Origin of the sequence: Kitasatospora sp. NPDC088779, from assembly GCF_040685395.1 — a bacterium.
Taxonomy (GTDB): Bacteria; Actinomycetota; Actinomycetes; order Streptomycetales; family Streptomycetaceae; genus Kitasatospora.
Window position 1 is genome coordinate 151,936 of sequence record NZ_JBFBHW010000004.1, and the last position, 57,281, is coordinate 209,216.

Sequence of the window (57,281 nt, forward strand, 5' to 3'; positions counted from 1 at the left end):
GGCGCCGCCGCGACGCGCACCGGCACCGCGTCCGCCGCCGCCCCGTTCCCCGCCAGGTCGGTCGCCGTGACGACCAGCCACTGCTGCCCGTCCGTCAGGTCCCGGTTGGCGGTGCAGGTCCAGCTGCCGTCGAGGGCCGCCGTCGCCCCGCACAGCACCGTCCGCTCGCCCGAGACCGAACCCAAGGCCGAACCCGAGGCCGAAGCCGGCCCCGAGGCCGCCGAGCCGCCCGCCCGCGCCGTGACCAGCACCTTCGAGCCCGGCTCGGCCCGCCCGGTGAACGTCGGCCGACTGACCCGCAGGGTCTCCCCGGCGGCCGGCGAGCCGAGCACCGGCTTGTCCGGCGGGACGGTGTCGACGACCAGCACGACCGCCTGCCCGGCCGTCCGGTTCCCGGCCGCGTCGACCGCGACGGGGGTGAGCAGGTGGCGCCCGTCCACCAGGTTCTCGACCGGCAGGCAGGACCACTGGCCGTCCGCCCGGACGGCGCTGCGGCACAGTTCGGCGGCCTGGTCGGTGACCGCGACGGTGCTGCCCGCCTCGCCGGTGCCGGTGAGCTGGATCCCCGGGTCGTTGGTGTACTCCGGGAGGGTGAGGACGGGCGCTGCGGGCGGCGCCGTCTTCACGGTGACCCGGACGGCCTCGCCGCGCAGCACCACACCACCGCTGGTGATCTCGACCGGGGTGAGGGAGTGCGGGCCCGCGGTGAGCGCTTCACCGGGCCGGCAGGACCAGCCGCCGCCGCGCTCGACCCGGGCCCGGCAGGCCGTGGCGTCACCGTCCCGGATCTCCACCGAGGCGCCGGCGACCGCTCCGTCGCCGTGGACCCGCGGACGGGCTTCGGCGAGGACGGCGCCGTCGACGGGTTCGGCGATCTCGGGCCGGGCGGCGCCGACGGTCAGTTTGATCCGCTGGTCGGTGACCTGCCCGGAGTCGGCGAAGCCGCCGGAGGGGACGAGTTGGCTGGCGTCGCGGGCGATCCGCAGCCGGGCCCAGGTGTCGCCGGAGCCGGCGCCGGTCGGGACGGTCCATTCCAGGGTCGCGGTGTCGGCGCCGGCCGGGATCTCGGTCTGCACCCGCTCGGCGGGGTCGAAGCGCCCGCTGTGGTCGAAGTCGATCCAGCCGGCCAGGGTCGCGGGCTGGTCGCCGACCGCCACCGGGACGGTGAGCCGGTAGTAGCGGCCGATCGCGGCCTCGGTGGGGAAGCCGATCGACGGGTCGGCGCCCTGGTACTCGCCGCGGCCGGGCTGGAGCTTGGGCGGCGGCGGGCTGGCGAAGACGCTGCGCCGGCCGGCTCCGTGGTCGAGCTGGACCAGCGGCTCGCCGGTCGGCCGGTCGGCCGTGCCCCGGTCGTCGGCGGACCGGGGGCGGGTGCGGTGCGCAGCGTTGGCGGCGTCCGCGCCGAGGAACAGGTCGGAGAGCACGTGCGAGGCGTTGCCGTAGTTCTGCGGGGCGGTGCCGAGGTCCTCGTCGACGGTGACGGTGTAGGCCTGGCGCAGGACGGGCGGGGCGGTGGTGCTGCCGGCCCGGGCGGTGGAGCGCTGCTCGATCCGGAAGACCGCGGTGCGCAGGGTGCCGACGAGTTCCAGGGTGCCCTCGGAGGCGGAGCCGGCCGCGCCGTCGGAGCTGCCGTCGGCTCCGACGGGCGCGAGGGCGTTGGCGTCGACCGTCCAGCCGGGCCAGTCGGTGCGGTTGACCAGGGTGGGGGCGGCGGGTGAGCCGCCGGTGAGGGTCAGCCGGGCCGCGGTGCTGGTGGTGCCCGACTTCCCGGTGGCGAGCGCGACCAATCCGCTGAGGTGCAGCCGGGGGTTGCGGACCGGTCGGGAGAAGGCGAGCCGGAGCGTTCCGACGGTGCGCCAGGATCCGTCCGTCTGCGGGCGGTTCTCGGTGACGCTGAAGGTCTGCGCGGGGTTCCCGGGGTGCATTCCGTCCGTGTACGGCCCGGCCGCACGCCCCCCGCCGGGGCGGTCGGCCAGTTCGCCGGCCGCGGCGGCCACCTCGGTACCCGGGGTGGCGGCGAATTCGAGCTGGACGGAGAGGCCGGAGGGCAGGACCGCCCGGTGCTCCCCCGACCAGGCGTCAGGGGACTGCTGGGCCACCGAGCGTGGGGCGTTCCAGCCGGTCAGCAGCCCGGCCACGAGGACGGTCAGGGCGACGGCCGTGCGGGGAAACTGTCGGCCCATCCGGCTCTCCTTCGCGGTCGGCTGCCGGGGTGCCGGGCAGCCTGGGCACAAGATCTGACAAAAAGGAATCACGATCCTGAGCCGGTCATACTGCGACACCTGGGCTTATAGCCGGGTCCCACCCGTTTGGCGGTCATCCGAGCGACAGGACGGGATATACCCGAAACAGATGCATTTCATCCATTAGGCCCGCAATCCAGAACGGACCAGGCACCCGGCGCCCTGTCCGGGCCCGGAAACGGGAGAAGCCCCCGGCCGGTGGCCGGGGGCTTCTCGCTGGTGCGCTCAGCAGGATTCGAACCTGCAACCTCTTGATCCGTAGTCAAGTGCTCTATCCGTTGAGCTATGAGCGCAAGGAACGGGCGAACCCGATCTTGCGGAGATTGGTGCGCTCAGCAGGATTCGAACCTGCAACCTCTTGATCCGTAGTCAAGTGCTCTATCCGTTGAGCTATGAGCGCTCGCCCTGATGAACGGTGCCAGCGGGGCGGTGCGGGGACAACATTACATGACCTGCGACGCGGGACGAAATCGATTGCTCCCTCCCTCCGGGCCGACCCCCTGGAGGCCGCTCGGGGCCCCCGACGGGCCCGGCCCGCGGGACAGGTCGGGGAGGCGGGTGGCGGGGTGGGCCCGGAACCTCCCCGGGGATGGGGAAAGCCCCGCCGACAAGATCGTCGACGGGGCTTTCCGGCTGCGGAGGCTGAGGGATTTGAACCCTCGATCAGGAATAACCCCGAAACCGCATTAGCAGTGCGGCGCCATAGACCGGACTAGGCGAAGCCTCCTCCACAGGGACCACGTCCGCGTGAGCGGACCCGTTCCGTGTGCCTGAGATGATGCCACAACCGTGGGGCTCGGCACCAACCACCGCCCACGTTACTAGGCGGGTCGACCCCGCCGCAAAGAAGAATGAGATACTGCCGTCTCCGGAGGAGCTGCCCTGAGCCGAGGAGACCTGTCGACGTGAGCAGCAGGCCGATCCGAGGCGCTGCTCGCCTCGCCGCCATACTCGACGCCCTGCCCGACGCGTTGTTGCTGGTGAACAGCAACGGCACCGTCGTGGACGCCAACAGCGCAGCCGTCCAGGCGCTCCAGACGCCCGGCACCTCGCTGGTCGGCATGGGCGTGCTGGACCTCCTGCCCGAGTTCGACCCCAGCCGGATCCCCGGCTCGATGCGCCCGGCCGCCCGCGACGGCGACGAACCCGACCGCCCGGTCCGGATGACCGCCCGGCGCACCGACGGCACCAGCTTCCCGGTCGAGGTCTCCGGCAACGACTTCCCCGACGACGGCACCGGCGAGGGCCGCGGCTACGGACTCACCTCGTACGACTCGTACCGCGAGCGCTCCCGCCCGTCCTCCGCGAGCGACCTGCTCCTGCTGCTGGTCCGCGACCTCTCCAGCCGGCTCGGCGTCGAGGCCGAGCTGCGCCGCCAGCACAAGCAGACCGAGATGATCCTGCGCGCCGCCGCCGAGGGCGTGCTCGGCGTCGACCTCGAAGGCCGCTGCGTGCTGGTCAACCCTGCCGCCGCGCACATCCTGGAGTACCGGGCGAGCGAGCTGGGCGGGCGCGAACTGCACCCGCTGATCCAGCACTCCCGGGCCGACGGCACACCGCTGGCGCTGGAGGAGTCCGCGCTGCTGGACACCCTGACCTCCGGACGCAAGCACCGGGTGCGCGGCACCGTGCTGTGGCGCAAGGACGGCCGCCCGGTCACCGTCGACCTCACCACCGCGCCGGTGCGGGACGGCGACCAACTGGTCGGCGCGGTGATGACCTTCACCGACCGCAGCCGCGAACTCGCCCTGGTCGCCCGCAACGAACACCTCACCGCCGTCCTGGAGAGCGAACTCGGCGGCGCGCTGACCGCGCTGAACCAGCGGCTGGACGCGCTCGCCGCCGACCCGGCCGGGCAGCTGTGGCCGGAGGCCAACTGGACGCTGCGTCGGCTCGCCGACGAGTGCCGCCGGTTCAGCCGGCTGATCGACGGCGTGCTCGCGCACCAGCGCTCCGAGGCCGGCGAGACCGGCGAGACCGCCCCGGCGGACGGCCCGGACGCGAAGGACGGCAAGGACGGCAAGGACCGCCGCAAGCCGACCGAGCGGCGGGTGCCGGTCGCCCTGGACAAGGTGGTCCGACGGGCCGTCGAGGCGGCCGGCGAGCTGGTCGGCCCGGGCCGGGTGCGGTTCTCGGTGCACGCCGCCGCCGTCGAGGTGATCGCCGACGAGCGCCGGCTCGCCCAGGCGCTGGCCCACCTGGTCGCCGACGTCAGCGGCATCGGCCTCGCCCTGGACGCCCCGACCGCCCCCTCCCCCGGCCTGGCCGCCCCCGGCGCGCCCGCCGCGCTGCCCTCCGGCGGCGAGCCGCCTACCGTCGTCCTGGCCGCCGCCCAGCGCGGCGAGGTCGCCCGGGTCGAGATCCGCGGGCCCGGCCTCGGCGGCAGCCCCGTCCACCTGCCGATAGCCCGCGCGGTGGTCGAGCGCCACGGTGGCGTGCTCCAGCCGCACGAGCTGCCCGGCAAGGCCGGCACCACGTACGTCGTCGAGCTGCCGTTGGACCCGGCCGCCGCGAAGGCCGCCGCCGAGCGCGCGGCCGCCGAGGGCCGCTCCGACCGGCCCAAGGAAGGCGACAGCGCCGTCCTGCCCGACCTGCCGGGCATCCCGCAGCTGCCCAGCAGCGACGAAGCCCCCGAGCCGGTCGCCGACGGCGGCGAGCAGGCCGACCGCGAGACCCCGGCCGCGGCCGCGGAGGCGGAGCAGCCCGCCGAGGAACCCGCCGCCGAGCGGCGCGGCCGCCGAGGCCGCCCCGCCGCCGAGGAACCGGCGCCGCCGACCCGGACCGCCCCCAGCGCCCCCGCCGACCAGTGGCCGAACGCCCCCGCCCGGATCGAACGGGCCGTCCCCGAACAGTGGAACGGCACCGGCAACGACCCCGCGTACGGCCGCCAGGGCCTGGCCGGTCCGGACGGCGCGCAGCGCGACCCCTGGGGCAAGGACGACGGCCGCTCCGGCCCCGCCTACGCCGTCCCCGTCGAGGGCGAGCGCCCGCAGCAGCACCGGACCGGCGGGCGCGAACCGCTCGCGCTCGGCCCCGGCACCGGTGCCGCCCCCGCCGACGGCACCCCGGCGGGCGGCACGCCCGCCGCGGAAGGCGCCCCGGCCGCCGACGGCGCCGAGGCCAAGCCCCGCCGGCGCCGCGCCCTGCCCTCCACCGAGGACTCCTCCGGCGGCTTCGCCCTCCCCGGCGCCACCGACACCCCGGTGTACCCCGGCCTGGAGCACGCCCTGCCGACCGGCCCGGCACCCGCGCAGCCCGAGCCCGCCGCCCCACCGACCGGCCGCCGTCGCCGGCTGGCCGTGCCGCCCGGCCCCGGCCAGGAGGCCCCGGCCGCGCCGTCCGACCAGGCCCCGCAGGAGGACCGGCCCGCGCCCGGCGGCCCCGCCGCGCTGCCGGCCGCCCGCCCGGCGCTGCCCGCCGCCGAGGACCCGTCCGGCCCGCGCCCGGTCGGCACCGGCCTCGCCGAACTCGCGCCGCCGCGCCCGCTCGGCGGTTCGCCGACCCCCGCCGCCGGGCCGCAGCCGCCCGTCCCGGCCGAGGCCAGGACCGCCCCGCGCCCGATGGCCGAACTGCCCGCCGCCGCCGGCGACCGGACCGAGGAGCAGCCGCCGGCCATGGCCGGCCCGAACGGCTCGACCGGCGAGGGCGGCAGCGCCCGTCGGCTGCTGGTCTGGCCCGAGCCCGATCCGGCCACCCGGCAGGCCCTCCAGGAACGCGGCTACCGCCCGGTGATCGTCCGCTCCCGCGAGGAGGTGGACGCCCAGGTCGCCGGCTTCCCCGCGGCGCTCTTCGTCGACCCGCTGACCAGCCCGATCACCCGCACCGCGCTGCAGTCGCTGCGCACCGCCGCGCTCAACAGCCGCGTCCCGGTGCTGGTCACCGCCGGTCTCGGCCAGGCCACCCGGGACGCCGCGTACGGCGCCGACCCGGCCGTGCTGCTGCGCGCCCTCGCGCCGCGCGACGGCGAGCACCACGCCCCGCGCGTCCTGCTGGTCGAGGGCGACCCGGACATCGCCGCCGCCATGATCAGCAGCCTGGAGCGGCGCGGCATGCACGTCGAGCACGCGGTGGACGAGAACGACGCCGTCGCCCGGGCCAGCAGCGTGCAGCCCAACCTGGTGGTGATGGACCTGCTCCAGATCCGCCGCCGCCGGGTCGGCCTGCTGGACTGGCTGCGCGCCAACGACCGGCTGCACCGCACCCCGCTGGTGGTCTACACCTCGGTGGACCTCGACCCGCGCGAACTGCCCCGGCTGCGCACCGGCGAGACGGTGCTGTTCCTCTCCGAGCGCTCGACCAGCGCCGACGTCCAGTCCCGGATCGTCGACCTGCTCGGGCGGATCGGCGCGATGGGCGAGGCGGGCGTCGCCGCGGCGGGCTGACCGCGCCCTGACGCCGAGGGCCCGGCGAGATCCACACGGCACGCGCCGAGGGCCGACCACCCCGCTGGAACGGGGGTGGCCGGCCCTCGGCGGTCGGGCGGGCGGCTACTCCTTGCCGAGCACCGTCACGTCCAGTTCGTCCGCCGCGTAGCTGGCGCGGATCACCTTCTTGTCGAACTTGCCGACCGAGGTCTTCGGCACCGACTCGACGATCGACCAGCGCTCCGGCAGCTGCCAGGAGGCGATCCGTCCGGCCAGGAAGGCCCGCAGCTCGCTCAGCCCGGCCGTGGCACCCGGGCGCAGCACGACCGTGGCCAGCGGGCGCTCGCCCCACTTCTCGTCCGGGACGGCGACCACGGCGGCCTCGGCCACCTCGGGGTGGGCCATCAACTGGTTCTCCAGTTCGACCGAGGAGATCCACTCGCCGCCGGACTTGATCACGTCCTTGGCCCGGTCGGTGAGGGTCAGGTAGCCGTCGGCGGTGATGGTGCCGACGTCGCCGGTGCGCAGCCAGCCGTCCTCGGAGAACTTGTCGTCCGGCCGGAGCGGGTCCTGCCCGGCACCGCCGTAGTAGGCCCCGGCGATCCACGGGCCGCGCACCTCCAGCTCGCCCGCCGCGACGCCGTCGTGCGGCATCCGCTCGCCGGACGGGCCGACCAGCCGGGCCTCGACGGAGGCCGGGAAGATGCCCTGGGTGACCCGGTAGGGCCACTCCTCCTCCGGGGTGAGGCCACCGGGCGGCTGGGCGAAGGAGCCGAGCGGCGAGGTCTCGGTCATGCCCCAGGCGTGCAGCACGCGGATGCCGTGGCGCTCCTCGAAGCCCTTCATCAGCGAGGGCGGGCAGGCGCTGCCGCCGATGACCACCATGCGCAGGCTGGAGGTGTCGTAGTCGCCCGCGTCGAGCTCGTCCAGCAGGCCGCTCCAGATGGTCGGGACGGCGGCGCCGACGGTGGGCCGGACGGCGGCGATCATCTCGGCCATCGGCTTGGGCTGGAGGAAACGATCCGGCATGAGCAGGTTGGCGCCGGACATGAAGGCGGCGTGCGGGATGCCCCAGGCGTTCACGTGGAACATCGGGACCACCGGCAGCGCGGTGTCACGCGGGGTGAAGGCGAAGTTGTCGCCGGTGTTGACCTGGAGGCAGTGCAGGTACACCGAGCGGTGGCTGTAGAGCACGCCCTTCGGGTCCCCGGTGGTGCCGGAGGTGTAGCAGAGCACGGCGGCCTCGCGCTCGTCGAGGTCGCCGCGCCACGGGTAGGCGGTGGGCCGGCCCGCGATCAGCTCCTCGTAGTCGTGCACGGTGCCCGGGAAGCCGGCCAGCAGCGAGCGGTCGCCGGGGCCGTTCACCACGATGTGCCGGAGCGTCGGGGCGAGGTCCGGCAGGACGGCGGCGAGCAGCGGGAGCACGCTGCCGTCCACGATCACCGCGTGGTCGGCGGCGTGGTTGACGATGAACGAGAGCTGGTGGGCGGGCAGCCGCAGGTTGAGCGTGTGCAGCACGGACCCCATCGCGGGGACGGCGAGGTAGGCCTCCAGGTGGACCGAGTTATTCCACATCAGGGTCGCGACCCGGTCGTCCCCGGTCACCCCCAGTTCGTCGCGGAGCGCGTGGGCGAGCTGCGCGGCCCGCGCCCCCACCTCGGCGTACGTCCGCACGACCGGCCCGGTGCCGTCCCAGGTGGTGACGGTGGACCGGCCGTGGATGGTGGACCCGTGCTCAAGAATCCGGGCGACGGTGAGCGGGACGTCCTGCATCGTGCTGAACACGGGTCCTCCTTGACCTGGCGGCACTGGCGGCTGCGCCTGCGGCACCTACCGGGCGGTAATGCGCGCGGACGTGCCCGATTGTGCCGCCCCGCCCCGCCCGCTGTCAGTATCCCGGCCCCGTTGCCCGCATCACGGATCGGCGACGCGTCAGCCCGCGGTCGGGCCGTCGACGTGGTTGCGGTCGATCGTGAGGGCGGCGCCGCCGTAGGTCTCCTCGACGTTGCCGCGGTACTGGTGGACGCGCTGGTGGTAGCCCCAGAGGTCGGAGCCTAGGGCGCCGGAGTCGGCGGTGTCGGCCCGGTCGTCCCAGCGGGCGTACCAGAGGGCGTCGGGCAGCGGGAAGCTGCCGGCCCGGGCGGCGGCGACCAGGTCGGCGATGCCGGAGTCGAGGCTGGAGTAGAAGCCGGAGCGGTAGCCGGCGGCGTGCAGGGCCTGGGTCCAGCCGACGGCGAAGTCGACCACCGCCTGGCCGCAGGCGGGGTCGCGCATCGGGTAGGCCTCGATGTCGAGGTAGACCGGGCCGCCCTTGCCGAATCCGAGCGAGCCCATCGCGTGGACGGCTTCGGTGGCCTCGTCCCGGCCCTGCTCGACCGCGTGGGCGGGGTCGATCCGGCGCGGCTTGTTGCCGAGTTCGCTGCACGGCGCCTGGAGCCCGACGTGGGCCGGCAGGAAGCGCCAGCCCAGTGCGCGGGCCTGGCGCACCCACTCGGCGGTGAGCCGGGGCTGGCCGCAGCCGCGCTGGGCGCCGCTGACGTAGATGCCGAGCGCGCCGTACGGGGAGGCCCCGTGCCAGGCCCGCAGGGTGTCGAGGGGCGGCGCGGTGCAGGCGTCGAAGGCGGGGCCGGTGAAGTCGTCGTGGATCCTGGGCGGGCCGAACCGGTCGGGCAGGGTGAGGGCCCGGATGCGGGGTAGGGCGGCGGCCCCGGCGCTCACGCCCGTCCCGTCGGTGGCCAGCAGGAGCACGAGGGAGGCGGCGAGCAGGGCCACGGGGCGGAGATAGCGCACCCGCCCTTGCTACTGACGGACCATCGGACGAATGCGGCAACCACGCCGGGCGCACCGGGAGAGCCCACCCTTTCGGCCGCACCCGTCCACATCCGTCCCGATAGTTGTAACGAGCTTGCCCGTTCATCACTCCTTACGGCAAACTCGCCCATATGCCCACCTCCCATCCCAGCGAAACCACCGCCCCGATGCCGGCTGCCGCCGTCGCCGAGGCGCTTGCCATGCCGCCCGCCCCCCAGGGCGAGCCCGCCGGCGAGCGGGGCAGCTGGCGACGAGGCGGGGCACCCGGCTCCACGGCACCGCCCGACGCGCCCCCCGGCCAGCCCACCGGCCGACTCCCGAAGGTCCTGCGGCGCCCGGAGAGGATCCCGGCGCCGCTTCTCTGTCTGACCGCGATGTTCCTGGTGCAGACCGGGATCGCCCTGTCCAAGCCGCTGTTCGGCCCGCTCGGGGTCAGCGGCACCACCTTCCTGCGGCTGGGCTTCGCGGCGGTCATCCTGCTCGCCGTCACCCGGCCCCGGCTGCGCGACAAGCGCCCGCGCGACCTCGCCGCGGCGGCCCTGCTGGGCGTGGCCTCGGCCGGGATGACCTTCCTGTTCGCCGGGGCGATCGACCGGCTGCCGATGGGCACCGCCGCGACCATCGAGTTCCTCGGCCCGCTCGCGGTCGCCCTGGTCTTCGCCCGGCGTGCCAGCCACCTGCTCTGGGCGCTGCTCGCCGCCGGCGGCGTCGTCCTGCTGACCCTGCTCGGCGAGGGCGGCGACGGGGGCGGGCTCGACCCGGTCGGACTGCTCTACGCCTTCGGGGCGGCCGCCTGCTACGCCGCGTACATCCTGTTCACCGACAAGGTCGGCGCCGCCTTCCAGGGCTTCCAGGGCCTGGCGGTGTCGATGACGGTCGGCGCGCTCGCCCTGGCGCCGTTCGGACTCGGCCAGGCCTGGGACGGGCTGACCGCGCCCGGCGCCTCGCCGCTGGGGCTGCTGGCCGCGGTGGCCGGGGTGTCGCTGCTGCTGCCGGTGATCCCGTACGCGCTGGAGATGACCGCGCTGCGGCGGATGCCGCAGCGGGTGTTCAGCGTGCTGGTCAGTCTGGAGCCGGCGGTCAGCGCGCTGGTCGGCCTGGTGGTGCTCGGCCAGCTGCTGGGCGTGCCGCAGCTGGCCGGGATCGGCTGTGTGGTGGCGGCCAGCGTGGGAGCCACGCTGACCGGGCGGCGGTAGGGCAGCACGGTCGGTCCGAGGGCCGGGCCCTTGGACCGTCAGGTCGTCACGGCCACAGCAGGGTGCGCGACCACTCCGGGGTCCGGACCGGTCCGGTGCGGGTGTAGCGCAGCCGGACGTGCCGGCGCTGCGCGTCGCCCTGCCAGTACTCCACCTCGTGCGCCCACAGGGTGTAGACCGCGTGCCCGGCCGCGACGGCGTCCGGGGTGGCCTCCAGGCGGCGGCGGGCGACGGCGACGGCCTCGTCGTACTCGGCGAGCGAGGCCATCGGCTCGCTCTGCCGCCCGACCAGCGCGCCGACCCGGGCGTCCGGGGAGCGGGTGGCGAACTCGGCGGCGGCGACCAGGTCGGCGGCCCGCTCGACGGTGCCGCGGACCCGTACCTGGCGGCCCAGCTGGGGCCAGTAGACGGTCAGCGCGGCGGCCGGGTGGTCGGCCAGCTGGCGGCCCTTGGGGCTGTCGGCGGCGGCGGAGAAGACCCAGCCGGTGCCGGCCGCGTCGACGTCGCGCAGCACCAGCACCCGGGCGTCCGGCAGGCCGTCCGCGTCGACCGTGGAGAGGGTGACCACCTGCGGGTCCGGCACGCCGGCGGCCAGCGCGGTGGCGAGCCAGTCCACGAACAGCGGGCCGGGCTCGGCGGGCGCGGCCTCGGCGTCGAAGGTCGGCAGCGGGCGGGCCATCGGCGGGCGGCCGAGCAGCAGCTCGGGCACGGACTTCGGCTCGGGCCGGTGCTCCGCCGGCTCCCGGCGGGCGTCCGGCCCGGATCGCGGAACCGGCTCCGGTGCAGGCCAGGCCTCGCCCGGGCCGGTCAGGCCCTCCTCCTCCGCCGCCATCGCGCGCCCTCTCCTCCGGTTGCCGCGGTCGCCGCCCCGGCCGGGCCGTCCTTCCCGGGCCCGGGCACGTGGTGCGCTGTCGGAGCGCAACCGTACCGCCGAACACCGACGGCTCCGGGCGCGGGCCCTCGCTGGACGCGTCCGGGCCGTCCGGGCCGGCCTCGACGGGCGGTCCCGGGCGGTGTCGGCGGCGACGGGCAGCCGGCGACGAGCGGGCCCGGGCGGTTCGCTCCCGGCTCCGGACGCACTCGTGGGCGGTGCCGATGGCGGCACCGCCCACGAGGCCGGCTTCACGGTGACCCTTTCCGCTGGCCGGTCATGCGCTGTTCTGATCCGCGCCCGGGCGGGAATTCCGCCCGGAGACTGGTTCGAGCCCCTCCGCGAGTGCTCAGCTCACCCGCGGCCGCCCACCTCCGGCGCCCCCGCCGTCGGTGGTGCCCGATCGGATCAGTGGAAGATCGGGGCGAACACGACGTTGATGTTCTTGTTGGACTGCCCGGCCAGGATGGTGCCCGCGTTGTCCTTCACCGCGAGGGTGTTGTTCTGGTTCGAGGCGCCCGTCCCGGTGGCGGTCTGCTGGGTGGAGATGTAGTTGCCGTCGACCCCGCCGAACACGTTGCCCGTGCCGACGTTGGACACCACGCCGGCGTTGGAGCCGGCACCGGCGCCCGCACCGTTGTCGGCGGCCGCAGCACCGGCACCGGCCAGCAGCAGGCCGGCCGCGAGCGGGGCGGCGAGCAGGAGTCCGGCCACCCGGCGGGTGTGGATGCGAGCCATGAGAGCCTCCAAGAAGCTGTAAATCGTGCAATTGTCGAGCAGGGGGTGCGGGAGTTCGCCGGCCAGACGAACACCTGCGGGCTGCGACGCCGAGAGACAGACTTCCGCAACAAATCGACAAAGCACTAGTCGGCGAAGCAGTTTTCGCCCGTTAGCGTGATATCCACCCGGGCTGCGCATAACGGACCGAAAATCGGACAGTGCGCCGACACGCCCCTACTGAGCTGGCACTTTGCCCGGGCGATGGCCTCCTGGAAGGCCCTTCAGGCAGGGCGCTCCGCCGTCAAACGAACCACCAGGCGCACCACCCCGGCGCAGGGAAATCAGGAAACGCGCCCCCGAAAAGTTCGACCACCCTCCCATGTCGACTTTCCCAGCCATTCCCAGACCATCGGAAAGTCATACTGGAATATGGGAGAAATAACATCACACCATCTTGCCCGGGTTCATGATTCCCAGCGGATCGAAGACCGCCTTCAGCTGTCGCTGGAGGTCCAGCGCGACCGGCCCCAGCTCGCGCGCCAGCCAGTCCCGCTTGAGCAGCCCCACCCCGTGCTCCCCGGTGATCGTGCCGCCCAGCTCCAGCCCCAGCGCCATGATCTCGTCGAAGGAGCGCTGCGCCCGCGCCGCCTGCTCCTCGTCCGAGCCGTCGAAGATCACGATCGGGTGGGTGTTGCCGTCCCCGGCGTGGCTGACCACCCCGATGGTCAGCGCGTGCCGCTCGGCGATCAGCGCCACGCCGTTCAGCATCTCGGCCAGCCGGGAGCGCGGCACCGCCACGTCGTCGATCATCGTGGTGCCCAACCGGTCCAGCGCGGGCAGTGCCAGTCGCCGGGCCTCCAGCAGCAGCTGCGACTCCGCCTCGTCCTCGGCCGGCACCACCTCGGTCGCCCCGGCCGCCCGGCAGAGCTCCGCCACCCGCGCCAGCCCGGCCTCCCGGTCCGGCCCGTCGAAGGCCACCAGCAGCAGCGCCCGGGTCGTCTCCGGCAGCCCCATCCGCCCCAGGTCGTTGACCGCCCGCACGCTGACCGCGTCCATCAGCTCCATCAGCGACGGGGTCAGGCCGCACGCCATCACCTCGCAGACGGCCGCGCCCGCCGCGTCCGCGCTCGGGAACTCCGCCGCCAGCGCCAGCTGCGGCGCCGGCGCGGGCCGCAGCGCGAGCACCGCCCGGACCACCACGCCCAGCGTGCCCTCCGAGCCGACCAGCAGCCGGGTCAGGTCGTACCCGGCCACGCCCTTGGCCGTCCGACGCCCGGTGGACAGCAGCCGCCCGTCCGCCAGCACCACGTCCAGGCCGAGCACGTACTCGCTGGTGACGCCGTACTTCACGCAGCAGAGCCCGCCCGCGCCGGTGCCGATGTTGCCGCCGATCGTGCAGGACTCCCAGCTGGACGGGTCCGGCGGGTACGAAAGGCCCAACTCACCGGCTGCTCGCGAAAGTTCGGCGTTCACCACGCCGGGCTCGACCACCGCGATCCGGTTCACCGGGTCGAGCTCCAGGATCCGGTTCAACTTCACCATCGACAGCACGATGCAGCCGTCCACGGCGTTCGCCGCACCCGACAGCCCGGTCCGCGCCCCCTGCGGCACCACCGGCACCCGCAGCGCGGTGGCGATGCGCAGCACGTGCTGCACCTGCTCGACCGTCTCCGGGAACACCACCACGGCGGGCGCACCGGCGGCGCAGAAGCCGGCCATGTCGTGGCGGTAGGCGGCGGTCACGTCCGGATCCACCACCACCGCCCCGGCCGGAAGGCCCTGCGCCAGTCGGTCCGTCAGGTCACCCATCGCCGCCTCCACTCGCCGCCAGCCGCCTCCACCGCACTCTGCCCGCCCGCCGGAGGCCGGGCAAGTGGGCCCCCGGCGGATCTGCGGGCGTGGGCCCCGGCCGGACCGGGCCTACCGGCGGACCACCGGCTCCTGGAACTCCGTGACCCACCGCGCCGGGTCGTCCGGGCACTCCAGGTAGAGCTCCCGGGCGTAGCCGGCCGAGCGGTAGCCGTTCGCGTCGATGAAGCGGGCCAGCTCCTGGAAGCTCCCCATCGCCTCGTCCATCGAGCCGCGGTGCACGACCGTCGCCGCCTCCTCGATCGGCGGCAGGTCGAGCACCGCGAAGCCGTACCGGCCCGGCTCCACCGCCGGCCCGACCGGGACGGCCACCCGGATCAGCACCGTGCCCTCGCCCTCCGGCACGTCCTCGTACCGGGCGACGGACGGGCCCGCCTCGGCAATCCCGGCCTCGGCCAGCCGCCGGCACAGCTCCGCGAACAGCGGGCCGATCACCGGCCCGATGTCCTCCGGCTGGTAACTCGCGGCCACCGCGGTCAGTTCGGCCACCCGGACGGACGGCACCCGCTTCAGTACGACGTCGTGTGCGGACATGGTCCCCTCGCTCTCGATCGTCCGGAGCCTCGCCTCCACCCGGGTCAGCCGCTGCTCGTCCGCGGCGATCGCCTCGGCGAGTTGGGCCCGGCGCAGCCGCAGCATCCCGCGCAGTTCGGCCGCGTCCACCTGCTCGTCCAGGACGGCCCGCACCTGCTGCAGCGTGAAGCCGAGCTCCTTGAGCGCGATCACCCGGTTGAGCCGGGCGAGTTGGGACGCCTCGTAGGACCGGTACCCGCTGACCGGGTCCACCCTGGCGGGCCGCAGCAGCCCGATCGCGTCGTAGTGGCGCAGCATCCGCACCGACACCCGGCCGTGGCTGGCGAAGTCTCCGATGTTCAACATGGTGCCCCCACTCCACCCCCTGCCACCGTGTCAGGGTCAACCCCCGCCCGCCGAAAACGCGGAAGGCGGGTGCCGAGTGATCTCGGCACCCGCCCTGAGCAGGTGGTTCTCCAACCAGCGGAGAGCGTGGGATTCGAACCCACGGTACGGGGTCACCGCACGACAGTTTTCAAGACTGTTCCCTTAGGCCGCTCGGGCAGCTCTCCAGGCGGAGGTCAGCCTAACGGGTCCGGCGGGGTTCGGTGCACACCGTTTCGTGCGGGTGGGGGTCAGCTGTCGCCGTCCCGCTGGCCGAGGGTGACCTTGGTGTTGAACTGCTGGCCGTTGCGGGTGTACTCGACGTCGACGGTCTCGCCGGGCTTGTGCGTCCAGATCCGGCTGACCAGGGCGGGGCCGTTGTCGATCGGCACTCCGCCGAGCTTGGTGATGACGTCGCCCGGCTTGAGACCGGCCTTGTCGGCGGCGCCGCCGGGGGTGACGGCCGGCTGGCCCTGGATGTCGCGGGTCTGGATCTGCGCGCCGTCGCCCTTGTAGTCGTCGTTGCGCAGCACGTCGAGCTTGGCGTAGACCGGCTTGCCGGTCTTGATCAGGGTGTCGGCGACCCACTTGGCCTGGTTGATCGGGATGGCGAAGCCGAGGCCGATGCTGCCGGCCCGGCCGTTGGCGGAGGCGTTGGACTGGATCGCCGAGTTGATGCCGATCACCGAGCCGCTGGAGTCGAGCAGCGGGCCGCCGGAGTTGCCGGGGTTGATCGAGGCGTCGGTCTGCAGGGCGTTCATGTAGGAGGACTGGCCGCCGGTCTCGTCGCCGGAGGCGACCGGGCGGTCCTTGGCGCTGACGATGCCGCTGGTGACGGTGGACTCCAGGCCGTACGGCGCACCGATCGCGACGGTGGCGTCACCGACGTTGACCTTGTCGGAGTCGGCCAGCGGAAGCGGGGCCAGCTTGCTCTTCGGCGGGTTTTCGATCTTGACCACGGCGACGTCGTAGCCCTCGGCGTGGCCCAGCACGGACGCGTTGTAGGACGTGCCGTCGGCGAACTTGACGGTCAGTTTGCCGCCGTTGAGGGTCGGCGCGACCACGTGGTTGTTGGTGAGGATGTGGCCCTCGGTGTCGAAGACGAAGCCGGTGCCGGTGCCCGACTCGCCGTTGCCCTGCGCCTTGATGGTGACGACGCTGGGCAGCGCCTTCTGCGCGATGCCGGCGATCGAGCCGGGGGCGGGCTCGTTCTTCTGGGTGTTGCTGGCCTGGACGGTGGTGCTGCGGTGGTCGTCGGCGCTGCTGGTGCTGTCGTTGCGGTCCGCGACGGTCACGCCGAGCGCACCGCCGGCCACGCCGGCGACCAGCGCGACGGCGGCGATCAGGGCGACCAGGCCGCCGCGCTTCTTGCGCGGGCCGCCGGGGCCGCCGGGGTAGTCGGCCGGGTAGCCGAGCGGTCCGGCCGGGCCACCCGGGTAGCCCGCGCCGCCGCCGGCATCGTGGGAGGCACCCCAGCCGCCGAGCGGCTGGCCGGCGCCGAACGGGTGGTGGCCGGGCGCGGGGTGCGCGGCGGGCGCGCCGGGGGCGGCCGGGGTGCCGTACGGGTCGTGCGGGCCGGCGGCGGGGACGCCGTGGGCCGGGGTGGCGTACGGGTTGGCACCCGGCGGCAGGGCCGGGCTCTCGGCGACGGGTGCGACGGGTGCAGCGGGTGCCGCCGGCGCGGCCGGGACCGGCGGGGCGGGCGGCAGGACCGGCGGCGGCGCGTCGATGTAGCCGGTGGCGGCGTCGACCGGGGCGGCCGGTGCGTCGACGACCGGCGCGGCCGGGGTCTGCGGGGGCGCCTCCGGCGCGGGGACCTTGGTGAAGGCCACGGTGGGCTGGTACCCGCCCTCGGCCGGAACACCATCGGCCGCAACGCCCTCCGTCGGCGCGGCCTCAGCCGGTGCGGCCTCGGCGGCCGGAGCGGCCCCGGGCTCGGGGACCCGGCCGAAGGCCAGTGTCGGCTGGTGCCCGCCCGAGGCGTGGCCGTCGGAAGCGGGAACAGCCGCCGCCTGGCCGCCCGAGGGCTGCTCCCCCTGCGGCCCGGTGGGCCCAACCTCGCGCTCGGTGCTCACGAACGACCTCCATAGCTGACAGAACCAAGGACCATAGTTTTTCGTACTGCCGATTCGTTTGCCGTAAGGACCCCTCTGAATAACTCATAAGAATCCTTAGCCGCAGCCGACAGCCGGGCCGCCGACCAGGCTGTCCTACGCCGACGACCGAGCGATGACCGAGCCGACGAGCAAGTCGACGGCCGAACCGAAGACCAGGCCGACGACCGGAGGCTCCCCCACCTCCGCCGGGCGTCCCGCGATGCGGGCCGCACACCCCGTGGCCTTGGCGTTCACCCCCGGGCCGGTTAGCCTGTCGCTCACAACTGACACGCGGGAGCTTGGACCATCCAGGCTGAGAGTGCGCTGGTCGACCGTACGCCACGGGATCGTGGGCGGACCGTCGAGGGGGCGCAGACCGCCGGAACCTGTCCGGGTAATGCCGGCGTAGGGAGTATCGGCCATGTCGCCTGCTTCGCCATCCTCTTCTTCGGACGCGCCCGCGTCCAAGGGTTTCCCCGAACCGTCCCCGACCGCTCACGGCGGTGACAGCGGTCACGCGGGCCCCACCGGCACGGCGACCGCCGTCCTGGAGCGCCCGGAGCGTGCCGAGGCGCCGCTCGTGCTGGACACCGAGCCGCCGCGCACGCTGCGCTTCCGGGACCACTTCGCGCTCTGGATGAACCTGGGCGTCAGCCTGATCGGCTTCTCCACCGCCGCGACCGTGCTCGGCGCCAAGGGCAGCGAGCTGTCGCTGGCCGCCGCGGTGACCGCGATCGTGGCCGGCACCGTGGTCGGCACCGCGATGCTCGGCGTGGCCGCGCTGATCGGAGCCCGTACCGGCGCGCCCGCGATGGCGAACCTGCGCGGGCTGTTCGGCACCCGGCTGTCGTATGTCCCGACGGTGCTGAACATCGTCCAGTGCGTCGGCTGGGGCGTGTTCGAGCTGCTGACGATCGCGGCGGGCGCGCAGACCGTCGCCCACACCGACGGCTACCGCTGGCTGTTCGTGCTCCTGGCGGGCGCGCTGACCACCGCGCTGACCATCTGGCCGCTGGGCTCGATCGCGGTGCTGCGCCGCTTCGTGGCCGGTGCGGTCGCCGTCGCGATGGTGTACTTCACCGTCCAGCTGGGCCGCCAGGGGGTGCCCGACCCGGGCGCCGGCAACTGGCACGGCTTCCTGGGCGCCACCGACGCGATGATCGCGGTGTCGATCTCCTTCGTCCCGCTGGCCGCCGACTACACCCGGCACTCGCGCACCGCACGCTCGGCGTTCTGGGGCAGCTTCTCCGGCTACACGATCGCCCAGGTCTGGTGCTACGTGCTCGGCCTGATGGCCCTGCTGCAGTCCGACGGCGACCCGAACAGGATCTTCGACTCCTTCCTCGGCGTCTGGGCCGGCTGGCTGTTCCTGCTGGTGCTGGTGCTGCGCGAGACGGACCAGTCCTTCGCCAACGTGTACTCGACCGCGATGTCGGTGCAGAACCTGCTGCCGAAGGTGGACCGCCGGGTGCTGACCGGCGGGATCGGCCTGCTGATCACCGTGCTGGCACTGCAGATCGACAAGTTCACCGACACCTACACCAACTTCCTCGGTCTGATCGGCTCGGTCTTCGTGCCGCTGCTGGCGGTGCTGGCGGTGGACTACTTCTTCGGCGCCGGCCGGTACGGCTGGAACCTCTCCGCCGACGCGCCCTCGCGCCGCCTGATGCTGCTGCCCTGGGTGCTGGGCTTCGCGGTCTACCAGTTCATCGCGCCGACCGCGGTGGCCGGCTGGTGGACGGACTTCTGGACCTCCGCCCAGGACGCCCTGCACTTCACCCCGCAGGAGTGGACGTCCGCCTCGCTGTTCGCCTTCCTGGTGCCCGCGCTGGTCACCTGGGCGCTCACCCCGCTGACCCGCAGGACGGCGCCGAGCTGACCGACCGACACCGAAGACGGCCCCGCAGATTGGGGCCGTCTTCGCCTGCGCGTCACTTCCGCCGCCTATCGTGGGGCCCGTGACCAGCACAGACCCGTCCTCGACGGCGGCGCGCACCACGCCGCCCGTCCAGGTGATCGCCCACCGCGGTTCCTCGCACGCCCTGCCCGAGCACACCCTGGCGGCGTACCGGCGCGCGCTCGACGAGGGCGCGGACGCGGTCGAGTGCGACGTCCGGCTGACCGCCGACGGCGAGCTGGTCTGCGTGCACGACCGCCGGATCGGCCGGGTCTCCAACGGCCAGGGCACCGTCTCGGCGATGACGCTGGCCGAGCTGGAGGCGTACGACTTCGGCGCCTGGAAGACCGGCCGCCCCAGCACCGACCCCGAGCTGCGCGGCGTGCTGCGGCTGGAGCGGCTGCTGGAGCTGGTGGTGGACTGCGGCCGCCCGGTGGACCTGGCGATCGAGACCAAGCACCCGGTGCGCTACCGCGGCCGGGTGGAGGCCGAACTGCTGCGGACGCTCGAACGCTTCAAGATCGGCGCGAGCCGGGAGGGCGAGCGCCCTTCGGCCCGGATCATGAGCTTCTCCTCGGTGGGGCTGAACCGGGTGGCGGCCTCGGCGCCGGAGTACCGGCGGGTGTTCCTGTTCGAACGGACCCTGCCGCTGCTCGGCCGGCTGCGCCCGGGCTCCCCGCTGCCGGGCGGGGCTCGGATCGCCGGACCGGGCATCGACCTGGTGCGGGCCCGCCCGCAGCTGGTGACGCGGCTGCGCGAGCTGGGGCACGAGGTGCACGTGTGGACCGTGGACGAACCGGCCGACGTGGAACTGTGCCTGGAGCTCGGGGTGTCCGCGATCATCACCAACCGGCCCGCCGAGGTCCTGGCGCAGCTCGGCCGGTGATCCGGCGTCGGACGGCGGGCCGCCCGCAAATCCACCCGCAAAGCCCGGACACAACCTGATCGTTCTGGTCGGCAGTCAAACCTTCCGGGCCCGTTATTGCCGGAATTCATGCGCCGGGGCGACGCACGGTGAGCACGGAATGACCTCAGGTCCACCCTCGGTCGCAATCGCTTGAAATGTCCTCGCGGGATCGTCCGGCGGTCGTTTCCGACGCATTACCAAGGGGCATCTCTCCCTCGGCATACGCTGAAGGAGGTCCGGGGGTGGCGTTGATGGTGGCGCGTGAAGTGCCGGCTTCATCGACCATGGCAGTGCCGCACGGCCCGGCGAGTGTCGGGGTCGCACGGCGCCGACTGCGTCGAGATCTCGGCGACCGGGAGATACCGGAGCCGGTCGTTGATGATGCCGTACTGATCCTTTCCGAACTGCTGAGCAACGCCTGTCGGTACGCCCGTCCGCTCGGCCCGCTGCGGGCCCTGGGGCGCGGCGCCCGGGCCGAGGTGGTGGACCAACTGCTGGTCGGCGTCCCCTCCGGGGCGCATTCCGCCACGGGCGGCCGGGAGCGCGAGGAGCACGGGAGCGGAACGGACGGCGGCGTGCTGGTCCGCTGGCAGCTGCACGCCGACGGCGTGCTCACCCTGGAGGTCACCGACGGCGGCGCGACCACCCGGCCGCTGCCCGCCGGCCCCTCGCTGACCTCGCGCGGCGGTCGCGGCCTGAACATCGTCGACCAGCTGGCCAGCGACTGGGGCGTGCGCGACGCGCCCGGCGAGGTGACGGTCTGGGCGGCGCTGCCCGCCCGGGCCCGGCACGCCCGGCGCACCGGTGGTGACGCCCGCAGCGCCTGAACCGACGCGCGCTCCCCACCCGTCCGCCCGGCGTGTGCCCGCGCGCCGGGGGAACGTCAGTAGGCTGCCCGGAGCAAAGGACCACCGTTCCCGGGAGAGCCGCACCATGGGCAAGAAGGCCGCCAAGAAGGCGCCGCAGCGTCAGTCCACCACCGCCGTCGCGGGCGAGGTCCCCGTGGTGGGGGCCCGCGAGAACTGCCCCTGCGGTTCGGGCCGCCGGTACAAGGCCTGTCACGGCCGGGAGGCCTCGCACGCGGTGCAGGAGCTGGTGCACCGCCCGTTCGAGGGCCTGTCGGGCGAGGCCGACTGGGTCGCGCTGCGCGAGCTGGTGCCCGCCGCCACGGTGCCGCTGACGCTGGCCGCCGGGGTGGCCGAGGGCGCCACCGGCGAGGTCCCGTCGGTGACCCTGGCCACCGTGCTGCCGCTGGCCTGGCCGGCCCTGCGCCGCCAGGACGGCTCCATCCTGCTCGGCCTGCAGACCCAGTCCTCCTCCGGCGACCTCAGCCGCGACCTCGCGGACGCCCTGGAGCTGGCGCTGGCCACCGAGCCGGGCAACCCGGTGCCGTCCCGCCGGACCGAGGCGGGCGGACGCCGGCTCCAGGACCTGCTGGACGTCACCGCCGCGTTCACGCCCGCCGTGCACACCGGCTTCGAGTTCTGGCTGGAGGACGCCGAGACCGCGACCGGCGAGGTCGCCGCCTCCCTGGAGCGCGCCAACGCCTCGGCCATCCCGACCGAGAAGCTGGCGAGCGCCGACGCCGCCTACTGGTGCGGCACCCCCGACAAGAACCACCTGCGCTGGGTGATGACCGTGCCCGAGGAGCGGCTGCTGGACGCGCTGGCCCGGCTCAGCGCCGCCGACCAGTCCTCGCTCGGCCCGGACACCCGCCTGGTCGGCTCGTTCCGCGCGCACGGCCTGACCGTCCCGGTCTGGGACCTCCCGCTCGCCATGACCGCCGCCGACTGCGAGAAGCCGGCCGCCGAGTTCGCCGAGCGGCTGGCCTCGGTGCTCGCCGACGAGACCCCGTTGACCGCCGAGGAGCGGCGCGCCCGCGCGAACCTGGTGAACCGTCAGGTCACCTTGAACTAAAGCGCCCGGGATCCGGGTGATACGCGTCACATTGTCGCCATGAAGCCGCAATTTCCGGGCTGGCAGGGCGTCTTGGAAATTGGCGCGGGCGCGGATCCTTGTTACTGTCTAAAGAGTCCGGCCGCTGGTGCATCCCCCGTCGCCAGCGGCCGGATCTTTTGTTTTCCGCGGGGCCCCGACGAGCGGCCCGGGAACGGACCGGCGGATCAGTACGCCGAGCGACCGCTGTCCAGCCGGACCGTCGCCTCCACCAACTCGCCCAGCAGCGGCCCGACCTGCGGCAGCCACACCCCGCCGTCGGCGTCCGCGCGCGGGGCCAGCACCCAACGCACCCGGCCAGCCGCTCCACCGGGCGGCAGCGGCAGGAAGCCGTCCACCCCGTGATAGCGCAACGAGCCTGGCACCCAAGGGAGTTGAGAGAGCATCTCGCCGAGCGCGTCCAGCGAGTACGGGGCCACCAGCAGCGCGTACCGGCCCGGCATCGCCAGCACCGGACCGAGCGGCAGCCGCAGCGCGCCCAGGTAGACCAGCGCCCGGGCCCCGGCCGCCGCCGGCAGGCTGACCGCCGAGACCACCGAACCGGTGGCGGCCAGCACCGGAGCGTCCGGGCTCTGCCGCTCCCACCACCAGCGCACCATCCGGGCGTCCGTGGTGGCGGCCAGCAGCGACGGGTCGTGCGGGTGCGCGCCCGGCACGACGCAGTCCTGGTCGCCGCAGGAGCACTGACCGCCGCGCAGGACGGCCCCGGGCACCACGGGCCAGCGGTGGTCGACGGCGGCCGTCAGGGCCGCGGCGAGCCGGGCAGGGCGCTGACGTGCGACGTCGTCCTGGACGGGGTGGTGGGGAGTGGCGGGCGGACACGGATCTTTCGGGTTCTCACGCATGGCGCTCGTTCCTTTCCCTGACCGCTCGGTTCGCTCCGGCCCGTCGGCACCGCCGGGACTCGTCACGCGGACCCGCGGTGGCACGGCCCCGGCGGCGCGAAGGGGGGCGGGCGGCATGGCGGGCGGCGCGGCGACGACGTGGATCACGGTGTGGAGCACGACATGAGAAGGGCCGCGCACTGAAACAGCCCCTGGAACGAGAATCCCGTATGCGACCGGATGGACGCCGCCCGGGCGCGCTTGGTTCCACCGTACGAGTGAGAGACTTCCGGCCAGCCCGGGTCCCGGGCGGCGCGGGCATACGATCCGGACGGCCGCCGGGTCCGTCCCCTCCGTTCTGCCCGCTCCCGGTCCCCTCCATGCCTCCCGACCGGACCGGCGCGCGCCCAGGCCGTACGCGCCCCCCGACCGGGTCTCGCGGATGTGGAACAGGCCACCGCGTCGTCCTGGATCTGGACATGCCCCAAATGGCCTGTGTAGAAGTGGTGGCATTGCTGTCGATCAATGACGAGTAGTAGCGAATCGAGGCGAAACGCGCCCTTTGGCCGTCATCGCTCCACACCGGCCGTACCTGGGGGTTCCGCATGGCACGTAGCACGTCAGGAGTGGCGGCATGACCGAGTCCCACCCGTCGTCATCGACACCCTCCGAGCCGGGCGAGCCCGGCAGCGCCGGCGGGCTGACCGTCCTCGACCCACCGGGCTTCCCCGGCCCCGCCGACGCGCAGGACGGCGCGGCGGACGTCCGCACGGCACCGGCCGCCGGAGTGCAGGACCGTTTGGCCGGACGACTGTCCGATTTCGCCAGCCTGCACCGGCACACCGAACAGCTCGCCCGCGCCCGCGGCCTCGCCGCCACCCTGGACACCGTCCTCGCCTCCGGCGCCGCCCTGCTCGGCGCCCGACGCGGCGTCCTGGTCACCCGGATGCCCGGCGGCAGGCCCGGCCAGCCCGTCGGCCTCGGCCTCGACCGCGCCAGCCTCGGCGCGCTGGAGACCGTCCCGCCCGAGCAGAGCCTGCTCGCCAGGCTGCTGCGCGAACAGGACCGGCCCGAACGGCTGCACTCCCCCGACCTCGCCGAGGACCCGGCCACCGGCGCCCGGCTGCGCGAACTCGCCACCCAGCTCGGCCTCGGCGGCTGCTACGGCCTGCCGCTCGCCACCGAGGAGGACGGCCCGCTCGCCGCCGCCCTCTGGTTCTACGACGAGCCCGCCGAACCCACCGAGCGCCAGCGCGAGCTCGCCCACCGCTACGCCGCGATCGCCGCCCCGCTGCTCGCCAAACAGCTGGAGGCGGACAAGGTCCGGCGCACCACCGAGGCGCTGCGCCGCGGCCTGCTGCCCGACCGGCTCCCCCAGCCCGCCGGCCTGCGGCTGGCCGCCCGGATGCTCCCGGCCGGCCTGGACCGCTCCTGCGGCAGCGACTGGTACGACGCCATCCCGCTGCCGGACGGCACCGTCGGCCTCACCGTCGGCTCCGTCTCCGGCGACGGCCCCGGCGCGGGCCCCGGCTCCGCCCCCGGCGCGGCCGCCGCGATGGGCAGGATCCGGGCCGCGCTGCGCGCCTACGCCGTCCTGGAGGGCGAGGACCCGGTCTCCGTCCTCGGCGACCTGGAACTCCTGCTCAAGACCACCGAGCCGGCCCGCACCGCCACCGCCGTCTACGCCTGGGTGGAACCCGAGGAGCGCCGGATCACCCTGGCCGGCGCCGGCCACTGCCCGCCCGTCCTGGTCGGCCGGCACGGCGCCGAGTTCGTGGAGACCTCGCTCTCCGCCCCGCTCGGCATGCTGGCCTGCTGGGAGGCCCCCGGCGTCGAGCTCACCGCCGACCGCGGCGACACCCTGCTGCTCTACACCGAGGGGCTGGCCCGCCGCTGCGGCCCGACCCTGCACGCCGGCCAGGCCAACCTGCGCCGGGCCGCCGCCGACGCCCCGCGCGACGTGCGGATCGACCCGGACCGGCTCTGCGCCCACCTGCTGGCCGTCTGCCCCGACCCCGGACCCGGACCGGCCACCGACGACCTGCTGCTGCTCGCGGCCCGCTTCGAATAGCCGCCCCGAACAGTCGTCCCGACCCCGAACGGGCGAGCGGCCGGGCGTCCGTACCATGGACGCACGGCCGCCCGCGCGTGTCGCGATCCGACACTCCCCCGAGGGGCGGCGGTACCACCCCAAGGAGGCGTTACACGTGACCGAGGACCGCACGCCCGCAGTGGCCGAGAACCCCGAAGCCGACGGCGGCGACGAGCCGCAGCAGTTCAAGGGCCGCAAGAACGGCCTGTACGGCGAGGTCTCCGACGAGCTGGCCGCCTCGATGAAGACCGGCTGGGCCGACACCGAGCTGCACGGCCTCGTCCCGGTCGCCCAGGCCCCGTACGCGGCCGAGCGCCGCGCCCGGCTCTCCGCCGCCTACCCCGGCGAGCGGCTGGTCGTCCCGGCCGGCAACCTGCGGGTGCGCTCCAACGACACCGACTACAGCTTCCGCGCCGCCAGCGAGTACGTGCACCTCACCGGCGACCAGACCGAGGACGCCGTGCTCGTCGCCGAGCCCACCGGCGACGCCGGCCACGAGTTCGCCCTCTACCTGCTGCCCCGCTCCGACCGCGAGAACGGCGAGTTCTGGCTGGACGGCTACGGCGAGCTGTGGGTCGGCCGCCGGAACAGCCTGGGCGAGCAGGAGCAGCTGCTCGGCCTGCCGGCGCGCGACGTGCGCAAGGCCGCCGAGGAACTGGCCGGGCGCACCAAGGACTCCGCGGTGCCCACCCGGATCGTCCGCGGCTACGACGCCGGCCTGGAGGACACCCTGGCCGACGTGCTGGACGCCGACCGGGACGCCGAGTTCAAGGAGTTCCTGAGCGGCCTGCGGCTGGTCAAGGACGAGTGGGAGGTCGGCGAGCTGCGCGCCGCCTGCGACGCCACCGTCAACGGCTTCACCGACGTGGTCCGCGAGCTCGGCCAGGCCGTCGCCACCTCCGAGCGCTGGATCGAGGGCACCTTCTGGCGCCGCGCCCGGGTCGAGGGCAACGACGTCGGCTACGGCACCATCGCCGCCGCCGGCCCGCACGCCACCACGCTGCACTGGGTCCGCAACGACGGCGACGTCCGCCCCGGCGAGCTGCTGCTGCTGGACGCCGGCGTCGAGACCCACACCCTCTACACCGCCGACGTCACCCGCACCCTGCCGATCGACGGCCGCTTCAACGACCTCCAGCGCAAGATCTACGACGCCGTGTACGACGCCCAGGAGGCCGGCATCGCCGCGGTGAAGCCCGGCGCCCGCTTCCGCGACTTCCACGACGCCTCGCAGCGCGTGCTCGCCGAGCGCCTGCTCGCCTGGGGCCTGCTGGACGCCTCGGCCTACGACGTCGAGAAGGTCCTGGAGCTGGGCCTCCAGCGCCGCTGGACCCTGCACGGCACCGGCCACATGCTCGGCCTCGACGTCCACGACTGCGCCCACTCGCGCCGCGAGGAGCACGCCGACGCGCTGCTGGTGCCCGGCATGGTCCTCACCGTCGAGCCCGGCCTGTACTTCCAGCAGGACGACCTGACCGTGCCGCAGGAGTACCGCGGCATCGGCGTCCGGATCGAGGACGACATCCTGGTCACCGCCGACGGCAACGAGAACCTCTCGGCCGGCCTGCCGCGCCGCGCCGACGAGGTCGAGGCCTGGATGGCCTCGCTGGCCTCGCTGGCCTGAGCCACCCTCCGGGGGCCCGGCCTCCCCGTGGCGGGGAGGCCGGGCCCCCGTGTCACTTGGTGATCTTGAGCGAGACAACCTCGTTGCCGAGACCCGTGAGGGTTCCTCCCGCGTAGGGAAGGACGGCCCGCGTCATCACCCACAGTGGCCCGAGGCCGTGTCCGGCATCGATCGTCATCCGGTACTTGACCGTTCGGCTCTGCCCTGGAGCCAGGGGGAAGAGCGACTCGGGATCCGCCATCGCGTAGTCCATCGCGCTTCCTCGCGTGAGCGGCTTTTCCTTCCAGGTGGCACCGTCGAGACGCTCGAGCTTGCCCGCGTTCAGCGACACCACATCCACCGGCGTGTCCACGGGCCACTCGGTGTAGACCAAGGGCTCCACCTGGGCGAAATTCGTCGGACTGTTGTTCTTGTAGGTCACCGAGAAGGTGACGGCCGGACTTCCCGCCTTCAGCTCCTGAACGCCCGTGAAGCCGCCCACGGTGATATCGATGTCGTTCTCGTGGTACTTCACCGGCGGCGCCTGGCGGCCGCTCAGGTCGAGGGTGTTGACGATCGTCATCAGTCCGGGCTGGTAGTCGGCCTTGAGGCCGATCGCCGAGACGGACACGAAGTCCTTCGGCAGGGCCCACATCTGGGCCGTGAAGGCGTCGCCGCCGCAGTTGATCTGCCACTGCGACTTGCGTGCGGCACGGCCTGCCACGGTGGGTGTGCTCCTGGTCGGGCCGACACTGTCGATCTGTCCGTTCCTGGTGAGCGTGGGGGAGTAGGACCACGCCGGGCACCAGGGCTGCGTGGACCAGCCGCTCTCGGAATCCAGGTCGGGCAGCCTCGGCCAGAGCTGCGACTCCTGGTCCGTGACCGTCAGAAGCACGCCGTGCGGCAGGCAGTCCCCGGCCGTCGCGTCCTGCGGAGCGCTCGGGCTCAGGATGCAGAGGATGTTGGCGGAAGGATCCGGATTGACGGCCCGCCAACCTGGCGGGATCTTGAACCTGACGCCCCGGAAGGGGTAGGTCGTCCCGGCCGGCGCGGTGGTGGCCGGTGTGGTGGCGGGGGTGGTGGGCGGCGCCGTCGTCCGGGTGCCGGCCGACGTCGGGTCGGAGAGGGGGGCCCCGGTCTCCGGGTCGGCGGCGGGGCTGCCGGTGTCCGGCGAGGTGGCCGTGGGGGTCGGGGCGGCGGTCGGCTCGGGGGTCGGGCTCGGCGAGGTCGTCATGGTGGCGGCCGGTGGGGGGACGTCCTTCCTGGCCAGCGGGTCGCCGTGGAAGGTGAGCAGGCCGATCGCCAGGGAGGCGGCCAGCGCGAAGACCGGCACGGCGGTCAGGTAGACCGGGCGCAATCGCCGCACCCGGCCGCGCGGCGGTTGCGCCGGGCGCAGGTCGTGCGCGGTGATCAGCGAGGCGCGGGCGTTCATCGCCTCGCGCAGCAGCCGTTCGGTCGCCGTCTCGGCCGGCCCGTCACCGTCTCGGCCTCCGCTCTCGCGGCCGGGGAGCTTGTCGGTCATCGAACCTTCTCCAGATGCTTTTCCAAGGCGTCCAGGGCCCGGCTGGCGGTGGACTTCACGGCGCCCCGGGACAGCCCCAGGGCCTCGGCGATCCGCGCCTCCGACAGGTCGGACCAGTAGCGCAGCACCAGTACCTCGCGCTGGCGGGAGGTCAGCTCCTGCATGGCCGCGAGCACCCGTCGGTGCTCGTCGTTGAGCACCGCGTGGTCCTCCGCGGAGGCGGCGTCGGGCTCGTGCGGCGGGACGTACTCGCGGGCGGTCTTCCGGCGGCGCAGCATCGACCGGGCGCCGTTGACCACCGCGGTGCGCAGGTAGCCGAGCGCGTTGTCGAGGTCGTCCAGGTGCTCGCCGTACCGCTGGTAGAGCTGGGTGAAGGCCTCCTGGACGACGTCCTCGGCCAGGTCCTGGTGGTCGACCAGGAGGACGGCCATCCGCACCAGGCCCAGCCGGTGGACGTGGTACAGGTCGGTCAGGGTGGGCCGGTCCTCCGTGGGCTTGCGCCCGCCGCGCAGCAGCCGGAAGCCGGAGCGGCGCTGCGCCGCCTGCTCGTCGCCCGGGCCGGCGGGCACCTCGCCGGTCTCCTGCGCGCCGAACAGCACGGCGACCACTCCGCGAACGGAGAAACCGCGCCCCCTCGTCGGCCCGGCGATCGGCCCGATGGCCATGGACATGCGCGTTTCCGCTTTCCCCCGGGACGGTGGCGGCTCTCGCCGGACCGTCAGGACTCCTGATCAAGATCGTGACCGGGGAGATCCTGACAGCCGCCCTCGGCCCGCCTCTCTCCGCCCCCGTACCAATGGACGTGTGGCCGGGGTGGAGGTTGCAGGTGGATCCGAGGAAGATTCCCGGCCGGCCGGAACGGCTACACTCACCGCCATCCCGCCACCCGTCAGCAGGGGGTCCGCATGACCGAGCAGCACGTCGAGGGCCCGGTCGGCACCGGGCCGGGCCCGGTGCCCGTCGTCATCGGCCCCCGCCCGGAACCGGTGCACCACGTCGCGGTGTACGCCTTCGCGGGCATGGCGCCGTTCGAACTCGGCGTGGTGGTGGAGGTGTTCGGACTGGCCCGGCCCGAACTGGGCGGCCTGCTGGCAGCGCCCTGGTACGGGCTGAAGGTGTGCGCCGACCGGCCCGGGACGGCGCTGGACGCGGTGGGCGGGTTCGCGCTGACCGCCCGGCACGGGCTGGACGAACTGGCCTCGGCCGACACGGTGGTGGTCCCCGGGGTGCCGAACGCGTTCGGCGGCGCGGTCTCCCCCGGGCTGGTCGCCGCGCTGCGGACGGCGCACGAGCGCGGCGCCCGGATCGTCTCGATCTGCTCGGGCGCCTTCGCGCTGGCCGCCGCCGGACTGCTCGACGGGCGGGAGGCGACCACCCACTGGCGGTACGCCGACCTGCTCCAGCAGCGCCACCCGGACGTGCGGGTCAACCCGGACGTGCTGTACGTCGACAACGGGAACGTGCTCACCAGCGCGGGCAGCGCCGCCGGGATCGACCTCTGCCTGCACCTGGTCCGCCGCGACCACGGCGCCAAGGTGGCCAACAGCGTGGCCCGCCGCTTCGTGGTGGCGCCGCACCGGGACGGCGGGCAGGCCCAGTTCATCGAGGCCGCCGTCCGCCCGGTCGAGGAGGAGGACGACGGGGTCGCCCGCAGCATGCAGTGGGCGATGGGCCACCTGGCGTCCCCGCTGACCATCTCGCTGCTGGCCCGCGCCGCCCGGATGTCGGACCGCTCGTACCTGCGGCACTTCACGGCCCGCAACGGCACCAGCCCGATGCGCTGGGTCGTCACCCAGCGCATCGCGGCCAGCCTGCCGTTGCTGGAGTCACCGGAGGGGACGGTGGAAGAGATCGCGGCGGCGGTCGGCTTCGAGAGCGCCGCGACCTTCCGCCACCACTTCGGCCGGGTGATGCGCACCTCCCCGACCGCCTACCGGCGCTCCTTCGGGCGCGGGGTCGCGTAGCCCCCCCGGCCACGTGGCCCGGAATCCGGCATCCGGCATCCGGCGGCGACTATGCCTTCTCGTGCCGGTCCGCGTTGGCGAGGATGGCGTCGTGCAGCCACTGCGCCAGGCCCGGGGCGAGGTTCTCGTAGGTGGTGGTCCACCTCGGGTCCGAGACGTACAGCCCGGCCAGGCCGCGGTGGATGGTGAACGTGCAGTCGTAGAAGTTCTGGCAGATGTGCTGCCGGTGCGCCTCGGCGAGGTCCGTGGCGGCGGCGCCGTCGGCGGGTTCGCCGGCGGTGAGCGCCTCGACCAGGCGGGTGTTGAGGTCGGCCATCTCCGCCTGGATCCGCTGCCAGTCGGCCTTGGCGTAGCCGCCGGTGCGGCGCTGCGACTCGGCCCAGGCCGCGGTGTCGCCCCAGCGCTGTTCGGCCTCCTGCTCCCACTCCTCCTGGTAGCCCTCGCCGAAGATCTCGAACTTCTCCTCCGGGCTCAGCTGAATGCCCATTCTTCGTGCCTCCATGGCGTGTTCGACGGCTGTGGCGAGGTCCTGGAGGTGCCTGATCCGGTCGGTCAGCAGTCGGTGCTGCCGACGGAGGTGCTCGCTCGGACTGACCGAGTCGTCGTCCAGGATCGCCGCGATCCCTTCCAGGGGGAACCCGAGTTCGCGGTAGAAGAGGATCTGCTGCAACCGGTCGAGGTCGGCGTCCTGGTAGCGGCGGTAGCCGGTCCGGGTGCGGCCCGCGGGGGACAACAGGCCGATCTCGTCGTAGTGGTGCAGGGTGCGGACGGTCACCTTGGCGATCTTGGCCACGGCTCCGACCGAGTAGCCCTCGCTGCTCATCCGGGTCCTCCCTTCGTGCTGACCACCAGCCTCCGCTCTCACGCCGCGTGAGGGTCAAGCCGTCCTCGGGAGGGAGGGCCCCGGTCAGGCTCGGGCTCCGGGGCCGGGGCCGGGGCCGGTGCCGGTGCCGGTCAGGCTCCGGTGCCGGTCAGCACGCGCTCGCGCCGCCGGGAGGAACGGCGCCGCCCCTCGCCGTCCGCCGGGGACCGCGGGCGGCGCGTCTGCTGGGTGGGCCAGAACAGCACGTACGCGGCGGAGACCACCACGAAGGCCAGCCGGACGAAGCCGCGGCCCGCGTCGGACGGGATGAACAGCGTCCCGCCGTACAGCGCGGCCAGCGCTATCCAACTCCACCACGGGACGAGCCGCTTCTGCCCGACCGCGTCCCAGAGCAGGGTGCCGAGCAGGATCGAGGCCGTGTAGTAGGTGTAGACGCTCGGATCGAGCAGGATCCGGGCGTCCGCGCCGAGCAGCACCACGGCCGGCCAGCGGCCGCGCCAGACCGCGATGGTGCCGAGGCCGAGGCCGAGGGCGAACTGGGTCGGACGGTCCCACCAGGGGGTGGCCGGGTCGGTCACCCCGAACCAGCGCAGTGCGGAGGCCGGCTGGTTGGGGATGGTGAACTTGGCGGCGGCCAGGGTGTCCAGATTGCCCAGGTAGAACGGCAGCCAGGCGATCGCCACCAGTCCGACGAACCAGATCGCGCTGCGCAGCCAGGCGGGCCTGGGCAGCGCCAGGATCAGCGGGGCGAAGGCGATCGCCCAGGGCTTGGAGTCCACCGCCAGCGCCAGGTAGACACCGACCATGGTGGGCTTGCCGCGGGCCAGGGCGTGCGCGGCGAGGGTGGTGAAGAACAGCGCCAGGACGTCGTCCAGGTGCGCGAATCGGACCGAGACCTCGACCCACATCGGGATGAACGCCAGTCCGGCGATCAGCAGGCGCTGCTGGAGCCGGCGGTGGTTGGTGCCGGTGCCCAGGTAGTACAGGGCGGCGGTGCGACCGATCAGGACCAGCATCACCAGGCCGAGCCCGGACATCGCCGCCTCGGCGATCAGCTGGCCGGTGTGGGCCGAGAACGGGGCCGTGAGCCGGGCCACGGCCAGGCTGACCGGGCCGATCTGCAGCTCCGGGTGGTGGGCGTAGAGCGCCAGCCCGCCGTCCGGGTGGTCGCTGAAGAGCAGCTGCTCACCCTGGCGCAGGTAGTGCCAGGAGAAGCCGCCGCTGGGCTCGACCAGGAAGAACCAGAGCACCGTCCAGGCCACCAGCAGAACGTGGTGTCTGCGCAGCGGCAGCCCCGCGATCCGCCCGGTCGCCGACTCGTAGTCGGTGGCCGTCCGTGCCGTGCGTGATCCCCGCACCTGTCCCTCTCCCCGCCGGTTCCGCCCCCCTCCGGCCGGACATCCTATGTGACGAAGGTATCCCGCCCGCGCCGCCCGGAGGTCCGTCGAACGGACGGCCGGGCGGCGCGGGCGGTTGTCAGGCGGGTACCGCCTCGGTGTAACGGCTGGAGCGTGCCTTGCGGCCGCGGTCAGCCCTGCTGGGCCGACTTGCGGCGGCGCAGCACCACGAGGGTGCCGACACCGGCGAGCAGCACGGCGCCGCCGGCCACGGCGATGGCGGTGGTGTCGTCACCGCCACCGGTCTGGGCCAGGGCCTTGTCCCCGTTGTCGGCGGCGGCCTTGGCCTTGGTGACGGCGGCCGGGGTGAGCGGCGGCGGGGTGAGGGTCGGGACGGCCACCGGGAAGTCGATCGGGCCGGCGGTGTCGCCGTTGCCGTCGGCCGGGGCCGGGGCGGAGGTCGACGCGGAGGCGGAGCCGGACGGCTCGCCCGTGGTCGGGGTGGTCGGGGTGGTCGGCGGGACCGACGGCGACGGTGTGGTCGGCTCGGCGCTCGGGGTGGCCGAGGTGGAGGGGGTGGCCGTGGCGGAGGTGGAGGCGGTCGGCGACGTGCTCGCGGTCGCCGAGTGGGAGGCCGTCGGCGAGGTGGAGGCGGTCGCCGAGTGGGAGGCCGTCGGCGAGGTACTCGCGGTCGGGCTGGGCTTGCCGGTGTGGCTCGGGCTGATGGTCGGGCTCGGCTTGCCGCCGCCGCCCGCCTTGATCACGAAGCCCGCGCCGCGGACGCCGTCGCAGCTGAGGTGGCCCCCGTCGACCGGCGCGTGGGTCTCGTCGTCGAGCTCGGCGGAGAACACCACCGGGACGACGCCGGCCCGGCCGAGCGGCGCCTCCGAGGTGAAGGAGACCCGGACCTTGATCGAGAAGCTCTTGCCGCGGTTCACGACGAGCAGGTCGTCGTCGGTGGGGTTGCCGTCCTGGCCGAGGGCACCGAGCAGGGTGAGGACGGACTTGTCCTTGTCCTCGCCGCCGTCGGCGGCGACCGAACCGGTCTGCCACTGGCCGCCGGGCAGCTGGTACTGGACCTTGAGGTCCTTCGCCTTGAGCGAGCCCGCCTTGTTCTTGAACTTGAGCAGCGGGAGGAAGAGGAAGTCGTGCTTCGTCGAGTTGTCGATCTTGAAGGTGAAGTCGCGGGCGTCGCCGCCGGCGATGAAGGTGCCGGGCACGCCGTTCACCGAGAGGTCGAGGCTCTGGTGGGAGGCCTTGCCGGCCGCCTGGGCGGCGGCGGACGGGGAACCGGTGGTGCCGACGGCCATGGCGCCCTGGGCGCCGGACAGCACGAGCGAGGACGCGAGCGCGGCGACGCCGGCAAGGGCAAGACTGCGACGTATGGGCAAGGGAGACCTCACGGAAGAGTCCGGGCGAGGCCCGGGGCGCGGCGGGGCGGGCGGCCGTGGACGCCTCTGACCCCTCGCGAAGCTTGAAAGTCCGACGGAGATTACCGAAGGATCCGGCCACTCCGGAAGGCGGGTGTCACGCTGGGGACCGCTCACGGGACGGGAGTGCCCGAATCGCCCAATTCCGTCCTGCGGTAAGGCTTTTGCGCTTTGCAGAAAGATGACCGGAGAGTGACGGGTACACGCCCGGGGGACCGTATCGCACCGCCTCGCGTGGCGTGAAGCGATCGGTCGTGTGAACGTCCGGCGAATGCCCGGGTGAATGTCCTGTGAGGGTCGGTGCGAACGCCTTGCGCGCGCCGGTGCGAACGCCCTGCGGACGTCCACGTGAGCGCCGGCGTGCACATCCGTGCGAACGTCCGCGTGAACGTCCGCGTCAACGTCCGCGTGAGCGCCCGCCGGAACGGGTGCGCGGGCTCAGCCCGCGAAGAAGGACTTGGCCGCGATCAGCGCCCGCTCGTCGCGCAGCACGTCCCCGGGGCGGGTGCCGTTGCCGAGCAGCGCGCCGCCCCAGCGCATCCCCATGTACTCGGCCGTCAGCCGGAGCGTGCCGATCAGCGGTTCGGCCTTGTCGTCCTCGGTGGCGAGGGCGGTGACGCCCCAGATGGTGCCGCCGCGCATCCGGGCACGGAAGTCAGCCCCTGGCTGCCGGAGCCAGGACGACCAGTGGTCGAGGTAGAGCTTCGCGCTGGTCGGCAGCGAGTACCAGTACAGCGGTGCGACGAAGACCAGGTCGGTGGCCGCCAACGTGGCGTCCAGCAAGGTCCGTTCGTGGCCGACCGGCTCGGGGTGGCGGCCTCCCTCGACGTGCCGCAGGTCCTCGAAGGGCGGCAGCGGGTGCTCGCTCAGCCGCAGCCAGCGCTGCTCCGACCCGGCCGGCAGGCTCGCCTCGGCGGCCAGCCGGGCGAGTTGCTCGGAGTTGCCGCCGGCCCGCGCACTGGCGTTGAGGAACAGAAAGGTGCGCGGCGCCTCGGCGCCCGTCGGCTGGTCGGCCATCGGGACTCCCCCGGTCGGTGGTGCGGATGGAGGTGCGAGCACCCCCCGCCCCCCGGTTGTTCCACGTCCGGCGCCCGGGAGTTCGCCCGGGAGTTCGCTCAGGCGGGCAGGCCGGCCCGGCGCCGGGCGACGGCCGCGACCGCCGCCCAGTCCTTGTCCGCGTCACCGTGGGCCAGCGCGTCCAGGAAGGCGTCCCGCAGGATGCCGCCGAACGGGAGCGGGACGTTCCGCGCGGCCCCGGCCTCCAGGGCCAGGCCGACGTCCTTGAGGCCCAGCGGCAGCCTGAACCCGGCCGGCTCGTAGCGGCGTTCGGCCACCATCGCGCCGTAGCCGGAGTAGACCGGCCCCGGGAACAGCGTGCCGGTGAACATCTCGACCAGATCGGTCGGCCGGACGCCGTGGGCCTCGGCCAGGCTGCACGCCTCGGCCATCGACTCGATCGCGCAGGCCAGCAGGAAGTTGGTGCTGATCTTGGCGGTGTTGGCCTGTCGCGGGCTCGCACCGAAGTGCCAGGTGTGCTCCCCCATCGCGGCGAACAGCGGCTCCGCGCGGGCCAGCAGCTCCGGCGCGCCGGCGGTCAGGATGTTCAACCGGCCGGCCGCCGCGACCGGCGGACGGCCGAGGACCGGGGCGGCCAGGTAGCCGATGCCGTGCTCGGCGTGCAGTGCCTCGGCGCGCTCGGCGAGTCCGACGGAGATGCTGGCCATGTTGACGTGCAGGGTCGTCGCGGCGCCCGCGAGCAGGGCGGGGTCGAGCAGCAGCCGTTCGACCGCCTCGTCGTTGGCGAGCATGGAGACCACGGTGTCGGCGGCGTACACCTCGGCGAGCGTGCCCGCCGCCTCGGCGCCCTCGGCCACCAGGGCGGCCACCGGCTCGGGCGAGCGGTTCCAGACCCGGACGGCGTGGCCGGCCCGCAGCAGGCTGCCGGCCATGCCCCGCCCCATCGCACCCAGCCCCACGAAGCCGATCGTCGCCCCGGTCATCCCGCACTCCCGTCGCCGTCACCGTCACTGTCACCGCATCTGCGGATGACTGTACGTCAGGAGGCGGTGGCCTCCTGCGTACTGGACGGACTCACGCGCAGGCGCGCTCCGGCAGCCGGACGCGGCCGCGCTCCAGCTCGGTGACCACCCGGCGGCTCAGCAGCTCGTACTGGGCCTGGAGCCGGCCGGGGCGGGCCGGGCGGGCGACCGGACGGCCGGGGCCGACCAGTTCGTCCGGCCCGAACTGCTCGCGGGTGAGGTCGATCTCGATGCCGGTGGCGAAGCGGTTCCACCAGTGCAGATCCGTCCGGACCCCGCCGACGTGCACCTCGCCCATCATCAGCTCGCCGCCGAGCAGGTCGTGCACCACCATCGCCGTCACCCCGCACTGGCCGCGGGCGGGATTGTCGGGACGCCAGTGGGCCAGATCCTCGGGCGCACAGGTGTCGACACCCCAGGAGGAGCGGATCGCACGTTCGATGTCGTTGAGGGTCCACGCCGTCATACCGGGAAGCCTGCCATGCACCACTGACAGCGGCACCGGCTTTTCAGAGGGCCACCCCGTGTTCTGCGGAGACCTTCTCGATCTTCACCCGAACGAGCAGTTCCCCCGGCACGCCGTTCCGGGCCCCGTACTGCTCCGCGACGTCCTCCCCCATGTACCGGGCGGCGATCCGGGTGGCCCAGGCGCGCACCTCGGCCAGGTCCTCGCTCAGCCGGGCGGTGCCCTGCACGAGAACGTACGCGAAGGGCGGCCGGTCGTCGTCCACGCAGATCATCACCCGGCCGTCGCGGGCCAGGGTGCGGCCCTTGACGGTGCCCGCACCGGTGTTGAAGACGAGCTCGTCGCCGTCCAGCAGGAACCAGACCGGCGCGACGTGCGGACGGCCGTCGGCCCGGGTGGTGGCGAGCTTGGCGGTGCGGGTGCCCTCGGAGAGGAACGCCCGCCACTGGTCATCGGTCATCGTCGGCATACCGCCCATCCTGGCCGGTCGGCCCGCCCCGCGCATCAGGGGACGGGCAACCGGCCAGGGGATCACTTCGCCAGTACGGCGACACCCGCCTGCGCGAACTGCTCGTCCAGGTCGCCGCTCGGCGCGCCCGCGACACCGATCGCCGCGACCGGGGCGCCCTTGGACTGCACCGGGGCGCCGCCGGCCAGGAACAGCGTGCCCGGGATGTCCTTGAGGGTCGGGGCCTGGGCCAGCCGCTTGGTCAGCTCCGAGGTCGGCGCGTTCCAGGAGACCGCCGTGAACGCCTTGCGCTGCGCCGACTCCGGAGACTGCGGGCCGGCACCGTCGCCCTTGAGCAGCACCCGGGTGACACCGTCCCGGTCGACGACCGCGACCGAGACGTGCTGGCCGGCCTTGGCCGCCGCGTCCAGGGTGGCCTGGGCGGCGCGGGTCGCGGCGTCGATGGTCAGGCCGGTGCTCTGGGCGAGGTTCTTGTTCTGGGTGTCGACCTTCACCGCGGCCGGCGCGGCCGGGGTCCCGGAGGTCTCGGCGCTGGCCGAGACGGCGCCCACGGTGGCGGCGAGCGCGGCGGCGGCGAGGGTGCCGGTCAGCACCCGGGTGCGCACGGAGATCTTCTTCATGGTCCAGCTCCTCAGCGGATCGGCGAACGGGATCGGGGCCGCCGGGCGGCGGGGGGTCCGCCCGGCTCCACCCCGATCCTCCGGCCGGGGCGAGGCTCGCCACATCGACGCTCCGGCGCGACCGCGCGGGCATGATGGAGGACAACCCCGTCAACCGATCGGCTGATGCGGGACCAGGCCGACCGGGCCACCATCGAGAGATCGGTGCAGGTCGGTGCGCCGGGCGCACCGGGCGCACCGGGCACGCGGTCGAGGCGGCCGGTGCCCGTCCGGATGCCGACCGCCCACCGAGGCGCCCAGGTGCCGATCGCCCGTCCAGCCAGGAGCCACCCGTGCAGCAGCCCCGCCCCGCCGCCGGTCACGACGCCGGCGACCCGGACGCGGGCCGCCTGGCGGTGCTGCTCGACTCCGCCTTCCTGCTGCTGCTCGCCGCCTCGCTCAGCCGCTACCTCACCCACCATCCCGGCAACCCCCGGATCCCCTGGGTGATCGGGCTCAGCATCGCCCTCGCCCTCGCCCAGCCGGCCGGCTCCTGGCTCGCGCACTGCCACCCGCCACCGCCACCAGCGCCCGCGCCCACGCCCGGGGCTGAAGCTGCGCCCGGCGACCGGGTTCCGCGTCGGCGCCGGTGGCCGCTGGCCCTGGTGGTCGCGCTCTGGGTGGTGCTGGTGCTGCTCGCGCCGAGCTTCGCCTGGTGCGCCGTCCCGCTGGTCTACACCGCGCTGCGCACGCTCCCCGCGCGGGCGGCGATCCCGCTCGTGGCGGCCCTGACGCTGCTGGTGGTGATCGCCGAGCTCCGGCTGGCCGGCGGGGCGGACGCCACTCTCGTCCTGCTGCCGTTCGCGGTGGCCGCGCTCGCCACCGGCGTGTTCCTCTTCATGGACCGGCAGGACGCCCGGCAGCGCGCCCTGATCACCGACCTGGTCCGCACCCGGCGCGAACTCGCCGCCACCGAACGGCGGGAGGGCACCCACGCGGAGCGCGAGCGGCTCGCCATGGAGATCCACGACACCCTGGCCCAGGGGCTGTCCAGCCAGCAGATGCTGTTGCAGGCCGCCGAGCGCACCTGGGACACCGAGCCGACGACCGCCCACACCCACGTCCGGACCGCCGCCGAGGTGGCGGCCCGCAACCTGGCCGAGGCCCGCCGCTTCGTCCACGACCTCGCACCGGCCGAACTCGCCGACGGCCGTCCGCTCGACCAGGCGCTGCGCGCGCTCGCCGGACGGGAGGCCGCCGAGAGCGGTCTGCCGGTCCGCTTCCACCTGGACGGCACGCCCGTCCCGCTGCCCGCCGCCGCGCAGTCCGCGCTGCTGCGGATCGCCCAGGGCGCGCTGGCCAACGTCCGGGAGCACGCCGGTGCGTCGGCCGTGGCGATCACCCTGTCCTACCTCGGCGACCAGGCCGTCCTGGACGTCGCCGACGACGGGCGGGGCTTCGACCCGGGCGCGGTCGGGTCGGCCGGCGGCCGCGGGTACGGGCTGCCCGCGATGCGCGCCCGGCTGCGGCAGTTCGGTGGCACGCTGACCGTGGAGAGCACCCCCGGCGAGGGCACCGTCGTCTCCGCCGCGATCCCCCTGGAGCACCGATGAGCGAACGAACCGGACCCGCCCCCGTCCGGCTGCTGGTCTGCGACGACCACGCGGTGGTCCGGGCCGGCCTGCTGGCGCTGCTCGCCAGCGCGGGCGACATCGAGGTGGTCGGCGAGGCGAGCACCGGGGAGGAGGCGGTCGCGCTGGCCGCCGGGCTGGCGCCGCAGGTGGTGCTGATGGACCTCCAACTCGGCGACGGCATCGACGGGGTGGAGGCCACCCGGCGGATCACCGCCGCGCCGGGCGGTCCGCACGTGCTCGTGCTCACCACCTACGACACCGACGCCGACATCACCCGGGCGATCGCCGCGGGCGCCACCGGCTACCTGCTGAAGGCCGAGCGGCCGGAGGAGTTGTTCGCCGCCGTGCACGCCGCCGCCCGGGGCCGTACGGTGCTCTCGCCGCCGGTCGCCTCCCGGGTGATGGCGCAGATGCGGGCGCCCGCACCGCAGCTCACCGAGCGCGAGCAGGACATCCTCGCGCAGCTGGGGCAGGGGCTGGGCAACCGGGAGATCGCCCGGGCACTGTTCATCAGCGAGGCCACCGTGAAGACCCATCTCGGCCGGATCTACGACAAGTTGGGGGTGGACACCCGGTCCGGCGCGGTGGCCGTGGCCAAGGAGCGCCGACTGCTGCGCTGACGGGCCCTCACGTACGGCCGGGCCGTCCCGCCGGTGAACTCACTCCGCATCAGCCTGCCATAGCACCACAGGACGCATCCGCTGCGCTCAGCGCTCGCGCGGTGTCACTGCGTGCTGCCATGATGCTCGGAATGTCGGATTCCAGCGCGGCCCGCCGCACGGCCTGCCGCCCGCACCGGAGCCCGTCGCGCGCCCGCCGAAGGGTCGCCGGGCGTCCTGCCGGGCCTCAACCCGCTGGTCCAGCGCCTGGCGGGACCTTACGGACCGACCGTCACGTTTGTGGATTTTTCGTGGATCCCACTATTGACAAACCAACCACGCGGTTTGTTACCGTGATACCAACGACGTCCCCGGGGGTGGGGGCTCGCCGGGGCCTGTGCGGACCGCTCTCGCCGGAGGGTGCTGCCAGGGGGGAACGGCGGGGCTGCCGGGGAGTCGGGGGGAGCGGCAGCGCGAAGCCGCGCGACGAGGCGGTGCGGAGCGAGTCCGGGGGGACTCGCTCCGCGCCTCCCCTGCGTCCACGAACCTCCGCCGCCCCCAGCGCCTTCCGGTTCTTCCGGCTCCCCGGTTCTTCCGGCTCCCTGGTTCTTCCGCAGCCGGACAGGGCCTGGCTAGCCCATCGCGCTCCAGTACGGGCAGCACACGTTCGGCAACGGTGCCGGGCCGCGACCGCCGGCGCCCTGCAGTGACGGCAGCCGCTCCGAGCGGGCCACGCCGGGCGAGCTCGCGGTCAGTCCAGCCTCGCCCAACTCACCGAATGTCAGAGCCAGTCGATAACCGTCCAGAGTGGCGGCGGCGACTCCGGGGCGGCTCCGGCCGGCGTTCAGCGAAGTGATCGTCCAGCCTCGCCGCCGCCAGTGCCGCTCGACCGCGTCCACCAGTGCCGCCCGCCGGACCGCCGAGACGATGGTGAGGATGTCCCGCCCCCGGGTGACGTACCAGCGCAGGTCCGGGTCCCGCCCCGGCAACGGCAGCCGCGCGCCCGCTCTGGGCGCCGCCCCCTGCCAGACCGGCGCCGGCCGGACAGCGTCCAGGGTGTCCTGCAGCAGTGTCTCGCAGCGCTCGGCCGCTTCGAGCTGATCGACCGCCGGCGTCGGGCCGAGCCACCGGGCGGGCGGCACGACCGGCACACCGCCTCGGCTTCCACCCGGGAATCCGACATTCAGTTCGGCACCACCTGGCTGCACTGGTCCCCTCCACGCTCCTCCCGGCGTTCAGACCGGGCCGGGATTCCGTCACTGCTTGGACGGTGGACGTGGACGGACAGTTCCGCCTCTTACCGTTCCCACACCCTCTTCCGCACCCCTCTCGCACGCCCCTCCCGCACGCCCCTCCCGAGCCCCCGCATCCCCCGCCTCCCCCGCCTCCCCCGCATCCCGCAGTTCGCTCAGGCGCCGGACCTCGGTGGTGAGTTCGTCGATGCGCCGGTTCAGGGCCTGGATGCAGACCAGGGCGATGCCGTTGGCGTCGACGACGGGGATCACGCGGGTGTTCTCATGGTGGAAGTCGAAGGAGGCGTGCCAGTCCTGGGCCATCGGTCCGATGTGCCGCACCTGCTCGGGCTCCCACAGGTAGCGCCAGGTGCTGATGGGCAGGGCGACGACCGTCTCCAGCACCTGATGGCCGTTGACCGCCCCGGCCGGGGCGACCGCGGCGGTGTCAGCGGTCTCGGTGCGATCCGGGGCGGTCCGAGCCGCCTTCCCGGAGCGTCGGAACAGACCCATGCTCAGCGGCTCCAGTCGATCGGGACGCCCATCCCACCCGAGCGCCCCGCCCGCCCACGTCCGACAATCGGGACATAGGGGACCCCGCCGCCACGCTTCCCCCCATCGAGTGAAGCCCCCGCCCGGACCCGCATTCGACCGCCGCACCACCTGTACGAGCCGCCGTCCGGTCCGTCGAGAGCCGATCATCGCGAAGCCCAGGGCGAGTTGGCAGGAGCAACTGGCGATGGACCTCGGATTCGGAGGCCGGGGACGGATGTTAACGGCGGGTTTCCGACGGGAACTATGCTCACGGTCGGAAGTACGGGGGGCCTTGAGGTAAACGACGGGCCTCCCGTGCGCCCATGGCGGGTCAAGTCGCTTTTCGGGAGCTCTTCCCGGAGTTCGAACGGCACCTGCGCTGGTACACCCAGAAGGGAGAGGAGGGACTTCTGTTCATCGGCAGGCACGGCGCCCCGTTCCGCCGCTCGACCTTCGGCCGCAAGTGGCGCAGGACCCGCAAGAAGCTGGGGCTCGACCATCTCCGCTTCTACGACCTCCGCCACACCGGCAACGTCCTCGCCGCCGTCGTCGGCATCCGCATCCGCATCCGCATCCGCATCCGCCGACGATCCGCATAGAAGCTGCGAAGACGCCAAGCGGCTCCTCCCCCACCGTGATTGGAGAGGATCCGCCGCTACCTGCAAGCTAGAAACGACCGCGGATCTGCATGCCGGTTTCGCTGTCCAGGTTGTTCAGCGCGTCATAGACCTTGTGGCCAGAGTCACGGGCACCACCGGCCCAGCTGATCTTGCCCGTGTGCGTCGGCTTGGCAGCGATGCCACTCCAGTACTTCGCCTCACGCTCCCACTGGACGTTCTCCAGGAGGGCTTCCAGGGTGACACCCTCGGGCATCGGGTCGGTCGACCAGGACATGGTGCGGCTCATGGTCGCGCCGAGGCCGGCCACGACGGCAGGAGCAGTGATGGCGGTCTTGGCGTGGAACAGCTCGGCGTTCTGCTGGAGGAAGTGGCCGACCGTCTCCATGATCTCGCGCTGGACGACGGCCTGCTCGGGGCGGCTGTTGTTGCCGTCGGTGGGGATGTCCTCGTACTCGATGCCGGTCGAGGCGGCATGGATGCCGGCCTTGCCGAGCATGGCCGTGGAAATGAGCGTCCGCAGGACAGACATCGTCATCCACTCCGCGGCCTTGTCCGACACCTGGCGCTTGCCTGTGAGGATCAGGCTGGACAGCGGAGCCGTGCCCTCACCGAACGGCACGGTCAGCGACTCCATCAACTTGCGCGTCACCGTGGTGCCGAAGTCGCGGCCGTCCATGGACATGGCCAGGGACTTGTCGACCGGGACACCCTTGAGGTTTCGGTCGTGGAAGATCTGCCGGGCGGCCATGACGCTGATGCCGTGGAAGATCTCAATGGAGAGCTTCAGTTCACCGAAGTCGAAATCCTCGAGGTCGTACGCCGCCGGGTTCTTCTTGATCCGGTGCAGCGCCGTGACCTGGGTCTCTGCGTCGAGTGCGATGAGGCCGTCACGGATCGGCAGGTGCCACATACCGCTCTCGTCCCGGCTCAGCGGGCGGGGGGACCAGAGGGTGATCTGCGGCACCGACCACGCACTATCGAAGTCCCCCCGCAAGCCGGCTGCAATGTAGTCCGCGTACTCGCCGACGTTCTTGGCCTTCTTGCTGCCTGCCGTACCTATGGGCCGCTGTACCTCGGCGCGCAAGCGGGCGTAAGGGTCGGTCTCATAGCCGGCCTTCACGGCACGCTTGGCGTCCTCCTCCACCTTCGCCGGGTCATTGACGAGGTAGAGCAGGTTCTCGCCGTCGATGACGGCGTTCACCATGACGTCCTCGCGGACGACCGAGAGCTGGATGGGGAAGCCGGTGGTGACCGGCTTCGTGAACATGGTGATGGACACGGGTTCCCTCCCCTACACGAGCGCCCCTCTGACGTCTCGTCGTGTCGTTGGACGCTAGCTGGTCACTCTTTAGATCGTCAACTGCGGTGACAGAACTCCCTATTTGACTTCACCTCAGCTGGAAAATCTCGAACTGCGGTGGAGTAAAGCTCGCCACAGCAGCGACTGCGAATGATTCTTCCTTGCCAGGTCTCTATCCGCGGAAGCTGCCGACCCCGCCAAAGCGTGGTTTCCCGCCGCTTCCGCAATGCCGCACGTCAGGGACAGGACGGACCACAAGATCCGAAACGACTGGAAGCTTCGAGGGGCATAGCTCCGCCCCCGGCTCGCCTGATGCAAACCGAAGCGCCTCGCCCGGCATCCCGACCCCCAACGGGGGATCGCCGATCAGAACATTCGGCCACTACAGCCGCCGAGCCCCTCGGGGATGTCAAGCTGCCGACCGAGCCGCCACGACCGTCGCCAGCACGCTCGGGGCCACCGACTCTCCGCCCGAGATCACAGCGCACCTCACCGAAGCCCTTGGCACCACCGATCGCCACTCACGACCTCGGAAGCCAGGCCGGCGAGCCGGCTTTCGCCGCCCGCACACCGCACCGATCGACCTTCTGGAGCGGATCTGGCACGACGACCCCGAATTGGTCCAGACAACACGAAAGCCCCAGGCCGTTGACCTGGGGCTTTACTGCTGGAGCGGGCGACGAGAATCGAACTCGCGCTCTAAGCTTGGGAAGCTCATGTTCTACCATTAAACTACGCCCGCCTGATGAGCCGTCAGAGACCGCTCAATCCAGTGTCACTGTACCCCATTCGCGACTGTGGTTGCACGGCCCGCCCGGGGAGTGGCGGGGCGGGCGGGGGTGGGTGGGGGGCGTACTGTGTGGGCCGCGTACGAGTGCTCCGGCGGGTGGGTTCGGGGCGGCGAGCCACGGTGTGGAATGTCCGGAGCATCCCCTAATGTGACGCTGTCCCGGGGCGAGGTCCCGCGGGGCGCGATGAGTACGGGTGAGTACTGGGTTAGGGATGGGAAGGGGATCGATGGAGCAGCGCGCCGTCGTTCGTTGTGCCGAAGGGCACCTGTTCAGCACCACCACGTTCCCATTGCAGAACCTCGGTCCGGGCCGGCTCGGGCCCGGGCGGCTGATCCGCTGTCCGCAGTGCGGGCGGCTGAGGAGTTCGGTGCTGGCCGACGTGCGGGAGCTGTCGGCGCCGCAGCTGGACCGGGCGCTGCGGCTGGAGGCCGCGGAGTTCCTGGCCTGACGGTCGACGCGAGGACGGAACGGGCCCCGGGCGGATTCGTCCGGGGCCCTGTCGTGCACGTAACCTCGAAGCGTGCTGCTCTCTGACAAGGACATCCGGACCGAAATCGACCTGGGCCGGGTCGTCGTCGACCCGTTCGACCCGGCGATGATCCAGCCGTCGAGCATCGACGTGCGCCTCGACCGCTTCTTCCGCGTGTTCGAGAACCACCGCTACCCGCACATCGACCCCTCCGAGGAGCAGCCGGACCTGACCCGGCTGGTGGAGCCCGAGGGCGACGACGCGTTCATCCTGCACCCGGGCGAGTTCGTGCTGGCCTCGACGTACGAGGTCATCTCGCTGCCCGACGACGTGGCGTCCCGGCTGGAGGGCAAGTCGAGCCTGGGCCGGCTGGGCCTGCTGACGCACTCGACGGCCGGCTTCATCGACCCCGGTTTCAACGGTCACGTGACGCTGGAGCTGTCGAACGTCGCGACGCTGCCGATCAAGCTGTACCCGGGGATGAAGATCGGGCAGCTCTGTCTGTTCCGGCTCTCCTCGCCGTCGGAGCACCCGTACGGCTCGGAGCGGTACGGCTCGCGCTACCAGGGCCAGCGCGGCCCGACGCCGTCCCGTTCGTTCCTGAACTTCCACCGCACCGACGTCTGATCCGGGCGGAGCGCACGCAGTACGGGCGGCCGACTCTCGCCGATGACGGACGAGGGGCGGCCGCCCGTCGCGTTTCCCGGGTGCTCAGGCCCGCTTGGGGCGGGTGACGGCGACCAGTTCGGTGCCGTCCTCGGAGAGCCGCAGTTCGGTGCGGAGTTCGGCGAGTTCGCCGAGGTGGTGCAGGTGGGTGCCGCCGCAGGAGATCTGCGCGCCGCCCTCGGGCAGCTCGCAGTGCCACTGGCGGCGGGCGGTGAGCTCGGGGCCGGGGACCTCGATGCGGACCGGGGCGTCGGCGGCGACCCAGGCGGCGAGCCGGGCGTTGACGGCCTCGGTGAGGGCGGGCAGGGCGTCGGCGAGGGCGGGGAGCTCGTCGGTGGCGTCCGCCGTGAAGCCCTTCTTCTTCAGCGACTTGCCGAGCCGGTAGGTGTCGGTGCTGGCCTCGGTGTCCATCACCGAGGTGGCCATCGCGAGGCTGTCGAAGTCGGGGTGGCCGAGGGCGTCGGAGCGGCCCGGGTCCTTGCGCCAGCGCGGCGCGAGGGCCTCGTTGAGGGCGAGGGCGAGCAGGTGGCAGCCGCTGTGCGAGGCACTGAGGGCGGCCCGGCGGTCGGCGTCGACGGCGAGGACGGCGGTGCGCCCGACGAGGTCGCCGGGGTCGGTGTCGACGACGTGCAGGACCAGCCAGGACCACTCCTCGTCGCCGCGCCGGACCGGGATGTCGGCCCCGGCCAGCGGCGTTCCGCCGTCCGGGCCGACGGCGCCGGTGAGGCAGTCGACGACGGCCAGCTCGGTGCCGTCGACGGTGAGGGTGCCGAGGTCCGCGGGCTGGTCGGGCCAGGTGTGGTCGAGCGGGTGGAACGGGGTGGCCCCGGTCACGACGGCGTGCCGGCCGTCCCCCAGCGGGTGCACCGCGATCACCGTCGACTCGCCGGTCACCGCCCCGGCCGGGAAGCTGACGTGCGTGGTGGGGAGGGTCATTCCTGGCTCCGGTGACGTGGAACGGGTGAGGGAGTGAGGGAGTGGAGGCGTGAGGGGGTGGGGGGTGAAGGCTGAGGGGGTGAAGAGGGTGGACGGGCCCCGGCCTGACCGGGATCCGTCCACCATTGTGCCCTCCGACCGTCAGCCCAGGGTCGGCAGCTTGATCAGCACCAGCAGCGCGAGCAGTTGCACCGCCGAGGCGGCGGCCGCCTTACCCCAGGGCAGGTCGTGCACCCGCCGGACCATGCTGGTCAGCAGGTACGCGCAGAACGCCCAGGTGGCCCATCCGGCGACCTGGACGACCGCGCTGCCCGAGGGCAGCACCAGGTCGAGCAGCAGCCGGGGCGCGTCCGTCAGCCAGCCGATCAGCGCGGCCAGGCCGACCGTCGACTTCCACGGGCCGTCCCCGCCGAGCTGGCGGGCCAGCGCGTAGGTGACGCCGCCGAAGACCGCTCCGGCCACGGCGAAGCCGATCGCGGCGGCGGCGATGCCGGTCAGCGCGACGGTGAAGGTCGAGTCGACGATGTCGTCGTGGGTCAGGCCGATGCCGAGCACCGCGAGCGCGCCGTACAGCATCGAGACGGTGAGGGCGGGCAGCCAGACCTGGTGGTCGCGGGCGCGGTCGAAGGTCGCGGTGGGGGCGCGGAAGATGCCGATGAGCAGTTCGCGCCAGTGCGGGCGGGGCCCGGCGACGTGCGGGGCGGACTGGCCGCCGGCCCGGTAGACGGTGACGTTGTCCTGGCCGTACGGCGGCTGCTGCTGCGGCCCGTAGCCGTCCTGGCCGTAGCCGTCGCCCTGCGGGTGTCCGCCCTGGTCGTAGCCCTGGTCGTAGCCCTCGGCGCCGTACCCCTCCTGTGGGTACCCGGGGTAGCCGGGGTGCCCGGGGTACTGGCCCTGGTCGTAGTACCCCTGGTGGGGCGGCTCCTGCGCGTACGGGTCGCCGGTCGGGAAGGCCCGGGTGCCGCCGGGCCGGTCGGCGGCGTACGGATCGTAGCCGCCCTGCGGGCCCGGGGCGCCGGGGCCTCCGGGCCTGCCGTCGGGGCCGTCGGTCACGCCCCGGTGCGAGGTCGTGAAGTACTCCGGCCCGTCCGTCTGCCCGTGCCCCCCGGGCCCCGCCGGCGGCGGAGGGGGCGCCCACCCGCCGTGGGGGTCGGCGCCCTGCCCGCTGTCGTATCGATTACCAGCCACGCTCTGACGGTACCCGTCCGGCCCAATCCGCGTGGGGCCTGGACGGAGCCGGGGCCGGTTTGCAGCGAGCCTGAGACGAACGCGGCCGAAATCCCGCCGCCGACGGCGCCACCGCCGACCCGGCGACAGCGGCTCGGCAACAGTGGCCCGGCCTGGCGACAGCGCCCCGGCCCGGCGTCCTGCTACCGCTGCGCGCTGACCGAGGGCCCGTGCACCGCGGCGGCCGCGGCGGTGCCGGCCGGGCAGCCGCCCGGGCCGGCCGAGGTGCGGACCGCGCCGACCGGCAGCAGGGTGCCGCAGGCGATCCGGATGCCGTTCGGCAGCTCGTTGTCGGACTCGACGATCGCGCCGTCGCCGATCACCGCGCCGTCCAGCGCCGAGCGGGCGCCGACGGTGGCGAAGGCGCCCACGATGGAGTCCTTGACCAGGGTCTCCGGGCCGACCACCGCGCCCGGCAGGATCACGCTGCCCTCGACGATCGCGCCGGCCTCGACCACCGCGTTCGCGGAGACCACGGTGCCGCCGCTGAGCACCGCGCCGGGGTGGACGGTGGCGCCGGGCAGCAGCAGGGCGTCGCCGGTCGGGCCGGGGACGGCCGGGGAGTCGACCTTGCCGAGCACCAGGTCGGCCGAGCCGCGGACGAACGCAGCCGGGGTGCCGAGGTCGAGCCAGTACGAGGTGTCGACGACGCCGCGCAGCAGCGCGCCGGTGGCCAGCAGCTCGGGGAAGGTCTCGCGTTCGACGGACACCTCGCGGCCGGCCGGGATGCGGTCGATGACGGACCGGGTGAAGACGTAGCAGCCGGCGTTGATCTGGTCGGTGACGATCTGCTCGGGCGTCTCCGGCTTCTCCAGGAACTCCAGCACCCGCCCGTTCGCGTCGGTCGGGACGAGGCCGAAGGCGCGCGGGTCCTCGACCCGGGTGAGGTGCAGGGTGACGTCGGCCCCGGCGGCCACGTGGCCGTCGCGCAGGGCGGCGATGTCGACGCCGGAGAGGATGTCGCCGTTGAAGACCAGCACGGGCTCGTCGGGGCCGCAGGTCAGCCCGGACGCCGCGTTGCGGATCGCGCCGCCGGTGCCCAGCGGCTCGCGTTCGGTCAGGTAGACCAGCTCGATGCCGTACGGGGTGCCGTCCTGGAAGTGGTCCTCGAAGACCTCGGCCAGGTAGGAGGTGGCCAGCACGACGCGGGTGACGCCGGCGGCGGCCGCGCGGGCCAGCTGGTGGGCGATGAAGGGGACGCCCGCCACCGGCAGCATGGGCTTGGGGGTGTGGGTGGTCAGCGGACGCAGTCGCGTGCCCTTACCACCGACCAGCATGATCGCCTCGGTCATGGTCTGCGCTGTTCCCCTTGTGCTCTGCGGCCCGGCCCGGCGGGCCGATACCTCCGTCGGTGGTCAGGACCCGTCCGGCCGTCCGGAACGGGTCAACCGGCGCGAGGCCGGTCTGCCGCCTACTGTATTTCCTCCCAACGGGCGGACACTCAGGCGGCCGTGCGATTGGCACCACTCCCCTACGGGTCCCGCCCCGGATCCGCCCCCGGTCCGGCCCGTCCCGGCCCCCCCAAAAGCCCGGCCCGGCGGGCGCTCTCGCGGCGACCACCGGGCCGGGCAGTTGTAGCAGAACTGTCGAACAGAGGACGCTACGCGTCCACCGTCGCAGGCTCCTCGGCGGCGGCCGGCGGGGTCGCCTTCACCGAGTCGAGCAGCAGCTGGGCGACGTCGACCACCTTCAGGTGCTCCTTGGCGGCGCCCTCGTTCTTCTTGCCGTTGACCGAGTCGGAGAGCATCACCAGGCAGAACGGGCAGGCGGTGGAGACGATGTCCGGGTTGAGGGACAGCGCCTCGTCCACGCGCTCGGTGTTGATCCGCTTGCCGATGCGCTCCTCCATCCACATCCGGGCACCGCCGGCGCCGCAGCAGAAGCCGCGCTCCTTGTGCCGGTGCATCTCCTGCTGGCGCAGACCGGGGACCTTGTCCATGATCTCGCGCGGCGGGCTGTAGACCTTGTTGTGGCGGCCCAGGTAGCAGGGGTCGTGGTAGGTGATCAGGCCCTCGACCGGGTTGACCGGGACGAGCTTGCCCTCGTCGATCAGGTGCTGCAGCAGCTGGGTGTGGTGGATGACCTCGAAGTGGCCGCCCAGCTGCGGGTACTCGTTGGCGATGGTGTTGAAGCAGTGCGGGCAGGTGGCGACGATCCGCTTGACCGGCGCGTCCTCCAGGGCCGCGTTCAGCGTCTCGACGTTCTGCGCGCCGAGCATCTGGAAGAGGAACTCGTTGCCCAGCCGGCGGGCGGAGTCACCGGTGCAGGACTCCTCCTTGCCGAGGATGGCGAACTTCACGCCCGCGGTGTGCAGCAGCTCGGCGAAGGCCTTGGTGGTCTTCTTGGCGCGGTCCTCCAGGGCGCCGGCGCAGCCGACCCAGTAGAGGTACTCGACCTCGGCGGGGTCGATGTCCTCGCCGATCACCGGCACCTCGATGCCGGTCTCCTTCTTGAGCTCCTTGACCCAGTCCAGGCGGGCCTTGGTGGCCATGCCCCACGGGTTGCCCTTGTTCTCCAGGTTCTTGAGCATCGTCCCGGCCTCGGTCGGGAACGAGGACTCGATCATCACCTGGTAGCGGCGCATGTCGACGATGTGGTCGATGTGCTCGATGTCCACCGGGCACTGCTCGACGCAGGCGCCGCAGGTGGTGCAGGACCACAGGACGTCCGGGTCGATGACGCCGTTCTCCTCGGCGGTGCCGATCAGCGGGCGCTCGGCCTCGGCCAGGGCGGCCGCCGGGACGTCCTTGAGCTGCTCGGCGGTGGCCTTCTCCTCGCCCTCCATGTCCTTGCCGCCACCGGCCAGCAGGTAGGGCGCCTTGCCGAAGGCGTGCTCGCGCAGGCCCATGATCAGCAGCTTCGGCGAGAGCGGCTTGCCGGTGTTCCAGGCCGGGCACTGCGACTGGCAGCGGCCGCACTCGGTGCAGGTGGAGAAGTCGAGGATGCCCTTCCAGGAGAAGTGCTCGACCTGGGAGACGCCGAACACGGCGTCGTCGGCCGGGTCCTCGAAGTCGATCGGCTGACCGCCGCTGGTCATCGGACGCAGGGCGCCGAGCGCGGTGCCGCCGTCCTCCTCGCGCTTGAAGTAGATGTTGAAGAAGCCGAGGAAGCGGTGCCAGGCCACGCCCATCGAGGGGTTGATGCCGATGGTGGTCGCCCACGCGAACGAGATGCAGATCTTCAGCATCGCGAAGAGGTAGATCAGGTTCTCCAGCGTGCCGTGCGACAGGCCGCTGAAGGCGGAGACCAGCGGGTACGAGACCAGGTGCTCGGGCCCGTACGAGTCGACGCCGTTGAGGGCGCCCTCCAGGGCGCGCAGCATCAGGATGCAGAGGCCGATGCCGAGGATCGTGTACTCGACGTAGAAGGCCTGCCAGGCGATCGAGCCGGCGAAGCGGGACTTGCGGCCGGACCGGGACGGCAGGCTGAGCAGCCGGATCACGATCAGCGTCGCGATGCCCAGCGTGGTGAGGGTGCCGACGAGCTCGACGAAGAGCTGCCAGAGCATCCAGTGGCCGATGATCGGCAGCGCGAACTCGGCGTCGAAGAGCTGGCCGAAGGCGTTGACGATGGTCAGCACCAGGCTGAAGAAGCCGACCGCGACGAACCAGTGGGCGATGCCCACGATCCCCCAGCGGTTCATCCGGGTGTGTCCGACGAACTCGACCGCGACGGTCTTCACCCGCTGGGCGGGCTGACCGAAGCGGGTGGGGTCCGGCTGGCCGGTCCGTACCACTTTGTAGATGTATAGCGCCGCACGGGCGGCGAGCGCGGTGCCGATCACGAACGTGACCAGCGAGATGACGATCGCTGCTAGCTGCATCGGCTCTCCGTCTCCTGCGGCTTGCTGTTGAGCGGTCTTTGAACGGTCTTGCGTGGAAGGGATTGTACTCGCCGGTAACTTTCCGGGCCGACGGCCCGGACATTACCGCCCACCACCAGTCCTCCAGAAGGTTCCCAAGCTATGGCGGCAGTCACGTGGCGCCACACGCGCCGCGGCCGGCGACCACGGCCACGGCCAAGGCCAAGGCCACGGGAAGTCGCCGCGGCCTCGGGAAGGAGACCGCTCAGCAAAGTTGAGCGGCGGCGACTCATCCCTGTTGACGACACCCATCCGGTCATGCATCCTTGAGCCTGTAAAGCTCAACTCTTCCGTGGAGGTATTTACGATGGCACGCGCGGTCGGCATCGACCTCGGTACGACGAACTCGGTCGTCAGCGTTCTGGAGGGTGGCGAGCCCACCGTCATCACGAACGCCGAGGGCGCGCGGACCACGCCGTCCGTCGTCGCTTTCGCGAAGAACGGCGAGGTCCTGGTCGGCGAGGTGGCCAAGCGTCAGGCGGTCACCAACGTCGATCGCACCATTCGCTCGGTCAAGCGCCACATGGGCACCGGGTGGAAGATCAACCTGGACGGCAAGGACTTCAACCCGCAGCAGATCAGCGCCTTCGTGCTGCAGAAGCTGAAGCGGGACGCCGAGGCCTACCTGGGTGAGACCGTCACCGACGCCGTCATCACCGTTCCGGCGTACTTCTCCGACTCCGAGCGCCAGGCCACCAAGGAGGCCGGTGAGATCGCGGGCCTCAACGTCCTGCGCATCGTCAACGAGCCGACCGCGGCCGCCCTGGCCTACGGCCTCGACAAGGACGACCAGACCATCCTGGTCTTCGACCTCGGCGGCGGCACCTTCGACGTCTCCCTGCTGGAGATCGGCGACGGGGTCGTCGAGGTGAAGGCCACCAACGGTGACAACCACCTCGGTGGTGACGACTGGGACCAGAAGGTCGTCGACCACCTGGTCAAGGTCTTCCAGGCCGGCCACGGCGTCGACCTGTCCAAGGACAAGATGGCCCTGCAGCGTCTGCGCGAGGCCGCCGAGAAGGCCAAGATCGAGCTGTCCTCGTCCTCCGAGACCTCGATCAACCTGCCCTACATCACGGCCTCCGCCGAGGGCCCGCTGCACCTGGACGAGAAGCTCACCCGCGCCCAGTTCCAGCAGCTCACCTCCGACCTGCTGGAGCGCTGCAAGGTCCCGTTCCACAACGTGATCAAGGACGCCGGCATCTCGCTCTCCGAGATCGACCACGTCGTCCTGGTCGGCGGCTCGACCCGCATGCCCGCCGTCGCCGAGCTCGTCCGCGAGCTGACCGGCGGCAAGGACGCCAACAAGGGCGTCAACCCGGACGAGGTCGTCGCCATCGGCGCCGCGCTCCAGGCCGGTGTCCTCAAGGGCGAGGTCAAGGACGTCCTGCTGCTCGACGTCACCCCGCTGTCCCTCGGCATCGAGACCAAGGGCGGCATCATGACCAAGCTGATCGAGCGCAACACCACGATCCCGACCAAGCGCTCCGAGATCTTCACCACGGCCGAGGACAACCAGCCGTCCGTGCAGATCCAGGTCTACCAGGGCGAGCGCGAGATCGCGGCGTACAACAAGAAGCTGGGCATGTTCGAGCTGACCGGCCTGCCGCCGGCGCCGCGCGGCCTGCCGCAGATCGAGGTCACCTTCGACATCGATGCCAACGGCATCATGCACGTCGGCGCGAAGGACCTCGGCACCGGCAAGGAGCAGAAGATGACCGTCACCGGCGGCTCCGCGCTGCCGAAGGACGACATCGAGCGCATGATGCGCGAGGCCGAGCAGTACGCGGAGGAGGACCACAAGCGCCGCGAGTCCGTCGAGACCCGCAACTCCGCCGAGCAGCTCGTCTACTCGACCGAGAAGTTCATCGCCGACAACACCGACAAGCTCCCCGCCGACGTCAAGGCCGAGGTCGAGACCGCCATCGGCGAGCTCAAGGAGGCCCTGAAGGGCGAGGACATCGCGAAGATCCGCGAAGCCTCGGAGAAGGTCTCCACCACCGCGCAGAAGCTCGGCCAGGCGCTGTACGCCAACGCCGACGCCGCCGCCCCGGCCGGCGAGTCCACCCAGGCCAAGGACGACGACGTCGTCGACGCCGAGATCGTGGACGACGAGAAGCCCAAGGGCGGTGCGGCATGACGGACAAGCCGCAGGGCGGCAAGCCCGGCGACGACTCCGCCGCCGACGAGGCTGTGATCAAGGCCGCCGAGGAGGCCGCCGCAGCCGGCGCCGCCGACTCCGGCTCCGGTGCGGGCTCCGACGAACTCGCCACTGCCAAGCGGGAGTCGGCCGAGCGCACCGCCGACCTGCAGCGCCTGCAGGCCGAGTACCAGAACTACCGCAAGCGGGTCGAGCGCGACCGGCTGACGGTCCGCGAGATCGCGGTCTCCAACATCCTGGAGTCCCTGATCCCGGTGCTCGACGACATCGGCCGCGCCCGCGAGCACGGCGAGGTCACCGGCGGCTTCAAGTCCGTCGCCGAGTCCCTGGAGACGGTCGTCGCCAAGCTGGGCCTCCAGCAGTTCGGCAAGGAGGGCGAGCCCTTCGACCCGACCATGCACGAGGCGCTGATGCACAGCTACTCCTCGGACGTCACCGAGGACACCTGTGTGCAGATCCTCCAGCCCGGCTACCGCATCGGCGAGCGGATCATCCGCCCCGCCATGGTCGCCGTCGCGGAGCCCCAGCCGGGCACCCAGACCACGGCCGCGCCCGACGGCGAGGCGAAGTCCGGGGACGCGGACGCGGACAAGTCCGACGGTGGTTCGGACAGCTGACAACCTGTGACAGCTGACAACCAGTGCGCTGCGGAGTCGTACGCCGGCCAGTACGGCGGCCGGCTCCGCAGCGCGCTGTCAACAGCGCCCGGTGAAGCGGCTGTTGACAGCGCAGCGACGATGGACATCGGGAGGTGGCGGCAGCTATGAGCAAGCGCAGCGAGCGAATCGTTGAAAAACGAATCGTTGAAAGGCGCGTGTTGCGCGGAGCGGCTGCCGAGCGGAGCGAGGTGGACGCATGAGTGGCAAGGACTACGTGGAGAAGGACTACTACAAGGTCCTCGGCGTGCCCAAGGACGCCACCGCCGCCGAGATCAAGAAGACCTACCGCAAGCTCGCGCGCGAGTTCCACCCGGACGCCAACAAGGGTGACGTCAAGGCCGAGGAACGCTTCAAGGACATCTCCGAGGCCTACGACGTCCTGTCCGACGAGAAGCGCCGCAAGGAGTACGACGAGGCCCGCAGCCTCTTCGCCAACGGCGGCTTCCGGGCCGGCGGACCCGGCCAGGGCAACGGCAGCTACAACTTCGACTTCGGCGACCTCTTCAGCGGCAGCCAGAACACCGGCAGCGGCGGGCTCGGCGACGTCTTCGGCGGGCTCTTCAACCGCGGCGGCGGCCGGCAGGCCCAGCCCCGGCGCGGCGCCGACGTCGAGACCGAGGTGACCCTCGCCTTCGACGAGGCTGTCGACGGTGCGACCGTCCCGCTGCGGATGACCAGCCAGGCCCCCTGCCGCAGCTGCAACGGCACCGGCGCCAAGTCCGGCACCACCCCGCGGGTCTGCCCGACCTGCGTCGGCGCCGGCACCGTCAGCCGCGGCCAGGGCGCGTTCGCGCTCTCCGAGCCGTGCAAGGACTGCCGCGGGCGCGGCATGATCGTCGACGACCCGTGCGTCGACTGCCACGGCAGCGGCCGGGCCAGCTCCGCCCACACCATGCAGGTCCGCATCCCGGCCGGCGTCCAGGACGCCCAGCGCATCCGGCTCAAGGGCAAGGGCGCCCAGGGCGAACGCGGCGGACAGCCCGGCGACCTCTACGTCACCGTGCACGTCGGCCCGCACCCCGTCTTCGGGCGCAAGGGGGACAACCTCACCGTCACCGTCCCCGTCACCTTCCCCGAGGCCACCCTCGGCGCCACCATCGAGGTGCCCACGCTGAACGGGCCCGCCGTGAAGCTGAAGCTGCCCCCCGGCAGCGCCAACGGCCTCACCATGCGCGCCCGCGGCAAGGGTGCCACCCGCAAGGACGGCACCCGCGGCGACCTCCTCGTCACCGTCGAGGTCGTGGTGCCGCGGCACGTCACCGGGGACGCGCTGAACGCCCTGGAGCAGTACCGCGAGGCCACCGCCTCCGACGACCCACGAGCCGCCCTGTTCCGGGCGGCGAAGGGAGCGTGACGACCAGATGATCCCCGACAGCCCCATCGGCCCCGGCATCGGTGAAGGCCTGCCCGGCATCGGCTCCGGCCTGCCCGGCGACGGCCGCCGCACCCGGCGGCCCACCGCCCCGCCGCAGTACGTCCTCACCGAGGACACCCCGGTGTACGTCATCTCCGTCGCCGCCGAGCTCTCCGGCCTGCACCCGCAGACCCTCCGCCAGTACGACCGCCTCGGTCTGGTCAGCCCCGACCGCACCGCCGGCCGGGGCCGCCGCTACTCCGCGCGCGACATCCAGCAGCTGCGCGAGGTCCAGCGGCTCTCCCAGGACGAGGGCATCAACCTGGCCGGCATCAAGCGGATCATCGAGCTGGAGAACCAGGTCACCGCGCTCCAGTCCCGCATCGGCGAACTGGTCGACTCCCTCGAAGGCGCCACCAGCGCCCTCCAGCAGCGCGAGGCCGCCGTCCACGCCTCCTACCGCCGCGACCTCGTCCCCTACCAGCCCCCCACCCAGTCCAGCGCCCTGGTCGTCTGGCGCCCCAAACGCTGAGACTTGGCTGAACACCTCCGGCCGCCGGCTCCCCTCCACCCGGGGGGTGCCGGCGGCTTGATCGTGGTGAGAGAGTGCTGTCGAACAAATCTGGCCGCCCTCACCGATGCCACCCGATCTGGCATGCTGCACTGCGATTCCGGTATTGGTGCCCGGCAGGTAGTGCAGACACGGCCACGGCAAGGAGCCCGCAGATGAGTGGACGAGAACAGCCCAGTACCGCCGCGATTGGGCCCTCCGTCCTCTCGAAAGAAGCGCGGGAGTTGTATCTGGCGGTCATCCGCGAGAACGGACGGCTTCCGAAGGACTCCGACCTCGCCAGGGCGGGCGGGGCCCAGGAGGAGTTGGTGGCCATAGGCCTTCTGGTCGCCGACACCGACGAGCCCGGTGTCCTCGTCGCGGTCGACCCCCAGCAGCTGTCCGAGAGCCTCTCCGTGACCTGGCAGCGCCAGGCGCTCGACCTGCTCACCCGCGCGTCGGCCCTCGCCACCGATCTCCACGACCTGACGGCCGCCTACCACTCACCGGAGCAGGCCGGCGGCGCGATCGAGTACGTGCGGGGGAAGGTGCTGATCAACCAGCGGGTGCAGCAGATCGTCGCCAGCGCCTCGGAGGAGATCCTCGCCGCCCAACCCGGCGGGCCGCGCCCGTCGGAGGCGCTCACCGGCATCCTCACCCGCGACCTCGAAGCCCTCCGCCTGGGCATCACGCTCAGGACGATCTACCACCCGAGCACCCGGTACCACGCTCCCACCAGGGAATACGTGGCCACGATAACCAAGGCCGGCGGACGGTTCCGGACGCTGGAGGAGCCCTACACGCGATTGATCGTCATCGATCGCCGAATCGCGGTCATCCCCATCGCCGAGGACCTCAATCTGGCTGCCTTCGTGCACGATCGGGCCGTCATCAGCTACCTGATCAGCGAGATCTTCGAGCGGAACTGGAGCCGGGCGCTGGACTTCGACGGCGCGCGCGCCGTTCCGCAGCAGGTGGTCTCCGGGATGCGGCAGACGATCATCGACCTCATGCTCGAAGGCGTGAACCACCGGGTGATCGCCCGCAGACTCGGCATCAGTGAAAGGACGCTCGCGCGGCACCTGGCCGAGATGCGCGACGAGCACAATGTCGAGTCGCTCTTCCAACTCGGGTACGCATTGGCCAGGAACAGCGTTCCGACCGACTCCGACAGCTATCACTGACCAAGCGTCGCGGCGGTCTCAGTTCCAGATCGTGTCATTGGCCAGCGCCATGGTCTTCGGCGCTGCCGCATCGTGGGAAACCCCGATGTTCCAGATCGTGTCGTCGGCCGGACTCGAACCGCTGCTGATGAAAAGCGCCAGACCCACAACGACTGGAACCAGGACAAACCGCACCACCCGGCGTATCCGAGACATGGTGCCCCCTCTCTTTGTTTAAGACTTGACGCGGGTACCCAGCCATTGTTTCGAACAACCTGCCACATAATGCCGCAAGCCCATGCCGGAAGCCAGGGGGCCTGCTACCCCAGTGCGTCATCTCTCTGCCAGGCATCGAGATGACACCACGGCTCTGTGGACGGTGGCGACGGTCGACAGAGACGATCAGTGCACTCCCCAACCCCTCTCGCGGGAGGGGGAAGACGGGGACACCACAAACAACATGTCCATGACTAGTTCGTTTCGACCACAACGAATGCACAGCAGCATTCCGATAGTCACCACCCAACGG

45 protein-coding genes, 5 tRNA genes, 1 pseudogene and 1 riboswitch are annotated in these 57,281 nt (G+C 72.7%); of the genes and pseudogenes, 19 read left to right on the top strand and 32 right to left on the bottom strand.

The genetic code is table 11. The features are described 5' to 3' along the window. From AB0P03_RS04970 to AB0P03_RS04985, 4 genes are all read right to left on the bottom strand, one after another. The coding region (locus tag AB0P03_RS04970; RefSeq protein WP_363627848.1) for an Ig-like domain-containing protein at positions 1-2,183 on the bottom strand (2,183 nt) is incomplete at its 3' end. Positions 2,184-2,460: 277 nt separating this feature from the next. Continuing rightward, positions 2,461-2,536 (bottom strand) — tRNA-Arg (locus AB0P03_RS04975). A 31-nt stretch (positions 2,537-2,567) separates the two neighbouring features. Further along, positions 2,568-2,643, bottom strand: a tRNA-Arg gene (locus AB0P03_RS04980). 236 nt (positions 2,644-2,879) lie between these two features. Further along, positions 2,880-2,970: transfer RNA gene (locus tag AB0P03_RS04985), tRNA-Ser, on the bottom strand. Positions 2,971-3,148: 178 nt separating this feature from the next. Between AB0P03_RS04985 and AB0P03_RS04990 the strand changes: the two genes are divergently transcribed. Further along, positions 3,149-6,625, top strand: a complete 3,477-nt coding sequence (locus tag AB0P03_RS04990) for a PAS domain-containing protein (protein WP_363627849.1) — start codon at positions 3,149-3,151, stop codon at positions 6,623-6,625. A 105-nt stretch (positions 6,626-6,730) separates the two neighbouring features. Here the strand turns inward: AB0P03_RS04990 and AB0P03_RS04995 are convergent, their stop codons facing one another. Both AB0P03_RS04995 and AB0P03_RS05000 read right to left on the bottom strand, forming a co-directional pair. Further along, positions 6,731-8,392: a long-chain fatty acid--CoA ligase gene (locus AB0P03_RS04995; RefSeq protein WP_363627850.1), complete on the bottom strand. Its 1,662-nt coding sequence runs from the start codon at positions 8,390-8,392 to the stop codon at positions 6,731-6,733. Positions 8,393-8,539: 147 nt separating this feature from the next. After that, positions 8,540-9,397: a glycoside hydrolase domain-containing protein gene (locus tag AB0P03_RS05000; protein WP_363627851.1), complete on the bottom strand. Its 858-nt coding sequence runs from the start codon at positions 9,395-9,397 to the stop codon at positions 8,540-8,542. Positions 9,398-9,549: 152 nt separating this feature from the next. On the opposite strand from AB0P03_RS05000, the gene AB0P03_RS05005 reads away from it, so the two are divergent. After that, positions 9,550-10,614, top strand: a complete 1,065-nt coding sequence (locus AB0P03_RS05005; RefSeq protein WP_363627852.1) for an EamA family transporter — start codon at positions 9,550-9,552, stop codon at positions 10,612-10,614. A gap of 46 nt (positions 10,615-10,660) precedes the next feature. Here the strand turns inward: AB0P03_RS05005 and AB0P03_RS05010 are convergent, their stop codons facing one another. The 6 genes from AB0P03_RS05010 to AB0P03_RS05035 all read right to left on the bottom strand — a co-directional run bounded on the left by AB0P03_RS05010 (position 10,661) and on the right by AB0P03_RS05035 (position 17,046). Continuing rightward, complete coding sequence (locus AB0P03_RS05010) at positions 10,661-11,446, bottom strand: pyridoxal 5'-phosphate synthase (protein ID WP_363579776.1); 786 nt, start codon at positions 11,444-11,446, stop codon at positions 10,661-10,663. A gap of 447 nt (positions 11,447-11,893) precedes the next feature. Then, positions 11,894-12,223 (bottom strand): hypothetical protein, encoded by a 330-nt coding sequence (locus tag AB0P03_RS05015; RefSeq protein ID WP_363579777.1) that lies wholly within the window; start codon positions 12,221-12,223, stop codon positions 11,894-11,896. A gap of 426 nt (positions 12,224-12,649) precedes the next feature. Next, positions 12,650-14,014 (bottom strand): FAD-linked oxidase C-terminal domain-containing protein, encoded by a 1,365-nt coding sequence (locus AB0P03_RS05020; RefSeq protein ID WP_363579778.1) that lies wholly within the window; start codon positions 14,012-14,014, stop codon positions 12,650-12,652. 111 nt (positions 14,015-14,125) lie between these two features. Continuing rightward, the gene (locus tag AB0P03_RS05025; RefSeq protein WP_363627853.1) at positions 14,126-14,953 is read right to left on the bottom strand and encodes a MerR family transcriptional regulator; all 828 of its coding nucleotides are present in this window, start codon (positions 14,951-14,953) and stop codon (positions 14,126-14,128) included. 118 nt (positions 14,954-15,071) lie between these two features. Then, positions 15,072-15,159 (bottom strand) — tRNA-Ser (locus AB0P03_RS05030). Positions 15,160-15,222: 63 nt separating this feature from the next. Beyond that, a complete protein-coding gene (locus AB0P03_RS05035) occupies positions 15,223-17,046 on the bottom strand; it encodes a trypsin-like peptidase domain-containing protein (protein WP_363627854.1) in 1,824 nt (607 codons plus the stop codon). Positions 17,047-17,348: 302 nt separating this feature from the next. After that, positions 17,349-17,496, top strand: a riboswitch (TPP riboswitch). On the opposite strand from AB0P03_RS05035, the gene AB0P03_RS05040 reads away from it, so the two are divergent. The 4 genes from AB0P03_RS05040 (at position 17,489) to AB0P03_RS05055 (ending at position 21,788) form a co-directional block, all read left to right on the top strand. Further along, positions 17,489-18,946, top strand: a complete 1,458-nt coding sequence (locus AB0P03_RS05040) for a cytosine permease (protein ID WP_363579781.1) — start codon at positions 17,489-17,491, stop codon at positions 18,944-18,946. It overlaps the preceding riboswitch by 8 nt. 79 nt (positions 18,947-19,025) lie before the next feature. Further along, on the top strand, positions 19,026-19,850 hold the full coding sequence (locus AB0P03_RS05045) for a glycerophosphodiester phosphodiesterase family protein (protein WP_363627855.1): 825 nt from the start codon (positions 19,026-19,028) through the stop codon (positions 19,848-19,850). 305 nt (positions 19,851-20,155) lie between these two features. Continuing rightward, positions 20,156-20,698: an ATP-binding protein gene (locus AB0P03_RS05050; protein ID WP_363579783.1), complete on the top strand. Its 543-nt coding sequence runs from the start codon at positions 20,156-20,158 to the stop codon at positions 20,696-20,698. A gap of 106 nt (positions 20,699-20,804) precedes the next feature. Continuing rightward, on the top strand, positions 20,805-21,788 hold the full coding sequence (locus AB0P03_RS05055; RefSeq protein ID WP_363579784.1) for a DUF5926 family protein: 984 nt from the start codon (positions 20,805-20,807) through the stop codon (positions 21,786-21,788). A 206-nt stretch (positions 21,789-21,994) separates the two neighbouring features. Here AB0P03_RS05055 and AB0P03_RS05060 read toward each other — a convergent pair whose 3' ends face one another. Further along, positions 21,995-22,672, bottom strand: a complete 678-nt coding sequence (locus AB0P03_RS05060) for a bifunctional DNA primase/polymerase (protein WP_363579785.1) — start codon at positions 22,670-22,672, stop codon at positions 21,995-21,997. Positions 22,673-23,285: 613 nt separating this feature from the next. On the opposite strand from AB0P03_RS05060, the gene AB0P03_RS05065 reads away from it, so the two are divergent. Both AB0P03_RS05065 and AB0P03_RS05070 read left to right on the top strand, forming a co-directional pair. Continuing rightward, positions 23,286-24,722, top strand: a complete 1,437-nt coding sequence (locus tag AB0P03_RS05065; RefSeq protein ID WP_363627856.1) for a PP2C family protein-serine/threonine phosphatase — start codon at positions 23,286-23,288, stop codon at positions 24,720-24,722. Between the two features lie 136 nt (positions 24,723-24,858). Further along, positions 24,859-26,367 carry an aminopeptidase P family protein gene (locus AB0P03_RS05070; RefSeq protein WP_363627857.1) on the top strand — a complete coding sequence of 503 codons (1,509 nt, stop codon included), beginning with the start codon at positions 24,859-24,861 and terminating at the stop codon, positions 26,365-26,367. A 52-nt stretch (positions 26,368-26,419) separates the two neighbouring features. Here the strand turns inward: AB0P03_RS05070 and AB0P03_RS05075 are convergent, their stop codons facing one another. Both AB0P03_RS05075 and AB0P03_RS05080 read right to left on the bottom strand, forming a co-directional pair. Further along, positions 26,420-27,868: a hypothetical protein gene (locus tag AB0P03_RS05075; protein WP_363627858.1), complete on the bottom strand. Its 1,449-nt coding sequence runs from the start codon at positions 27,866-27,868 to the stop codon at positions 26,420-26,422. Beyond that, positions 27,865-28,539 carry a SigE family RNA polymerase sigma factor gene (locus AB0P03_RS05080; protein WP_363627859.1) on the bottom strand — a complete coding sequence of 225 codons (675 nt, stop codon included), beginning with the start codon at positions 28,537-28,539 and terminating at the stop codon, positions 27,865-27,867. The genes AB0P03_RS05075 and AB0P03_RS05080 overlap by 4 nt, the downstream gene beginning before the upstream one ends. A 234-nt stretch (positions 28,540-28,773) precedes the next feature. Between AB0P03_RS05080 and AB0P03_RS05085 the strand changes: the two genes are divergently transcribed. Further along, the gene (locus AB0P03_RS05085; RefSeq protein ID WP_363627860.1) at positions 28,774-29,832 is read left to right on the top strand and encodes a helix-turn-helix domain-containing protein; all 1,059 of its coding nucleotides are present in this window, start codon (positions 28,774-28,776) and stop codon (positions 29,830-29,832) included. A 49-nt stretch (positions 29,833-29,881) separates the two neighbouring features. Here the strand turns inward: AB0P03_RS05085 and AB0P03_RS05090 are convergent, their stop codons facing one another. The 8 genes from AB0P03_RS05090 to AB0P03_RS05125 form a co-directional block, all read right to left on the bottom strand. Then, positions 29,882-30,655 (bottom strand): MerR family transcriptional regulator, encoded by a 774-nt coding sequence (locus tag AB0P03_RS05090; RefSeq protein WP_363627861.1) that lies wholly within the window; start codon positions 30,653-30,655, stop codon positions 29,882-29,884. Between the two features lie 131 nt (positions 30,656-30,786). After that, a complete protein-coding gene (locus AB0P03_RS05095; protein WP_363579931.1) occupies positions 30,787-31,947 on the bottom strand; it encodes a hypothetical protein in 1,161 nt (386 codons plus the stop codon). A 236-nt stretch (positions 31,948-32,183) separates the two neighbouring features. Then, on the bottom strand, positions 32,184-33,383 hold the full coding sequence (locus tag AB0P03_RS05100) for an LPXTG cell wall anchor domain-containing protein (RefSeq protein WP_363627862.1): 1,200 nt from the start codon (positions 33,381-33,383) through the stop codon (positions 32,184-32,186). A 477-nt stretch (positions 33,384-33,860) separates the two neighbouring features. Beyond that, positions 33,861-34,439, bottom strand: a complete 579-nt coding sequence (locus tag AB0P03_RS05105; RefSeq protein WP_363579793.1) for an NAD(P)H-dependent oxidoreductase — start codon at positions 34,437-34,439, stop codon at positions 33,861-33,863. A gap of 98 nt (positions 34,440-34,537) precedes the next feature. Continuing rightward, positions 34,538-35,422 carry an NAD(P)-dependent oxidoreductase gene (locus AB0P03_RS05110; RefSeq protein WP_363627863.1) on the bottom strand — a complete coding sequence of 295 codons (885 nt, stop codon included), beginning with the start codon at positions 35,420-35,422 and terminating at the stop codon, positions 34,538-34,540. Positions 35,423-35,513: 91 nt separating this feature from the next. Further along, positions 35,514-35,927 carry a hypothetical protein gene (locus AB0P03_RS05115; RefSeq protein ID WP_363579795.1) on the bottom strand — a complete coding sequence of 138 codons (414 nt, stop codon included), beginning with the start codon at positions 35,925-35,927 and terminating at the stop codon, positions 35,514-35,516. Between the two features lie 43 nt (positions 35,928-35,970). Continuing rightward, positions 35,971-36,387 carry a PPOX class F420-dependent oxidoreductase gene (locus AB0P03_RS05120; RefSeq protein ID WP_107453052.1) on the bottom strand — a complete coding sequence of 139 codons (417 nt, stop codon included), beginning with the start codon at positions 36,385-36,387 and terminating at the stop codon, positions 35,971-35,973. Between the two features lie 71 nt (positions 36,388-36,458). Further along, positions 36,459-37,016: a heme-binding protein gene (locus tag AB0P03_RS05125; protein WP_363627864.1), complete on the bottom strand. Its 558-nt coding sequence runs from the start codon at positions 37,014-37,016 to the stop codon at positions 36,459-36,461. A gap of 332 nt (positions 37,017-37,348) precedes the next feature. Between AB0P03_RS05125 and AB0P03_RS05130 the strand changes: the two genes are divergently transcribed. Together AB0P03_RS05130 and AB0P03_RS05135 are read left to right on the top strand one after the other, a co-directional pair. Then, positions 37,349-38,608: a sensor histidine kinase gene (locus AB0P03_RS05130; protein ID WP_363627865.1), complete on the top strand. Its 1,260-nt coding sequence runs from the start codon at positions 37,349-37,351 to the stop codon at positions 38,606-38,608. Beyond that, the gene (locus tag AB0P03_RS05135) at positions 38,605-39,249 is read left to right on the top strand and encodes a response regulator transcription factor (RefSeq protein WP_363619468.1); all 645 of its coding nucleotides are present in this window, start codon (positions 38,605-38,607) and stop codon (positions 39,247-39,249) included. The genes AB0P03_RS05130 and AB0P03_RS05135 overlap by 4 nt, the downstream gene beginning before the upstream one ends. 611 nt (positions 39,250-39,860) lie before the next feature. Here the strand turns inward: AB0P03_RS05135 and AB0P03_RS05140 are convergent. Both AB0P03_RS05140 and AB0P03_RS05145 read right to left on the bottom strand, forming a co-directional pair. Continuing rightward, on the bottom strand, positions 39,861-40,379 hold the full coding sequence (locus AB0P03_RS05140) for a hypothetical protein (protein WP_363579799.1): 519 nt from the start codon (positions 40,377-40,379) through the stop codon (positions 39,861-39,863). Positions 40,380-40,484: 105 nt separating this feature from the next. Then, positions 40,485-40,973 carry a tail fiber domain-containing protein gene (locus AB0P03_RS05145; RefSeq protein WP_363627866.1) on the bottom strand — a complete coding sequence of 163 codons (489 nt, stop codon included), beginning with the start codon at positions 40,971-40,973 and terminating at the stop codon, positions 40,485-40,487. A 344-nt stretch (positions 40,974-41,317) separates the two neighbouring features. On the opposite strand from AB0P03_RS05145, the gene AB0P03_RS05150 reads away from it, so the two are divergent. Then, positions 41,318-41,593 (top strand): hypothetical protein, encoded by a 276-nt coding sequence (locus AB0P03_RS05150; protein ID WP_363579801.1) that lies wholly within the window; start codon positions 41,318-41,320, stop codon positions 41,591-41,593. Between the two features lie 67 nt (positions 41,594-41,660). Here the strand turns inward: AB0P03_RS05150 and AB0P03_RS05155 are convergent, their stop codons facing one another. After that, positions 41,661-42,893, bottom strand: coding sequence for a DNA sulfur modification protein DndB (locus AB0P03_RS05155; RefSeq protein ID WP_363579802.1), 1,233 nt, complete (start codon positions 42,891-42,893; stop codon positions 41,661-41,663). Between the two features lie 689 nt (positions 42,894-43,582). Beyond that, positions 43,583-43,656, bottom strand: a tRNA-Gly gene (locus AB0P03_RS05160). Positions 43,657-43,931: 275 nt separating this feature from the next. On the opposite strand from AB0P03_RS05160, the gene AB0P03_RS05165 reads away from it, so the two are divergent. Together AB0P03_RS05165 and dcd are read left to right on the top strand one after the other, a co-directional pair. Then, a complete protein-coding gene (locus tag AB0P03_RS05165; protein WP_363627867.1) occupies positions 43,932-44,153 on the top strand; it encodes a hypothetical protein in 222 nt (73 codons plus the stop codon). 72 nt (positions 44,154-44,225) lie between these two features. Then, the gene (dcd, locus tag AB0P03_RS05170; RefSeq protein WP_363579803.1) at positions 44,226-44,801 is read left to right on the top strand and encodes a dCTP deaminase; all 576 of its coding nucleotides are present in this window, start codon (positions 44,226-44,228) and stop codon (positions 44,799-44,801) included. An 84-nt stretch (positions 44,802-44,885) separates the two neighbouring features. Here the strand turns inward: dcd and AB0P03_RS05175 are convergent, their stop codons facing one another. The 4 genes and pseudogenes from AB0P03_RS05175 to AB0P03_RS05190 all read right to left on the bottom strand — a co-directional run bounded on the left by AB0P03_RS05175 (position 44,886) and on the right by AB0P03_RS05190 (position 50,826). Beyond that, a complete protein-coding gene (locus tag AB0P03_RS05175) occupies positions 44,886-45,776 on the bottom strand; it encodes a metal-dependent hydrolase (RefSeq protein WP_363619457.1) in 891 nt (296 codons plus the stop codon). A 141-nt stretch (positions 45,777-45,917) separates the two neighbouring features. Continuing rightward, a complete protein-coding gene (locus tag AB0P03_RS05180; protein WP_363627868.1) occupies positions 45,918-46,964 on the bottom strand; it encodes a Yip1 family protein in 1,047 nt (348 codons plus the stop codon). A 257-nt stretch (positions 46,965-47,221) separates the two neighbouring features. Then, positions 47,222-48,295, bottom strand: a pseudogene (locus tag AB0P03_RS05185) (NDP-sugar synthase); the annotation flags it as partial. Positions 48,296-48,603: 308 nt separating this feature from the next. Beyond that, a complete protein-coding gene (locus AB0P03_RS05190; protein ID WP_363619455.1) occupies positions 48,604-50,826 on the bottom strand; it encodes a (Fe-S)-binding protein in 2,223 nt (740 codons plus the stop codon). A 346-nt stretch (positions 50,827-51,172) separates the two neighbouring features. Here AB0P03_RS05190 and dnaK point away from each other — a divergent pair, with 346 nt between their 5' ends. The 5 genes from dnaK (at position 51,173) to AB0P03_RS05215 (ending at position 56,773) form a co-directional block, all read left to right on the top strand. Further along, entirely contained in the window at positions 51,173-53,005 is a 1,833-nt protein-coding gene (gene dnaK / locus AB0P03_RS05195) for a molecular chaperone DnaK (RefSeq protein WP_350876573.1), read from the top strand. Further along, positions 53,002-53,643, top strand: coding sequence for a nucleotide exchange factor GrpE (grpE, locus tag AB0P03_RS05200; RefSeq protein WP_363627869.1), 642 nt, complete (start codon positions 53,002-53,004; stop codon positions 53,641-53,643). Before dnaK ends, grpE begins: the two co-directional genes overlap by 4 nt. 238 nt (positions 53,644-53,881) lie before the next feature. Continuing rightward, positions 53,882-55,039 carry a molecular chaperone DnaJ gene (dnaJ, locus tag AB0P03_RS05205; RefSeq protein WP_363579807.1) on the top strand — a complete coding sequence of 386 codons (1,158 nt, stop codon included), beginning with the start codon at positions 53,882-53,884 and terminating at the stop codon, positions 55,037-55,039. A gap of 7 nt (positions 55,040-55,046) precedes the next feature. Next, entirely contained in the window at positions 55,047-55,571 is a 525-nt protein-coding gene (locus AB0P03_RS05210) for a helix-turn-helix domain-containing protein (protein ID WP_363579808.1), read from the top strand. 194 nt (positions 55,572-55,765) lie between these two features. Beyond that, positions 55,766-56,773 (top strand): helix-turn-helix domain-containing protein, encoded by a 1,008-nt coding sequence (locus AB0P03_RS05215; RefSeq protein WP_363579809.1) that lies wholly within the window; start codon positions 55,766-55,768, stop codon positions 56,771-56,773. 18 nt (positions 56,774-56,791) lie between these two features. On the opposite strand, the gene AB0P03_RS05220 is transcribed toward AB0P03_RS05215, so the two are convergent. Continuing rightward, positions 56,792-56,950, bottom strand: a complete 159-nt coding sequence (locus AB0P03_RS05220) for a hypothetical protein (protein WP_363627870.1) — start codon at positions 56,948-56,950, stop codon at positions 56,792-56,794. Between the last annotated feature and the right edge of the window lie 331 nt (positions 56,951-57,281).

Excerpts from the sequence above, each read along its gene's own strand:
- AB0P03_RS05025 (WP_363627853.1), bottom strand. The coding sequence starts at position 14,953 with ATGTTGAACATCGGAGACTTCGCCAGCCACGGCCGGGTGTCGGTGCGG.
- AB0P03_RS05110 (WP_363627863.1), bottom strand. The coding sequence starts at position 35,422 with ATGACCGGGGCGACGATCGGCTTCGTGGGGCTGGGTGCGATGGGGCGG.
- AB0P03_RS05125 (WP_363627864.1), bottom strand. The coding sequence starts at position 37,016 with ATGAAGAAGATCTCCGTGCGCACCCGGGTGCTGACCGGCACCCTCGCC.
- AB0P03_RS05040 (WP_363579781.1), top strand. The coding sequence starts at position 17,489 with ATGTCGCCTGCTTCGCCATCCTCTTCTTCGGACGCGCCCGCGTCCAAG.
- AB0P03_RS05005 (WP_363627852.1), top strand. The coding sequence starts at position 9,550 with ATGCCCACCTCCCATCCCAGCGAAACCACCGCCCCGATGCCGGCTGCC.
- AB0P03_RS05010 (WP_363579776.1), bottom strand. The coding sequence starts at position 11,446 with ATGGCGGCGGAGGAGGAGGGCCTGACCGGCCCGGGCGAGGCCTGGCCT.
- AB0P03_RS05165 (WP_363627867.1), top strand. The coding sequence starts at position 43,932 with ATGGAGCAGCGCGCCGTCGTTCGTTGTGCCGAAGGGCACCTGTTCAGC.
- AB0P03_RS05015 (WP_363579777.1), bottom strand. The coding sequence starts at position 12,223 with ATGGCTCGCATCCACACCCGCCGGGTGGCCGGACTCCTGCTCGCCGCC.
- AB0P03_RS05075 (WP_363627858.1), bottom strand. The coding sequence starts at position 27,868 with ATGACCGACAAGCTCCCCGGCCGCGAGAGCGGAGGCCGAGACGGTGAC.
- AB0P03_RS05020 (WP_363579778.1), bottom strand. The coding sequence starts at position 14,014 with ATGGGTGACCTGACGGACCGACTGGCGCAGGGCCTTCCGGCCGGGGCG.
- AB0P03_RS05050 (WP_363579783.1), top strand. The coding sequence starts at position 20,156 with ATGGCAGTGCCGCACGGCCCGGCGAGTGTCGGGGTCGCACGGCGCCGA.
- dnaK (WP_350876573.1), top strand. The coding sequence starts at position 51,173 with ATGGCACGCGCGGTCGGCATCGACCTCGGTACGACGAACTCGGTCGTC.
- AB0P03_RS05060 (WP_363579785.1), bottom strand. The coding sequence starts at position 22,672 with ATGCGTGAGAACCCGAAAGATCCGTGTCCGCCCGCCACTCCCCACCAC.
- AB0P03_RS05190 (WP_363619455.1), bottom strand. The coding sequence starts at position 50,826 with ATGCAGCTAGCAGCGATCGTCATCTCGCTGGTCACGTTCGTGATCGGC.
- AB0P03_RS05175 (WP_363619457.1), bottom strand. The coding sequence starts at position 45,776 with ATGACCCTCCCCACCACGCACGTCAGCTTCCCGGCCGGGGCGGTGACC.
- dnaJ (WP_363579807.1), top strand. The coding sequence starts at position 53,882 with ATGAGTGGCAAGGACTACGTGGAGAAGGACTACTACAAGGTCCTCGGC.
- AB0P03_RS05085 (WP_363627860.1), top strand. The coding sequence starts at position 28,774 with ATGACCGAGCAGCACGTCGAGGGCCCGGTCGGCACCGGGCCGGGCCCG.
- AB0P03_RS05065 (WP_363627856.1), top strand. The coding sequence starts at position 23,286 with ATGACCGAGTCCCACCCGTCGTCATCGACACCCTCCGAGCCGGGCGAG.
- AB0P03_RS05080 (WP_363627859.1), bottom strand. The coding sequence starts at position 28,539 with ATGTCCATGGCCATCGGGCCGATCGCCGGGCCGACGAGGGGGCGCGGT.
- AB0P03_RS05145 (WP_363627866.1), bottom strand. The coding sequence starts at position 40,973 with ATGGGTCTGTTCCGACGCTCCGGGAAGGCGGCTCGGACCGCCCCGGAT.
- grpE (WP_363627869.1), top strand. The coding sequence starts at position 53,002 with ATGACGGACAAGCCGCAGGGCGGCAAGCCCGGCGACGACTCCGCCGCC.
- AB0P03_RS05115 (WP_363579795.1), bottom strand. The coding sequence starts at position 35,927 with ATGACGGCGTGGACCCTCAACGACATCGAACGTGCGATCCGCTCCTCC.
- AB0P03_RS05055 (WP_363579784.1), top strand. The coding sequence starts at position 20,805 with ATGGGCAAGAAGGCCGCCAAGAAGGCGCCGCAGCGTCAGTCCACCACC.
- AB0P03_RS05215 (WP_363579809.1), top strand. The coding sequence starts at position 55,766 with ATGAGTGGACGAGAACAGCCCAGTACCGCCGCGATTGGGCCCTCCGTC.
- AB0P03_RS05105 (WP_363579793.1), bottom strand. The coding sequence starts at position 34,439 with ATGGCCGACCAGCCGACGGGCGCCGAGGCGCCGCGCACCTTTCTGTTC.
- AB0P03_RS05090 (WP_363627861.1), bottom strand. The coding sequence starts at position 30,655 with ATGAGCAGCGAGGGCTACTCGGTCGGAGCCGTGGCCAAGATCGCCAAG.
- AB0P03_RS05210 (WP_363579808.1), top strand. The coding sequence starts at position 55,047 with ATGATCCCCGACAGCCCCATCGGCCCCGGCATCGGTGAAGGCCTGCCC.
- AB0P03_RS05150 (WP_363579801.1), top strand. The coding sequence starts at position 41,318 with ATGGCGGGTCAAGTCGCTTTTCGGGAGCTCTTCCCGGAGTTCGAACGG.
- AB0P03_RS05135 (WP_363619468.1), top strand. The coding sequence starts at position 38,605 with ATGAGCGAACGAACCGGACCCGCCCCCGTCCGGCTGCTGGTCTGCGAC.
- AB0P03_RS05120 (WP_107453052.1), bottom strand. The coding sequence starts at position 36,387 with ATGACCGATGACCAGTGGCGGGCGTTCCTCTCCGAGGGCACCCGCACC.